This is a genomic window from Scytonema sp. PRP1 (genome assembly GCF_036697665.2).
In the GTDB taxonomy this organism is placed as follows: domain Bacteria; phylum Cyanobacteriota; class Cyanobacteriia; order Cyanobacteriales; family Nostocaceae; genus Kalymmatonema; species Kalymmatonema gypsitolerans.
The window spans coordinates 57,672-115,342 of sequence record NZ_JBAHYJ020000014.1; the positions used below are offsets into that span (position 1 = coordinate 57,672).

Genomic DNA, 57,671 nt, shown 5'->3' on the forward strand with positions numbered 1-57,671 from the left:
CAAGCGTGTTTTGGAGACCATTAGTATCGACCTCAATGTTGTAAATGTCTAATGGTCTATCATATCGCCATGAGATAAGTTCGGTGGCTTCTTTTCGCGTCAATGGGTGGAATTGAAACTGCATATCCGAGCAATTATTAGCTTTTTGTCAAAACCTATCTCGAATTTATAGCAGCATTAAGACATTCAGGTGATGTACAACTTTTGTCTTATCCAAATTCTAAAATTTGTTGGGCGGTGATTTGCGCCTCAACACTCTACTGTAAGGTAATATTTACTGAATCTTTAGACTAGCGGAGACTCGCCTCTACAAACGCCACATAAGGACAACTATAATTAGAATAAGCATTTTTACAAGTTGCTTTTATTCCAACGCTTCTAGCATTCTGAACATTAATGTTCAAAACTTGCTTTGCCGCTAATGTCAAATTCTCTGTAGCTACTACTTTGTTGTCAAGACTTACTTCAAATACTATCTTATGGTCTTGACGAGCATAACTATGTTTGCCATTTATGCCAACAACTAAATTCAATTGTCGAAACTTAGAGTTAAGAGCGCATGATACTCCAGCAGATTCATCATTGTAAATATAAGAATATGGCTCGCCACTTCGGTTAGACAAATAAGCGATTTCAGGCAAAACTTCGCCTCCTATAGCAATGTTTTTTGGTTCACGCTGCTTTACAAAAGGTTTTTCAACGCCAGGAGTAGAACTCAGACATTCCATATCTAAAAGAGAAACGGCAGTTTCAGATGGTGAAGCAGTAGGGGATTCGGCAACGATGGGCGTAGGTGAAGCAGTAGGTGATTCGGCAACCGTTGGCGTGGGTGAAGCGGTAGGAGTTTCGGCAACGGTGGGCGTAGGTGAAGCAGTAGGGGTTTCGGCGACGGTGGGCGTGGGTGAAGCGGTAGGTAATTCGGCAACCATTGACGTGGGTGAGGCTGTAGAGTTGTTGCCACCGATTAGATTACCCTGTTTTAGAATTACCGCAGTAATTACAGATGCACCTATTGCAGTAGCAATGATTAACCCGGTAATCAAAGAGATGAAAACAATTGGATTTTTTCTCTGTTTATTCTCATTTCCCCCTTCTGATTTTTGAGGATGATTTGGCGAATTCCTTGAATCTTTCGGACTCATTTGTTTGACTCCTTTAACTGATAATTTAAATGTCAAAGTCGTAACTAATGAAGGTTAGAGTTTACAAGTCTCGACGCGCGAGAATAAAAAAACCCCAGACCAGCACCACACCCAACCAAACGGTCGGGAAAAGTCGTGAAGCAAACACAAGGGAACAGCACCCTCCCCAGATCCCACGCCCGAAAGTAACTCCAATCTCGGCGGTGACATCCCAACCAACCGCGCTGGGAGATGACCTTGGGGGGCATTCAGGGAGAAAGTCATGTTTGAATATCCCAGCCAGTCATAGTCATATGGCAGCCAGTTGCATTTCACACGCCAGCCGACGCGATCGCCCAAAAGACACTCTGTGACTTTATTCACTTTGCCGCCAACTTCCTGCCAAATGCGGTGCTGCACGCTAAAGCCGAAGTGCCCATTGCTGTACTTTACCCAAAGAGCGTCGATAGTGCGTAAGCCTTGACAGGGAAACTTTTCCATATCTTCATTTCTCAGCCAGCCAACTTCATCTCGACCGACTAACTTGAGCATGAGATTTGCAGTTTCCCGATCAGCTTCTTTCCATTTCCCCGTTGCCAATAAATCCCGCAGCCGCGTGTAGTCTATTCCCCGCTTAGAACTCAGCTCATCGGTTGAAGTTTCTGTCTTGACATTGGAAGTCGGCTCAGTTGTATTTGAGGGTTCTGTCTTCAACTGGTTTTTTGTCAGAAGTTTAGGAGTCAGATTCTCTGGAATACCTTCCAAGCGAATTGCACTGCAGCCAAATTGATAGGCAAACTCAACCGGGCGTCCAGCTCCTAGGGCATCGTAAAAACCCACAGCAAATGCAATTGCGGCTTGGTCGCCAATTTCCTGATTCATGCCAATCACATAGTTAATGTGTCGGGCGATCGCCTTGGCTTGAATCTCTGAGTAGCAGGCATTAAGAACTACACATTCCACCTGCTCGGCGAACAACTCGAACAGTCCCGCTAATCCTTCTGCATCAATAAGCTTGACTTGTCCTTTTTCATCCTCAAATGCCAATCCTCCATCCCCCGCTCCATGTCCACAAAAGTGGACAATGTGCGGTTCGACATCCAACATAGCTCGTTGAACGTCTCGTGTACGCACTGCCCACCACTGCTCCAAGACAAATTGCTCGCGGTGCTTCGCCTGCCGTAACCCAGCATTAATTTCACGCACCTCTTCATCCAGACGTAGTCCTGATGTACCTTGGGGATTCGCTGCCAGAATCAGGATTTTCTTAACCAAAGTGTTGCTGTTCATTCAAAAGTTTGGGACACGGATGATTGCACGCTGCTCATGTATGCTTTTCAACCAGCAATCAACTACATCCGGAAGCAGAGCAAAAAATCTTACTGTCTTAGGTATGAAGACACTTAAGGGTAGAGTGAGCAATAGCTGTTAAACCAACTTCTGCAAGTGGTCATCTTGAAACTCTAAAATACGCTGTGCAGTTATTTGCGGCTGTTCTAAATGAGGGACATGACCGGAATCTTTAATCCAGATAAGTTTACTATTTGGAATTGCCAGTTTGAACCTGTTGGCATCCGTGATACCTAAAATCCTGTCAGAATCACCCCACAAAATAAGCGTTGGTTGCACAATTTCTGCTAGTTTCTTAAATCTAAAAGCACTGTAACCACCACTTTTGGTAAAAGCAATCAAAGCTTTATGCCAGTCTACGCATTCTAGGTGCAATGCTGCACATAATTGAGCATCAAGTGATGCTAACTCCCTATTTTTGTACGCTGTGCGGGAAATACTTGCCCGAACTTTAGGATTACGCAAAAACTGAGTTGCCCAATAATCTAGCGGTGGAAACATGAGTTTGCCTAACGGCGAACCACTTGCCAAACCAGCACTATCAATTAACACCAGCTTTTGCACGACTTCTGGGTAAGTGAGGGTGAAATCAATCGCCGCTGCACCCCCCATTGAAGCGCCCACTAAAATGACAGGTTTGTTAATCAGGGTTTTCCAGAAATAATAGAGATGGGTTTTTATTGCACTGGGGCTAAACTTGACTCCCTCTGGTCTATCTGTGAACCCAAAACCCAATAAATCCACTGCCCATGTCTCATTTTGTACCGCAAGTAGAGGCACAAGGCGGCGAAACTCTAACACAGAACCGTCAAAGCCGTGAATCAACAGCAAAGGTGTACCCCCACTACCTTGACGCACATAGGTGGTGGTGATTGGTTGTGTACTCAAGGGAGTGGCTAGCGCTATCTGTTCAATGCTCTGAGCAAGAGCGATCGAGGTGGATTCTGTGAGATCCCCAACTGTAATCGGTAAGAAACTTGGAAACATAGGATTTAGTTTACCTTGTGGCAGAAAAGTGGGCAATACCCTTTGTTGAGCGGCTTATATTATGTCTAATATTATGTCTAATTTTATGGTCGGTGATTAATATTTCTTGGGTGAGAACAACCGAACCAACAGTATTTTTATCTGGCAATAATATGAAAATCAAAGGAAGGAATTGATTCCTGACTTGATTGAAACAACAACTTTTTAGATAAGAGGGAGAAGTATATATGTTAAGTCGTTGGAACCCGAGGCAAGAATTTAACGCTCTCAGCAATCAACTTAATCGGCTATTTGATGAAATAGCGCCAACAAAAACTTGGGAAGGCTTCACAAGATTTCCTGCGGCTGAACTCATTGAAGCAGATGATGCCATCCATCTGAAGTTAGAAGTTCCAGGCTTGGAAGCCAAAGATATAGATATTCAAGTAACAGAAAATGCCGTTTCTATCAGTGGGGAGCGTAAGTCTGAAACCAAAACTGAAGAGAAAGGCTATACCCGCAGTGAATTCCAATATGGTAAATTTCAACGCGTCATTCCTTTACCTACTCACATTCAAAACACCAAAGTCACCGCAGAATACAAAGACGGTATTTTGAATCTGACATTACCTAAGAAGGAAGAAGCGAAAAACACAGTCGTCAAAGTTAATCTAGAACAAGCTGCTCATTAAATTGTTGTAAATTTCAACTGTGCAGTATAGATTTCTTCCTCATTACTCTGTAACTTAAATATTAGCCTGGTTGCATTATAGCTACCAGGCTTTTTTATCATCCTGTACAAAAGACTTCTTGCAAAAGTATGATTAATAGATATTTAGAGTTGATTTATAAAGTAAATCTTAAGTAGGGTGCGTTACGGCGCTTTGCCTAACGCACCGCTATATAGCAGTCCTATTTGATAGGTAAAAATTATCAACCGCCAAGACGAGCCAGCGCTGCAGGAGGGTTTCCCGACAGCAGGCGACTGGCGTCGCCAAGAGCGCCAAGAAAAGAGAGAACAGAGAATTTTACGAATGATTTAGGATTGCTATATAACATGGTGCGTTAGGCGCTTTAAACATGTTTTTCGTTACAAATTATATCGAAAAGGTGCGCCTAACACACGCTACAGTAATTTGATTTTTACTTTATAAATGACTAAAGCACTAAATCTTTAAACCAATGCCGTTTTTGGCAAACTCTTCTACAGTTTTGTCGGAGAATTCATGGGTAGTCATGGCTCGTAACATTGGCAAAGGTAAAGTGAGATGATGCGCTCCAGCTTGTAGCGATGCTGCGGCTTCTTCTGGTGATTTGATACTAGCTGCTAGAATTTCAGTATCACTGCCAGTAAGTACGCTAGCCATATCCCGTACCAAGGCAATTCCGTCGCCTAACAACCGGGTTGCACGATTGACATAAGCGATCGCAATTTTAGCACCCGCCTCCCGTGCCACTGCTGCCTGTGCTGCACTGTAAATTGCCGTCACTGAGCAAGTTATTTCCGGCGACAGACTCGCCACCACTGCAAACCCAACTGGTGTTGCTGGAATTTTCAACACCGTTTGTTTGCCAATAATCTCAAAAGCTTTCCTCCCTTCCGCCACCATCCCCTCAAAATCAGACGCCATGAGCTGGTAGAATAGTGGTCCTGAGGTTAACGGTGCCAATTTTTTCAGCGTAGTTTCCGGTGGCTCCGAGCTTTTAGCTAAAAGCGTGGGATTCGTGGTGATGCCCTTTACCCAGCCCATTTTACTGGCAATTTCAGCTTCAGATAGAATTGCCGAGTCCAGATAGATTGCCATGATTGTTTCGCCGTTTCAGGTTTGTTAACAACACAGGTACTTTAACAGTACTTAAGAGTGGTTATGGTAACTCACCAAACCGCTCTCGATAGCGAGTTAGCAACGCCTCCATTTCTGAAAGGTGTTGTTGCACTTGTTCGCGCTGTAGCCGTTCTTGCTGTGCTGCTTCTTCTGGTGTGGGTATGAGTTCTCCTTGGGGAGTAAAGAAACGCAGCTTAGAATTATGAACTCCCAAATATAGCTCCAACTGTGGACTCCACAACCAGCCGACTTCGTTAGGTTGAAGTTCTTGGTAACGACCACCTACCAGCTCAAAACCTTTGAACTCCAATGTGTCCGGGTCAAACCAGAAGTAATTTGGCGTACGCCAGATATCCTGGTAGATTTGCTTTTTTAAACCTCGGTCGGTGTCAGCTGTTGCAGAAGAAAGAATTTCCACAATCACGTTAGGATATTTGCCATCCTCTTCCCAAACGACCCAGCTTTTACGCGGTTTGCGTTCCGTATCCAGGACAACAAAAAAGTCGGGACCTCTGAACTGTTCAGATTGGCGCTGACGAGGACTGTAGTAAATCGTCAGGTTTCCAGAAGCGTAGAAGTTATTGCGCTCACGCCACACCCATTCTAAACATTGAATGAGCAGCGTCATTTGCAACCGATGTAGATCCGTTTCTAATGGCGGTTCGTCACTATATAAGTCACTAGGTGGAAAGATAACATCTTCCACAGTGTTTTCCGCAATTTCTTATGTCTGGAGCGAAAGACATAGCATCTGCGTATATATTTGACGTGGCGGTTGTAAGTGTAGTTTAGCTGGTGAATGTTGCACCAAGAGTTCTTTGCCAGAGGTAAACTGAAAGCTGTGGTACAACCTCTGGATGCTGTTCTTCCTAGGCTTTGTGTAAAAAGCCACAACTTTTAGTCGTTGCTTAGAAAAATATGCAATGGATAATAAGTGCTAATGAAGCCAAGCAATTGATATCTCAAGGGGTGACAATTCTTGACACTCGCAACAAGTTGGCGTGGTTGATTTCACATATTCCTGGTGCTGTTCACGTCACTTGGCAGCAATTTTCAAATAACCAAAAACCCTATCGGGGAAAACTACTTGCAGATGCAAAGATTTTAGAACAAAAACTACGTCATGTTGGTATTTTTAACTCAAAACCTGTGATTGTTATTGGCAATCCGCCTGACAATTTTGGCGAAGAAGGGCGCATTGTTTGGATGTTACGCACTTTAGGACATCAAAGTGCAGCCTTGGTTGATGGTGGGTACAATGCACTAGTTAAAGCAGGTGTTCCGACGACTCGCGGACTTAATCAACCGCTAGAAATAGGAGATTTTGTTGTTAATCGCACTGCTTTATGGGAAATTCAGCGTGATGAACTTCAAGTCAATCTTTCAGAAAACAAGTTGGCTGTCATTGATACTCGGCAAAAGCGAGAATATGCTGGAGAAACTCCCTATGGTGAACAGCGAGGGGGACATATCCCTGGTGCTGTGCATTTCTACTTTAAAGATTTAATGGATACTAAGGGAAATTTACTTAAGCCAGAGGAAATTATCGCCAAATTAGAAACCTTAGGAATTCAGCGTGATACTCCTACTGTTACTTATTGTACGGGTGGAATTCGCTCGGCTTTTTTTGTCGCTGTTCTTGTTAACTTGGGCTTTTCTAATGTAAAGAATTATGCTGGTTCTATGTGGGAATGGTCAGCTTCTTCAGATAAAAAGTACCCGCTTGAATAAATAAACGTTTTTTGTGAAAATCAATTGGTTTAGATCCCCGACTTCGCCAAAGAAGTCGGATCTTGCTTCTATTTCGACTTGTGGGGTGGGCCGGAAAGCTCGCCCTAGGCAAGATGCACACAGATAAATTATTCGTGTGGCAGTGTACGAAGTTCTTTCTAGCAATTAAATTGCTAAAGTGAATAGTACCTGGGATAATCTCAATTTTTCTTAGTCCCTAGTCTGGAACTTCAGTTCCAGGTTTGAAAAGTCTACCACATTTTGGCTAGTGCCGCATCTCCGTGATTACAGGACTATTACAAAAACTGCGTGCTTCATGGGCAAAAAATGGAGGTCGCTTGAGTGTTCGAGCCTCTCCATCTCCTTTGCAGATGTTCCATCGGTTTCGCTCTATGCTTGTTGAACGCAAGCCTGAGGAACTTGGTTTAACTGAGGCTCCTAAAGAACGTATTTCTGATCACAACAATGCTCCCAAAGGCTGGCTGCGAACTGTTCTTGTCACCAGTTTGGGTGTCACTGCCTTAGTATTGGGAGTACGGGAACTCAAATGGTTGCAGTCTTGGGAGTTAAGAGCATATGACCAGATGTTACGGTTACGTCCCACTGAAGCACCTGATCCACGTATTTTGGTGGTGACTGTTACTGAAGATGATGTTCGGCAATACAGATGGCCTGTGTCGGACAGTAAAATGAACGAGTTGTTGGCGAAATTAGAATCCTATCAACCGCGTGTCATTGGTATAAATATATATAGACCAGAACAGACAAATCTGGGGGCTTCTTTAAAGCGTCGAGATAACATTTTCAGTACGTGTGCATTCAGCAGCGTGGGGACGCCGGAAATTGCACCACCATCGAATTTTCCTATAGATAATGTCGGATTTACCGACTTGATATCTGATGAAGATGGCATCGTTCGCCGCAGTTTGTTGTTTGCTAATTCCCCAGAAGATAAGAAATGTACAACGAACTTCTCGTTTGCTGCTTTAGTTGCAGTTAAATATTTAGAAAAACAAGGTATTGAACCTGATTTCAGCGATGAAAATAATTTCAAGCTGGTTGATGCTCATTCACAAAAGGTGAAAGCCAGTTTTAAAATTCTTGACAGCAATGCAGGTGGTTATAAAAGCATCGATGATGGCGGCTACCAAATCATGCTGAATTATCGCCATCCAGATAGCCTAGCCCAAGAAGTCACTTTATCACAAGTCCTGAACGGCAATATAAATCCTAACTGGATAAAAGACCGTCTCGTTATTATTGGTACTAAGTCTCCCAGCCTTGATCGTGGCTTTTATACACCATATAACGTTCTGGCAAACCAACCTGCAAGAATGCCTGCTGTCTTAATTCATGCAGAGATAGCCAGTCAGATCCTCAGTACAGTTTTGGATGGGCGACGTGTCATTTGGTATTTTTCTGACTCTGGTGAAGTTGTATGGGTTTGGGTTTGGTCGCTGTTAGGTGCTGCTTTAGCGTGGCGTCTGCGACATCCTTTATTACTGGTTGTTGTAGAAGGTGTAAGTTTAAGTGGCTTGGTGGTGATTTGCGCTCTGTTGTTTCTGCAAGCAGGGTGGGTGCCCTTGATACCGCCTGGTATAGCATTGGTACTCAGTGGAGTCAGCGTGATGGCTTACACCACATACCGAACTCAGCAGCAAACAAAAATCATCGTTGTGCAAGTAGAAAAACAACAAGAGGCAATAGAGCAGTTAAATACACTGTTAAAAGAAAGTACAGCAATTAAAGACAAACATCTTCACAGTTCATCAAAAATTGATACTCTAGAAAAAAGAACTGGTGATACTGTCTTAAGCGGACGCTACAAAATTACTAGAGTTCTTGGTTCAGGTGGATTTGGTTGCACTTATTTAGCAGAAGATACCCAGCGCCCAGGTAATCCTATCTGTGTCGTTAAACAACTGATGCCCGCCCGCCGGGATACAAGATTTTTGCAAGTTGCAAGAAGATTATTTGATGCCGAAGCCGAAATTTTAGAGGCTTTGGGAAAACATCATCAAATTCCACAACTCTTAGCATATTTTGAAGACAATCATGAATTTTATTTAGTACAAGAATATATTGAGGGACATACTTTAAGTGAGGAATTACCACCTGTGCGGGGGGTGCAAAATGAACTGTTTGTTATCGATATGCTCAAAGGGATTTTAGAAGTTCTTGCCTTTGTTCACGAGCGTCGTGTGATTCATCGAGATATTAAACCAACTAACATTATCAGGCGTGCTACAGATAATCACTTAGTACTGATTGATTTTGGTGCAGTTAAGATGATGCAACCACTCAATCAGGAGGAAACTGAATTAGCGACAGTAGCTATTGGGACACGGGGTTACGCACCACCAGAACAGTTTGCTGGTCATCCCCGCTTGTCGAGTGATATTTATGCTTTGGGGATGATTGGCATTCAGGCGGTTACTGGATTGTCACCTCACGAACTCCAGCCAAATAATGATACTGGTACTGTAATGTGGCGTCAATGGGCGCAAGTCAGCGAGGAGTTGGCGGAGATTTTAGATAAGATGGTGCGTTACCACTTTAGCGATCGCTATCAATCAGCTTCTGCTGTACTACAGGATTTGAGGGTTGTGGAAAAGTAAAAAATTCTTTTGACTTTTGAATGCGTGACTTTTGACTTTCACCCGCATCTAATTCACCTTAAATGTCCGCACACTTTCTTGCAATTGCTGGGAAATCTCCACTGTTTCTTGGAGAGATGTGGAAACTTGACGAGATGAATTGCTGGTCATTTCAGATATTTGGGCGATATCTTGCATAAGAATAGAAACCTCTTGAGATGTTTGCACCTGAGATACTGTAGCGTGAGAAATTGACTGTACCAATTGGTCAATTTGGCGACACACCTCAAGAATGTGGTTGAAACTGTACTTACTATTTTGAACTAGACGCGTCCCTTCAACAACCTGCGTGGTTCCCACCTCCATAGCCTTGACAACTTCCCTGGTTTCGCGTTGAATATTGGCAACAATTTCTTCAATTTCCTCAGTTGCTTCGCTACTTTGAGCTGCTAGTACGGCGACTTCTTCCGCAATCACCGCAAAACCCTGAGCTTCTTCACCAGCACGCGCCGCTTCAATACCCGTGTTGATAGCTAACAAGTTGGTTTGCATGGCAAGTTGCTTAATCAATGCCACCACACGCGAAATTTGTTGCGAAGATTCTCCTAGACGCTTGACTTTTTTCCCGGTTTCCCCTATGGTTTCGCGCAAACTTATAATATTTTCGACTGTTAGGTCTATTGCTGTATCTCCGGTTTCGGCGGCGTCATATGCCGTACGGGCAACTTCTTCGGCTTGCTTCGCATTTTTTGCTACGGCTTTAATCGATTGCCTCATTTGGTCAACAGCATCGAGGGTACGGCTAATTTCCTCTGCTTGTTTGAGTGCTTCAATTGCCAAATCACCCATCGATCCTGAGTTGTCTGCAATTGCATTATTTACCTGAGTAGCAGCTAGTTTGACTTGGGTAACAATCTCCTGCCAACTTTCTAATAAGGAGTTGAAAAAGTCAGCGACAGTGCCAATTTCTCCAGCGGTGACTTGCGCACGCACTGTCAGGTCTCCTTGAGATGCTCGTTCAAGTTCGTCTATTAATCTTAGCAGTTGCAGTTGCAGCCTTTCTTTCTGCTGACGTTGTAGTTGAGAAGCTTTTTCTGCTTCTTGGCGTCCTTGTTCGGCTTGCTCTAAATAATTGGCTCGCTCTAAAGCCAGTCCCACAATTCTGGCAAATTGCTCAAACAAATCAATTTCAGACTGTTGCCATAAACGAGGTTGCTCACACTGATGGGCAATTAACAAGCCGAGCAGTTTATCACCTATTAAAATCGGTGTGACCAAATTTGCTTTGACTGCAAACGGTTCTAATTGCTTGATGTAACACTCGCTCAAATTAGCTTGGTAAATATCGTTAATGGCGACAACACGGCCTTGCCGATACTTATCAACATAATCTTTCAAACAGGGGTCGTAAATTTCTGCCCCAAGAGAAGCCGGCCAACCCGTAACAACTGATTCCGCAATGACGCTTCCGTGCAGGTTTTCGTCTATTTTGTAAATGACTGCTCGCTCCACCTTCAAGGCTTTGCGGATGCTTTGAACCGCCAAATTGTAGATATCTTGTGAGTTATGGGTTCTAGACAAGTGGATAGCAAGGTCTTTGAGTGTCTGTGTCACCTCGAATAAACTGACACGTTCCAAAGTCAGCCCGACTTGAAGTGCCAACTGCCGCAAGAAATTAATTTCATAGGGCTGCCAAGCATGAGTTTCTTGGCAGTGATGAGCAATCAAAAAGCCTAAGACTTGGTTATCTTTTAAAATTGGCGTGACTAAGTTCGCCTTGACTTGCAATCTTTCCATCAACTTGTGATGTTCGGGAGAAAAGCCTGCTTCACTGACGTTGTTCGCAGCCATCACCCGACCTTGTCTGTAAGCTTCTATGATGTCTTTATGAATACAGCCATCTTCAATTTTCTCCCCTAAAGCCACAGGCAAACCAGGATTTACTGATTCAGCTATAACTTGTCCACCTCCATTAGCATTGAAGCGATAAATCACGACTCGATCCGCTTTGAGGGCAAGTTTTGCTTCTGTGACTGTAATGTTGAACAATTCTTCAGAATTGACAGAGGAGCGAATTGAGAGCAAAATCTTTGTCAACAACTTTAATTGCTCAGCTTCGGCGGTTTGTTTGTGTAGGAAGCCTTGTACTTGGTCTGCCATTTGATTGATCTGAGAAGCCAAGATTCCAAGTTCGTCTTCGCCTTTGATCGCAATTCGGGTATTAAGATCACCTTTACCTAATTTTTGTACTGCCATAATAGCAGCTTCAATTGGCTTGATCACACGACTGGCTATAATTGCCGCGATTGTACCAACGAGCAATCCTGTTATTAGCGTCCCTATCCCCAATGCCAGTAGTAATTTTTGCTGCGTTGCGAATGCAGTTGCTGTATCTAGACTCAAAAGTAATGTCCATTTTAAATCTGGCAAGCCTTCTACTTTTTGCCAAGGCGCATAGGTTACTAGTTTTTCAGCATTGTCCTTTTTATTAAATAATATCTGAGTCGTTATTTGCTTCTTTGCTTGTATTTCTTTCCACTGAGGAATTTCTTGTTTTGCATCTAAACCCGTTTTGCTCCCTGTCGTAGATATGAATATTTTTCCAGAACTATCTACAACATCGTAATCATCTTGACTAATTTGCGGGTTCAGGACTACCTTTTCTAAAGATTTCACCGGTATCACTGTCCGAACAATATAAATTGTTTGACCTGTGTCACTATCTTTGACAGGCGCTGCCATGTAAATTTTAGATTTATCTACGCTTTTTGTGGCTTTTGGCTGGCTAATATAGGGCGTGTTAGTTTTGAGTGTTTCTTGAAAATACTGTTCGTTTTTTTGGTTACGAATCGATTCTCCTGCTGCATCGGCAACCAGATTACCATTGATATCAAAAACGGCAATGCTTTCATAACTGTTTTCAATATCTAAATAGTTCCTCAGCCGTGCTTGCATCTGTTCGCGGCTGATCACTCCCCTCAATTGGCGATTTTGCAGGAATGTCAGTTTAGACAGTATTTGAATATCTCCATACCGTCTCTCCATGAAACTGCTGATATTATTTGCCAACAAAGAAGCTCTATCTTGCTTGTTGTTAACAATTTCCTTAGTCGTTGATTGGTTCACCAAGTAATAGGTGATTGCCCCAATTCCAAATACTGGTAGAGTTCCAATCACAAAGATAAAAGCGATCGCTTTATTACGTAAGCTTATCCGCTTGAGCCAAGAAATAATACGACGGCGGCGGGAATTATGAAAGTCAATTTTAGGTTGTATGACAGTTTTTTGCTGTAACGATGTTACGAAGAAACTCTGTTCAATATCTTCATTTTCGTCTTTAGCATAATTTGTATCTTTGTCAACCATTCTAACCATCTACCAATCCTCAAAAACCTTATGTTTGAATGAGTAACGTTTCAAAATTGCTAGTGGTAGATGCAAGTTTTTAGATGAGAACAAAGACTGAACAATAGCTTATAGGTGTCACACAAATAAGATTAAGTCGTTTCGCCTACATTAACATCAATAGGAAAATAAGCTAAGTATTGATTACTGCTTAGTAGATTCAATAGTATCAGAAACTAATTATTTTGTATACTCTATTTCTATTAAAATGAAATATAATTTTTTATGGTAAAAAATTATATTTCTACTGCCACTGATTCAATGGCACGTAGTAACTGTTCGCGGCTAAAGGGTTTAGAGACATAGGCGACAGCGCCTTGCTTCATCCCCCACAAACGGTCAACTTTCTGATTTTTGGAACTGCAAATCACAATTGGCACTTTTTGAGTTGCTGGATTTTTTTTGAGGAAACGGCACAACTCAAACCCGCTCATTTGAGGCATAACAACATCAGTAATTATCAAGTCAAGTTCTTCTTGTAAGGCGATTTTTAAAGCTTGTTCAGCGCTAGTTGCTTTAATAATGCGGTAAACACTATCTCTGAGATAATGACACATGAGATCCAACTGGCTAAGAGAATCCTCTACAATTAGAATCTTTTCAAGCAAAGCCATACTCGTCCTTTAATTTGAAGAAATAGTTGTTCGATTAATTGCAAGAAGCAATGGTATTGCTAAATAATGTCGCCTGATTTTTATCACTTACGCCGCTTTTTTATTAAAAAACATTAAACCCATATTTAGATATTCAAAAAATAGTCAATATCTAAATAAACTCATTTAGTATGACAAGGAATGTGGAAAGTTTTTTAGTTTAGTACCTTTACATTTTCTTGCTTCCAACCAAGAAATTTTGCAATTTGAGGAACCAGAGTCAGAGCGTTAAACGGTTTGGCGATCGCCCCCACAGCACCCAACGCTGAAAACCGATACTGTTCAGTGATATTCCACCTTGAGGTTAAAAAAATTACTGGTATTGCTTGAGTCTTGGCATTTAACTTTAGTTTTTCCAAACAATCAACACCATCCATATCGGGCATAATCACGTCTAAAATGATCGCATCTGGTTTCAACTCCTCTGCTTTAACTAAACCCTCTCTACCTGATTTGGCGACTTCTACCTCCCACCCTCCTAATGTCTGGAGACAGGTTTTCACAATCAGCTGCATATCCGGTTCATCATCAATATATAAAACTCTTTTAGTAACAGGTTTTACCATCGTCTGTTGTTTCTGCATATATTTAAGTCAAAAAATATACATTCTATTTTTCAGAATGCGAAGCTTCTGTCAGAATTACGAATGGATTCAAACCATAATTTTTTTTTCAGAATAATTAAGAGTTCTGAACTGTTTAGAAAGATTTTGATGCTTCTGTTATGAAGTTATGCAAAAAAAATGAGGAAATTCTGAGGATTGCCAAAAAGTTGTAGTGCTTGGAATTTTGTGTGTGTGAGGATAATATGAATGAAACTAAGGCAAGCTTATTCCCATTCCAGCAATTCGGCTACCTGATCCGCCAACTCTAGAGGGTCAAAAGGTTTGGGAATAACCCCTACAAGGCTTAACTGTGCAGATTGATTCAAGTTTACAGGCTGTGGTTTAGCAGTCAGTAAAATCACTGGAATTGTTTGGGTTACCGGATTAATGTGCAATGCATGTAACAGAACCAACCCGTCCATATCCGGCATCATAACATCTAGTAGAATAGCATCAGGGAGTTCGGTTGCAGCTAATGCCAGTCCTTCGCTAGCAGATCGAGCTATCAGCACTTGCCAACCTCCGATGTGTTCTAAACAAACCTTAATAACAGTACACAGGTTTATTTCGTCATCGATAACCAAAATCCGCTTTGCTAACATAGTTTAGTTTTAGCTTTCAAGCCATTTGCGAAGACAGCCAAGTCAAAACAACACATTTTTTCACAAGCTTTTGAGCGCAAATTGTGTAATTACCTGAAAATGCTACACTTTCGTAAGCGCAGCCAACCCATGAACATAATGGTTTTTTTGTAACTAAGTAAGTATAAGCGATTCAGCGCAGTATAAAGATAAATAAAAAAAAATAAGAAAATAATGAGGATTTTTTAGCTATTATTGCTTATTATTTTGTGTCTCCTCGTACATCAATTTTGATTGTGCAATACCTACGCTTCTCAACAACCTTCGCTCTCTAGCGGTTGAGGTAGAGTAAAATAGAAAACACTACCGAGTCCTAACACACTCTCAGCCCAAATTCTGCCGCCATGCTGTTGTACTATACTACGGCAGATAGCTAAACCCAAACCTGTTCCTCCTTTTTGGCGGGAGTCACTCGCATCGACTTGTTGAAAGCGTCTAAAAATAGTTTTTAGCTGGTCATGGGGAATGCCTCGTCCTTGATCTTGAATTTTAAATAAAACGTGGTCTGGCAGCGCTTGGACACTCAGCGTTACTGTACTCTGTGGAGGCGAAAATTTAATTGCGTTGCTCAGCAAATTAACAAGAGTTTGAATCATCCGGTCTGAATCTGCCCATACTTGCACCGAAGAAGGCACAACACAAAGCGTGATGTTGTTTTGTGCCGCTAGAAATTGCACGGTTTCTACAGACTGATGCATTAATGTGGCAGCATGGCACCATTGCTTTACGAAAAAGACTTTGTTCGCTTCCAAGCGCTCTAAGTCGAGAATATCATTCACCAAACGTACCAAACGTTCTGTGTCCTTGGCAGCAATTTCTAACATTTGTTTCGCAGTGTCCGGTTGGTCTTTGAGTACGCCCGCGGCGAGTAATCCCAAAGAACCGCGAATTGCAGTAAGAGGAGTTCGTAGTTCATGGCTAACAATCGAGATAAATTCTTTTTTCATTTTCTCAATTGTCAGACTTTCCGTGATATCCTCTACTAGGGCAACATGACCCATGAGTTCACCTGACTCGCAAAAGAGGGGAACTGACATAGTTCGACCAAACCGGATAGTTTTGTCCTTGTGGACACAACGAATTTTACAGCGGTATTCCTGCTTTGCTGCCACTGATGCAGCCCATTCGTGCATAATAACATCTAAATCGTCTGGGTGAACAAATTGCTTCCAGCCATCCCCCAAAGCTTCCTCAAAGGTATAGCCAAAAATTGCCTGACAGTGAGGATTAGTATAGATAATTTGCCCCTGAGCATCAGTTCTGAAAATGCCCACGGGTGCAAACTCCGTTAGAGAACGAAACAAGGCTTCGCTTTGTCGCAATGCGACTTCTGCTGAGGTGCGATCGCGCAGTTCTTCCTTAAGTTGCTGATAAAGTTCTGATTGTTGAATGGCGATCGCTACTTGGCTACTTAATTGCTTGAGCAAATCTATTTCTTCGGTTTGCCATTCTCTTGGTTCACTGCACTGGTGAACAATCAGCAGTCCCCAAACGGTATCTTGTTGGATAATGGGAACCACCAGTTCTGCCCTAACTTGAATTTCTGCTAAAAAGTCCGCAAAACAGGGTGATATTTCCTCGCTATCACGATTGGTAAGGCTGTAAATCTGTCCTTCGAGATCGCGTTTTTGGGATCGTTTGGGGAAAATCTCTTTGGGAAATTTCTGGTGTAAAGTCCTAGTCCAGTCTCCCACAACAGCTTCGGCAACGACACTGCCAGTACCATCTGGCTGAATTTGGTAGACTGAAACTCGGTCAGATGCCAGCAATTTTTGGACTTCGCTAACAACAGTGTTAAGGATTATTTCCAAGTCAAGAGACTGGTGTATTTGTTGCGTGAGTCTTTTGATTAACTGCTCTCGTCTGAGCTGCTGTTGCAGAATGAGTTGAGAGCGTTCTAGCTCAAGAGTCCGGTGTTTAACTCGAATTTCTAACTCCTCATTAAGTTGTTGTAGTGCAGCTTCAGCAAGTTTCCGCTCAGTGATATCCTGTGCTATTCCTGTAATGTACTTGAGTTGCCCTTCATCTTTAACCGGAAATCCTCGGTCTCGAATCCACCGCACCGTTCCATCTGGGCGCACGATGCGATACTCATGCTCAAACACTCCTAGATGTGCTTTTTCAACAAAAGTCGCTAGCACTGCTTCCCGGTCATCCGGATGGGTACTATTAATAAGGTTTATGTTACTGGCATACAAGCTTTCTATAGAACGCCCCCAAATTTTTTCGTATGCCGGGCTGATGTAGAGCAACTGGGGCTTTGTGGGATCTGATATCCAAAAAACATCTTCGATGTTCTCTGCTATTTGGCGAAATCGCTCCTCGCTTTCTCTCAAAGCAACTTCTGAGAGCTTCTGCTCTGTGATGTCCTCTGCTATCCCTGTTATACGCTGGACTTGTCCGAACTCATCCTTAACCGGAAACCCTCGGTCTCGAATCCAACGCACTGTTCCATCTGGACGCATGATACGATACTCATGCTCAAACAGTTCTCTGTGTACTTTATCACCAAGAACCGCTTGCACTTTTTCCCGGTCATCAGGATGTATGCTATTCATCCAATTCGTTCGAGTGGCATATAAAGTTTCACGCTTGCGCCCCCAAATTCTTTCATAGACAGGGCTAATATAAACTATTTGGCGCTTTTGAGGATCTAATATCCAGAAAACATCTTGGATATTCTCTGCTATTTGGCGAAACCGCTCCTCGCTTTCTTTCAAAGCAGCTTCTGTCTGCTTACGCTCAGTGATGTCCCGCCCCACTGATACCCAATGACTCACCCGACCTGTTTCATCCTCTATTGGGAAAATACTGAGTTCAACCCAAAATTCTTTGCCGTCTTTGGTATAGTTAATCCCTTCAACCTGCACTGGTTGACCACTTTGCCGCGCTGTACAAATTTTATCTAAAGTTGCCTTACCAGTTTTTTCTCCTACGAGAATATACGGTGTCTTGCCCAAGACTTCCTCTAAGGTATAACCTGTCATTTGGGTAAAAGCAGGGTTGGCGTAGACAATCGGGGAAGCCATAGGCTCGGTGGGGTTTGCCTCGCTAATTATTACTCCGTCATTTGTATGGACGACGACAGATTCCAGTAATCGCAGTTGTTCTTCTTTGGCTTTGCGATCGCTAATCTCCATTACAGTTACCAGCATCTGCACCGCTTGACCATCATCGTTATAAAAAAATCTTCCCTTTGCCTCAATCCAATGGATACTGCCATCAGACCCAAGAATCCGTAGTTCTTGATGATAATCACGCCGCTCAACACGTGCTTGATTCAAACATAAAGTCACAGCTTCTAGGTCACTTGGATGAATACGAGCCATAGCAGATTCGTAAGTTTCTGGAAAACTTCCAGGTGCCAACCCAAATAATTCTTCTTGAGTGCTTGACCAAACGACACAATTAGTTATCAAATTCCAGTCCCCAATCACCATTTTCGCTGCTTCCAAAGCCATGCTCAGGTGCTGGTTCTTGCTTATTTCATTAACTTTACACATGATAATTACTACAATTTGCTTTCAATTCATAATTTATTTGTGTTAAATTTAGGAAATTCAAGCTTCTTATATGTTACATTTTAAAACTATTTATTACGCATTTTTTCTAAATTTATAAAATAATTTTTAACGCCTTCAAGAATTGAGCCGTTTTTACCTGTAATATCAAATTCATCTAATTATTTACACCGCTGATTCTATGATTAAACCACAAATCTGTCGGGTCAGCATTGCCTACAAAAGTGAGCAATGCCTGCCTAACAGAAAACCACTATATCATTCAAAACTCTCTTTTGTATCCGTTTCTACCCATCTCTCTTGTCTTCTTCGGTCAATCTTAACCAGATAAATTGCGCGTTATTTAAGAAAGCAATCCTTCTAATTGTTCTAATTCTAATTGTTGTAATTTTTGTCTGAGTTGTGTCCGCTCTAACCTATTAAGAACACGGGTTATCAGTTCTTGTTCCACTATTGGCTTACGCAGATAATCATCAGCTCCTACCGCGTACACTTGACGCACTATTTTTGCATCGGAATGGACAGAGAGAAACAGCACGGGTAAATGATTCCAACGGCTGTCAGTGCGGACTACTTGGCATAGTTCAATGCCATTAAAATTTGGCATCTCAATGTCTAAAATCAGTAATTCGGGGCTAAAAGTTTCTAATTCCTTCCAAAAATGTTGAGGCTGTTGCAGTGTAGTGACTTGAAATCCCAAAGGTAAAAGCAACGATTTCACATGATTTAGCACAACCGGGTCATCATCTACAACCATAATTTTAGCTTCATCAGTACCAGCAGACTGATTCAGTGATTTCCTGACAACAGAAAGCACTTCATCCACAGGTGTAGTTTTGTGGAAAAAGGTATGTGCTCCGAGACGAGCAGCTTCTACGCGACAACGAAATTGATGGGAAGCGGTAAAAATTATAACAGGTATTTTAGGATGATTCTGGGTAATTTCTGATAGGAAGTTTAAACCATTTTCCTGTGAGTTGGAAAAAGTCAAGTCTAGTAAAATCACATTGGGAGAGTATGAGGCAAGTAGGCTTTTTGCCGTGGTCAAATCTGTAGCTATCTCTACCTGTAAGCCCCAAGCTGCGGCATCTAATTTAATTCGTTGTGTTAGGATAGTATCATCATCAATAATCAGCAGTCGCGGCAATGATAATTTAGAGGTTGCAAGGGTAGCAAGTTGAAATGGCTGCTGCTGCAATATGTTTTGTAGTGATGTTATTAATTTCTCCAATCTCTCCAACTGCCAAAGTGGATACTGCTCCCAACTTGTTAAACTTTGTAGCACGACTTCGATTTGGCGTGCTAGTTTTGAACCTTCATGAAAGCCGTAACTGCCTAAAGTACCAGCCAAGCGGTGAGCCTCTGTCTGTGCTTGCTGCATCAGATAGCTGTCTGGCTTTCCACTGGATAAGTGTGCTAGCACTTGCTCAAATAACTGCAACTGTTCCTGTAGACGGCTCCCTTTAAACTCTTCCCACATCTTTTTGACGAGAACTACAACTTCTGCTTCGGCTTTGCGACGGCAGTCGCTCATGCGGGAAACCCCCAAGACCGCGCTGCCTCGCTTTTGCGAAAGCTCAGAAGATGATAAGGAACTGCGCCTATTGTGCTTCTTTGAGTCTTGTGTGCTAGTGTCTTTTTCATGTTTTCGGAGCCGATACCCCAATCCGTAAAGTGTCTCAATCAAATCTTCGGTCATTCCCACTGCTTTTAACTTTTGCCGCAAACCTTTAATTTGGGTTGTCACAGCTTCCTCTCCAGAAGATTCAGAGGATAACCAAATGCTGTCGAGCAAAGCACTGCGAGTGAATATTCTGCCGGGATTTCGCAAGAAAAGCTCTAATAAACTATACTCTTTGGGGGTGAGGTGCAAACTCTCGCCGTTATAGGTAACAACTCTTGTGTTGATGTCTACAGACAAGTTTTCCCAACTCAATATTGTAGGTAAGATCACCTTTGCCCGCCGCAGTAAGGCTTTCATCCGAGCGACTAACTCTGACAGGTCAATAGGCTTGGTTATGTAATCATCCGCACCCGCCTCCATACCTGTAACGCGAAGGCTGGTACTATCATTTGCAGTCAGCATCAGAATGGGCATATGATAACCCTCTAGACGCAGTTGCCGACAAAGGCTAATGCCATCCATCTTAGGAAGCATCACATCTAGCAAAAGCAGGTCATATTCAAACATTTTTGCCAACTCCAGCCCAGTTTCACCATCTTTTGCAGTCTCAATCTGGTAGTTGTATGCCTTGAGTGCTTTTTCAAGCAATAAAGCATTAAATTCATCATCTTCTACCAAAAGAATTTTCATGTAAAATTCTCCCCTTTTGAGACATTCATGCCTGCTGTATTGATTTTATAAATTCTTGATAAGTCGGATAGTGGTAGTGCCAAAACGAGAGCAGCCTGTGTTATGCTCAAATATCCTTTGCAGTGGTTGATCCCTACATTTTTTCATTCTCAATATGCCCGCTGCAATTTTGCGCCCACTTGAACAGCAGAAGGTAATATCTTTATACATAAGAATGAGAACACACTTTTAAGTTGTATTTGTATAGAGACTCACCCTGAATATCTCTAAGTGCCAAGTTCTTGAACTAGTCGTAAAGTACAAGAAGTTGACTATTGGCTACCAGAAATCCAGTATATCTAGAATAGTAGAAATTTTTTTAAAATCTATCCAAGATTAAGCTAATAGTTTCCAAAATTGGTCAAAAATCTATCAAGAGTATGGCAATGAAAAAAAAAGAATGTTAAAAATCGTAGTTGCCAAGCCTAAATTGTTACAACTACTTACGTGTTATTTAGTAAAAAGCAACACTGATTATTGCTAATTTTCTGTATTCTACTATACTTAAGTCCGTTTTGCGGTCATTTTTTGTAAATTTTTTTATCTGAATAGAATATAAAAATATTGAGTTAACAGTAAACAGTTATAATTATCATTTGCATTTACATTTGTAAGAGCAATATTAAGCTAAAGATTATTAAGCTAACAAATGGATTTGTGGAGAAATTCCAAAAATCTTTAGTGACAGAAACTACCTGATAACTGAACACTGCTAAAAAAAGCACTTGAATGATATGTCATAACTAACTATGAATCAGGGGCAACAAACGGCTATTGAAGGCATCTACGAAGTGTGTATTGGGGTTAAAGAGCCAATTTCTGCCATTCAGTACTGGGAACTATTTGGCTACCGCGTTGGTCAAGTAGGTGAATTATCACAAGCCGCAGCTTACCAATTATATGGAGTCAATTCATCTTTACGTTCGATTCGCCTTTACCACCAGTATACAGATCATGGTTTGCTTCGTCTGATGATTTGGCAAAATCCTACTAATGAGGGATTAGGGATGGGGTCGATGAAAGTGAAGGGAAATCGCTGGGCAACGACCTTAACGGATGATGTGTTAAGCATCTTAAATCATGTGGAGGAGGCTAAAACAGCCGGTTGGGCGATTAAATATACATACCCTCACTGGGAAATTATTTACAACAAGGACAAGAAAAGCCGTCCTTTTATCGAACCAGTGATCGGGGTGCGAGAAATGCTTTTGTTGCAACCCTTGACGCGACAGGTTTTCTTTCAGAGGTTTGGTTATACTCTGCCACATTACGGAAACATCAACAAAAATTCCACCCTCAAAACCAGCCAGTTTACTCATATGGGCTTGGTCATTCAGGATGACAGCAAAGAAATTCTAAAGTTTTATGACGAAGTTTTGGGTTTGCTGCGCGTGCGTGACGATGTAGAGACAAGCTACGAATCTTCCTTAGCAGGTCGAGAGATTTTTGACCTCCAACCAGGGGAGAAGTTTTCTCTTACCGCCTTTGATGATCCCAGATCTTCAACAACAAACGTGTTTGCTGCCCGTTCCGGTAGACTTTATATCATTCGCTTTCCTGATTATATCAAGTTAAATTCCCAGTTTGAAGCCGCGCAACCAGGTTGCTTGGGAGTTTGTCTTTACACCTACCGGGTACGAGGACTAGATCTGTACTACGATCGCATTAAAGCAAGTCCCGTGCAGAAGTATACACACATAGTTGCCAACGAGTTTGGAGAGCTGAGTTTCTCCTTCGTTGCACCAGATGGCTACTTTTGGACCTTGTTAGAAGCTGTATAAAGTTGTTAAAACGGAGATGAAGTGTTGTAAATTTACATTGGGAGATATTAACAATGCCCAGTTACCAAACTAAAACACAATGGCTAGCTTTGGTTGTACTTGGGATTGTGTCTGCACTCCTACTGGTAGTCGCAATCACAGCATTCAGAATATACTTTTACGGCAGCGCTAACCGTATTGTCAAAGCTGATGCTGCAATAGTTTTGGGAGCAGCAGTTTGGGGAGACGAACCATCTCCAGTTTTCAGAGAAAGAATTAACCACGCAATAAACCTTTACAAAAGAGGAATTGTCCGCAGCATTATTTTCACAGGTGGCGTTGGCAAAAACGATCATCTCGCTGAAGCCGTTGTCGGCAAACGCTACGCAATGGCGCGTGGGGTAAAACCAGGCAATATTCTCATCGAAACAGAATCGCATACAACTCACCAAAACCTGGAGTATGCTCAGAAGGTGGCTTCTAAGTTTCATCAATCCAAGTTTCTCATTGTCAGTGACCCCCTGCATCTGAAGCGAGCCGTGTTAATGGCACAAGACTTGGGAATGGATGCCTATCCATCCCCTACACCCACCACTCGCTACCGCAGTTTCAAAAGCCAGTTTGATTTTCTGATGCGAGAGACATATTTTTACTTTGTCTACCTCGTGTTAAAGTACTGACCAAGAACTCAGAACTGAGAACTCAGAGTTCTGAGTTCTTTTCAAATTCTTGTGGAGTGAGCCGGAAAGTCATTGGTGTCAACTCAAGGTGAAAAGCAGTATAGAACAAGCTTTTAGAGATTGCCTCGTTCCCAGCCTGAGGCTGGGAATGCCTATTGGGGGCTGCTCTGCTGCCTACCTTAAGAGCGGCAGAGCCGCTTCAATTGCCTTTCCAGGTGGAACCTGGAAACGAGATTAAAGACAGGTTTTTAGCTTAAGTTGACACCAATGGCATCTTGCTCGCCCAGATAATGCAAGCTTATTGTGGAACAGCTTAAGAGTTAACTCTTGATTGCAAGAGCCTTAATGAGAAAATTAAATCTCCTCCGCTTCTGGTAGCGGAAAGGTTTCACCAGCTAAGTAAGCATCAAAGTGCTGTTGGAAGTAAAGCCAAGAAGTCATATCTTCCACATCAAGAAACGATTTAGGTGCATTCTTGTACAAAGGAACCCGGGTATTGATTTCATCTTGCAGCAATTGCGGCAACTCGCTAAAGCCATTCACTTTGCTTCCATAAGCACTGTAGATCAGATGACCGAGGCGTGCGCCCATCTTCATCCAAGGAAGCCATTGACCAATTCTATCCCAACTCAGCTTGAGTTCAGTCACACTCTTGAGTTGAGAGTTGAATAAATCTGCGGTTGGAACAGTTAATTTAAACAACTCTGCCGCTTGATAAATGCTGTGTGGGCTATATTCTGCAAACTTGGGATTTTCCCCCAAAGGATTGGGATAAGTGGGAAATATATCAAACACGAAGGTTGTACTGTCTCCTTCTACAGGTGCGGGAAACTTGCTTTTAAAATGACCCTGCACAGGATTATTGGCAACGTGTACCACTGGGACTGTTTCTCCTGTCCAAGGATTCTCCCACTTATGCAAAATCTCACTTGTTTCTGGGTTGAGGTAATAAGTCAGTTCCCTTGAGGTAAAATCCCAGCTACCCTCTCCTGTAGGAATACACCTACTCACGCTCATACCGACAATTTTAAATAAGAGTTTTTTCTTTTCTCCTGGGAGAAAAGCGTAAATATTGCCTTTCCAGACGAGAAAGGTTGATTCGTTGGGGTCTAGGGATGAACGAGTTTTCACCCAGTGCTGGGCATCAAATTCTTTGATGTGTGCGACCATCTACAGCATCCTTGGTTTGTGAGTGAGGGAAAAAGACCTTTTGAACCAGGGGTAATTTAGCAGCAGCTACCAATTTACACTAGATTTCGGTCAAAAATGCGGTTTAGGGCTATTTGGAACCGCAGATACACGCAGATAAACACAGAACAATTTATCGCACGTTGATTTGACCCCATCCCTAGGTAGGTTCTTCTAGTTGATTGTCAAGACGGCGAAATAAATATACCCATATTGGCAGGGAACTGTTAATCGCGATCAGTCGCACCAAATGACCTGCTGTAACAATTTCAACATTATGATGCAATGTTAAGGCAACTAAAATCATTTCTGCTGAACCTCCGGGTGCTGTTACTAACAAACACGTTAACCAGTCCCAGGAAGTTAATTCCATAGCAAGGATGGTGGCGACTCCCCCTGCAACAAGGGTCATTCCTACAGACATCAAGGCGTAGACTATACTCCTTTTCCCAAAAGTGGGTTTGTCACCCCAATACTCACCGATGGTAATTCCCAGAAGCATTTGACCTACTATGTTGACTAAAGGCGGCAAGATAAAGTTAATATCACCTATAAAAGGCAGCCAATCCAGCAAGGGATTAAACGCGATCCCGGCAACTATTGCACCGAAAAATTCACCAGCGGGAATTTTGAGTAATACAGCAAGATATACTCCTAAGGAGCCAAATAGCAATGCCAATAATAGGAATCCTAATTGGGATGGGTCGAGACTGAATAAGACAGTTTTAATGGGAAGTGCTTGTGGGTAAACTTGATGACCGGATAAGACTTTAGCAACTAGGGGAATGAGAAAAACTACGCTCGTCACGCGAATCGCTTGTACGAGTGCTACAAGGGTAACATTTCTGTTGTAGTCTGCGGCGATCGCCGACATCATTCCTACACCGCCAGGAACTGTTGCCAACATTGCCGTTAAGAAATTCGTTTTGCTTAAGCGTGAGTAAATATAGCCAATCAGAGTACCGCACAGCAACAGGAAAAAGGTAAGAAGAGCAAAAACAGGAAAACAAGAAGCAACATTAGCGAGATCCGCGTGGGCAATAGAAAAGCCGACATTCAGCCCAACAAGTGCCATTCCTGTCTTTCTGGCAACCCGGTTGGGTTTGGGGGTATAGCCACCCCAAACTCGATACGTCTGAAGCACCACTGCACCAGAAACAATACCGCCAAATATCCAAGCAACTCCTCCAATCTGGAACCTTGTCAAGATTAAACTTAGGGGTAAGGCTAGAAGCATTTCCCACCCCAAGACAATCAACGGCTTGACAGATATTTGCTTCGCAACAATGACTTGCTCTTGAGTACTAACTTCTTTGGGAGTCGCTACGCTTAAGGTGTGATTCATCAATTCGCGTTTTTTAAATGAATTTACGATTTACCCCAAGCTAGCGCGATCGCACAAAATACGCAGCGACTCATTGACGTACATCTTAAGTAAATATAAAACTTTAGAACGCAGAACACAGAACGCAGTTGTCAACTGTTAACTGTTAATTGTTAACTGTGAATTGTCAACGGTTAACATTCTGATACTCTCGCTGCGTGCGTGCCGTGCGGCTTTCAAGTACAATCTTGCAGTAAAATTTCCTCTGTGTCTGGCTTTTAGACAAGAGTATTCTACTTCATTTACTTGCAATCTGCTGTATCTAATGGTACGTGACAGGAGCATGATGAACAACTTCTACATTTTGGATAGTGACTAATCCATCTCTGACCATTTCTCTGACTTGGGGTAAAAGTTCTGCAAGTGCTTCTTCTGTGTCAATCATTGTCACTACTATCGGTACGTCAGAGGACAACTCCCATAATTGAGAGGTCTGACAAGTTGTTTGTTTGCCAAACCCTGCGATCGCTTGCGTCACCGTTGCACCAGCAATTCCCCGTTTTCGGGCAAGTCCAATTAAAGCGGAGTACAACGGTTGATGATACCAACGATCCGATTTCCCGATGTAGATTGTCAGTTGTTTCCAGACTGCCATAACAATTATCAACCTCCACAAGCTGGCTATGGCTGCGCCTAACTAAATGCTGCTCATTTCCAGTATTGCACTGCTTGCCTTAAACAAACTGTCTGTTAACAATTTGCCATCTAGACTTCCTTTGCATTGTACTTTCGCCACACCGGAACGGTTGGGGACAGGACACCAATGTAGTGAAAGTGCATGCACTTCCATTACATATCACCGAGTTTTACCAAAAATTCTTAACTGAACGGTATTGGCTTATGTCTGGTTTTTGGTGAGCATTACCGGAAATATACTGAAATTTTTTCAAAAATAAAACCGGATTGCTATATATTTAAATACTGGTTCAAAATTTTGACTCCTGAGTTGTGAGTTCTAAGTACTTTTTCGGTAAAGATTTTTAAGGCTTAGAGTAAGGGAGCATCCCAAATGTTTGAGTTTATTTTAAAACGCAAAGGGTCGCAGAGGTTGGCGCAGCGAAAAGTTCTGCAGGAGGTGAGACCAGTGCTGCAGGAGGAGCCAGCACTGCAGGCGGGTTTCCCGCCGTAGGTGACTGGCGTCGGTTTCCCGACCTAGGCAACTGGCGAACCCGAAGGGGTTTCCCGACCTAGGAAACTTTTCAAGACAAAGGAACACAGAGTGTGAATCAGAACTACTTTGTTTTGCGTTTTGAAAAAATTGGGATGCTCCCTAGAGTAAAACTTTCACCAAATAATCGATTAAATAGTTAAAGTACGCCCTCAACTCGACAACTGCTTCAGTTGAGACTTGCGCTGAATTTTCCCAATAGCTTATATACTTATCTTGAATCAATTTGAATGCTTTCACATATGTCTCAACTGACGGCTGATGGTGAGTGATGATTCCTTGATAAAGTAAACGGGCTTCAATTCCATTTTCCAAGCAGCTTCCAAGCAGCTTTAAATATCTACCAAGGTTATGACGAAATACTTCTCTTTGGGGATGTTGCGAACCCAATAACTCATCTGCTACTTCTTGTGCTAATTCTTCTCGATGAGCTAGTAGCCAAAATCCTGCTTCTAGACAAGCTGCTGATTGTGCCTCTAAGCTTGGTAGTGAGGTAGTCAGCTGTTGGATCTGTGCTAGAGATTGTTGGAGTTTGTGCTGTTTGCCTTGAACATCTGCAAGGCTTGCTTCCCGGTCTGAACGCTTATTCTCCTCTAGCTCGCGGATTAAATTTTCAACACTTGGTTTGATGTTCTCAATAATGATATCTGTCTGCTCCTTCAGCACGTCCAGCACTTGCTGACGCAATTCGTACTCTAATAACCTGTCTAACCGATTTTTTGTACTATCTTGCAGAATATTGAACTGGTGTTGTAACTGCCCAATAAGCGACTCCAGACGTTGTTCTGTGTTTGGTAAACCTTGATAGAAATGTCGTTCCAGAGAATCGACTCGTTTTTGCAGAGATTTGACAGATGCTCTATTTAACCAAGGGCTGATGATAAATACTGCAAAGTCCTGCAAAATCTTGATAGACTTCTGCACAACTCCTACTTTGTTTATGTTTTGCGCCATTACACTTGTCCTCGGAGGTGATGACTGATCCATTCGATTCCCAGGGTTAAGCCCATTTTTGGGTTATTGTCTAGAGCAGTCAAAAATACGACTTATATGCCAATAGTTCCTTACTTTCATGCTTAGAATGCTGTTATCCCAAGCAAATACAGTTCTCAACCTACTCATTCAACCTTGTAACTAGCTATACTAGCCTAGTTGTCAGAAATATCACGCAGCAATGATTGACTAATTTCTAAATATAAACTACCACCAGAAAATTTTCTACGTTTTAGGAAGAGAAAGAGAAATAAGTTTTAGCCTTATTTTAGGAAAATACTTCTATTTTTTTGTTTTTTGGAGAATTTACTCAATTTTCTTGCAGATTTGCCAATTTTACTCACGAAATACTGTAGAAAATATCTACACATAAACCTTTTTTACTGATTTTTGTAATTTTGCTAAAAATTTTGTTTAAAACAGAATTTTTTGGATTTTGGCTCTGCCCATGTCCTGAGGATGTTTAGTTAAACAACTGTAGGGATTAGCAGGATTTAATGTATAGCCAGCAACGAAGCTCATACTATAAACAATTAAAAATTACTACTTAAGATAGTTGTTGTTGCATAAACAATAAATTATGAAGTGTAGGGATGCTGGTTATACTCGTCATTTGTCTAGCAGCCCTGAATTATTAGTAATGGCAAAGAACGGCTTTGAATGAACATCTTAGAAATTATGCCGAATTGCTATTTTGTTAAAGAAGGTATATGAAAAAGTAAAATTATTGAAAAGGAAAATTGTATTGGCAAATACAAAAAAATGAAGCCTAGATTGAAAGAAGATACCAACACGCTTAGTGGGAAAACCGTACTTAATTGGAGCGCAATTTCTACCTGGTGGATCTGTGTTTGGGTCGATACAATGAAAATGCGGCTTAAGTAATGCTGTTGCTAGCAAATTACAGAATCAGTACAGCATTATAAGGAGAGCATTCAACATGAGAAATCAAATTAAAACGGCTGTATTACTAGCTTTATTAAGTGCAATTTTGATTGCCATCAGCTACTGGGTGATTGGCGGAACCAGTGGTATTATTATAGGAATTGTCATAGCAGCAGTGACAAACTTATTTTCTTGGTACCAATCTGATAAAATTGCGCTGGCGGCATACCGTGCTGTGCCAGTATCACCGCAGGAAGCACCAGGGCTATATCAGATGGTGCAAAGATTGTGCGCACGCGCTAATCTGCCGATGCCGAGAATTTACATTGTTCCTAGCTCAGCTGCCAACGCTTTTGCAACAGGACGTGATCCAGAACACGCCGCTGTCGCAGTAACAGAAGGTATATTAAATTTATTACCAGAAGACGAACTCGAAAGCGTCATCGCCCACGAACTCACCCACGTTGCCAACCGTGACACCTTAACACAGGCTGTTGCGGCAACAATTGCAGGTGCTATATCGTTTTTAGCTCAAATCGTCAGCTACAGCGTTTGGTATACTCCATACTCACGCAATGACCGCAATAATGGTCCAAATCCTTTAGGGATGCTGTTGACAATATTCCTTGCCCCAATTGCTGCAACAGTAATTCAACTGGCAATTTCACGCACGCGGGAATTTTCTGCAGATGCAGGTTCTGCTAGATTAACTGGTAATCCTCGCGCCTTAGCCCGTGCGCTGCAACGTTTAGAAGCAACAGCAAGGCAACTACCTCTGCAAGCTAACCCAGCTTTTGAGCCACTGTTGATTATGAATGGATTCTCCGGACAGTTCCTCGGTAACTTGTTCTCCAGCCACCCTTCGACTGAAGCACGAGTTGAGGCATTGCTAAAGTTAGAACAAGAACAACTGTCTAGAACCTCAGAGTTTTCATTTAGGCGATAAAGGGACTGGGAACTGGGGACTGGCGACTGGGCAATACTCGCACCTTACCCCAATCCCTAATCCCCAATCCCTAATCCCTAATCCCTACAGGGTGCAGCTATCATGCGACAAGTACAGTATTGCATAAAGGAGCCTAACCATGACTTACAATGCAGATAACGAAGAAAACTTAGTCATCGTACAAGTCAGCCCTCAAACCCATGAGGTGGTAGAAACTGAATTGGCTGGCGAAACCGATGAGGTGAAGGATGAAACCAAAGCACTGATTGAGGCGATTAGAAGACGCGCTCAATCCGAGGCAGAATCAGCAGGTACCCTCACCCGTGAAACCTATTTGAATGCAGTACGTCAAGCACGGGAAGCCCTGGAAGGCGATAAACTCATTGAGCGCGATCGCATTGAACACGCGTTTGCAGTCCTGCAGCAGGAAGCTGAGAAAAACTGGCACTTGCTGTTCAAAGAAATAGGAGAACTAGGCGATCGCTTCCAAGCCGCTGCTAAAGCCGCATGGGATGCTTTCAATGCTCCTCGCCCTCAACGTTAATGTTTCACCCACAAAACAAATGCCATGCTGTAGAGACGTGCGATCGCGCGTCTCTACATTTTTGCGTTAGATTTCTTGAACCGGAACGACTAGAATGACTAAATGATGCTAGATAATAAAAAAGCTCTAACATTAACTTGGATTCTCTAGCTCGGTTATTAAGAATTAACACTTATGCGAACTTACTATTGCGGCGAACTCCGAAAAGAACAGATTGGAGAAACTGTCACCTTGTACGGATGGGTGGACCGTCGCCGCGATCATGGGGGTGTGATATTTATAGATTTACGCGATCGCAATGGCATCGTCCAAATCGTCAGCGATCCGCAGCGTACTCCAGATTCCTACGAATTGGCAAATACCCTACGAAATGAATACGTTGTTGAAATCACAGGTAGAGTGACGCAACGTCCGGAAGAATCGCTCAACCCCCGCATACCTACAGGCGAAGTTGAAATTTACGCAGATAGAATTAAACTCCTCAACTCAGTCCGCAAACAGTTACCATTCCAAGTTTCCACCGCTGACGGCGATCAAGTGCGGGAAGATTTGCGGCTGAAGTATCGTTATTTAGATTTGCGGCGCGATCGCATGGCACATAACTTGCAACTGCGTCATCAAGTCGTTAAAGCTATGCGCCGTTACCTAGAAGACGTGGAAGGTTTCATGGAAATCGAAACCCCCGTCCTCACCCGTTCCACTCCCGAAGGTGCGCGGGATTACATCTTACCCAGTCGCGTCAACCCTGGCGAGTGGTTTGCCTTGCCGCAATCACCGCAGCTATTCAAACAGTTGCTGATGGTATCAGGTTTTGACAGATACTATCAAATTGCCCATTGCTTTCGTGATGAAGACTTACGCGCCGACAGACAACCAGAGTTTACCCAGTTGGACATGGAAATGAGCTTCATGTCCCAAGAAGAAATTATCGAACTCAATGAAAAGTTAGTTCGTCATATCTTCAAGACAGTAAAGGGCATTGAAATACAGCTTCCCTTTGCGCGTCTCACCTACGCCGAGGCGATGGAACGCTATGGCAGTGATAAACCAGATACACGTTATGGTTTAGAACTCGTCAATGTCTCGGATGTCCTTAAAGACTCTGGTTTCAAAGTCTTTCGCGAAGCCGTTGCCAATGGTGGTATTGTCAAAATTCTTCCTATTCCCAACGGAAACGATTTAATTTCCAACGTGCGTATCAAACCAGGCGGCGACTTATTCAAAGAAGCTAGCGAAGCCGGTGCCAAAGGTTTAGCTTACATCCGAGTACGAGATGACGGTGAAATTGACACCATTGGCGCGATTAAAGACAACCTCACCGCAGAACAAAAACAGGAAATTTTGCGCCGTACAGATGCAAAACCTGGTCATTTGCTGTTGTTTGGGGCTGGTGACGCAGCTACTGTTAATAAAACTTTAGACAGGTTGCGGCAAGTTGTCGCCAGGGAATTCGGGTTAATCGATCCAGAAAAAATCAACTTGCTCTGGGTGACAGACTTCCCGATGTTTGAATGGAATGCACAGGAAAATCGCCTAGAAGCCTTGCACCATCCATTTACAGCACCTCATCCCGATGATTTGAGCGACTTGAAAACTGCAAGAGCGCAAGCTTACGATTTAGTGTTTAATGGGTTTGAAGTTGGCGGCGGTAGTCTGCGGATTTATCAACCAGAACTACAACAACAAGTCTTTGAGACAATTGGCTTTTCTCCTGAGGAAGCGCACAATAAATTTGGCTTTCTGTTGGAGGCGTTTGAATATGGCACACCGCCTCACGGTGGTATTGCCTACGGTTTGGATCGCTTGGTGATGTTGCTAGCTGGGGAAGAATCCATTCGGGATGTCATTGCTTTTCCAAAGACGCAACAAGCGCGTTGTTTGTTAACAGATGCGCCTTCGCAAGTTGATGCAAAGCAGCTCAAAGAGTTGCACGTTGCCTCGACTTACAAGCCAAAATCCTAGTTATTGAAAACCACCGATGCACACAGATAAATTATTTTTGTTTATCTGCGTGCATCTGCTATAGGCTGCGGTTCCAAACACCTAAAACCTGATTTCTGCAATAAATTTGATAAGTCTTTCTACATGGGAAACAGCTTAATGTACATCCGCTTTTTCTCAGTTCATGATTTGCCTTTGGCACAGACTGATAAACCCTACTTAATTGTATGAAGACAACCGTACTTCTTACAAAGTCAGAAACCCCACGGATAAATCCGGGGGCTTGAAAAAGCCCATCTGACCAGCCTGAGTTCTTAACCGAACTACGTTAGAGGCAAGAGTGATAAAAGCGTAAAATATGAAAATTTAACTGTTTCAAACTCATCTTCCCGAGGTGGGCAAAACACTACTTCAAATTTCGTGTTCTCTGCATTTTCAGTGCATACAGTATTAGGGCAATATAGCAGGTGTCAGCAGTAAAAACACTGCAAGAATTACTGAATAACACCTGGTAACTAGTAACTAATGCAGAGGTAAATAGTTTATGATGATTCGCTACTGGCAACCTTTCAGAGAATTAGAAAACCTTCGCCGTCAGATGGATCAAGTGTTTGATGAGCTAACGGCTCAAACTAGTGATGCACCATCTGCTGCTTGGGCTCCTGCTGTTGAATTAATTGATGCAGGTGATAACTTGATTTTAAAAGCACAGCTTCCTGGTGTTGCAGCAAAGGATGTGGATGTGCAAGTTACTCGTGATGCTATTTCTCTTTCTGGAGAACGTCAGCGCCAGCATAACGACTCCAACCACCTGCACTCTGAATTCCGTTATGGTCAGTTCCAGCGCATTATTAACTTGCCAGTTGCAGTGCAAAATGACAACGTACAAGCTGACTACCGCGATGGTATTTTGACTCTTACCCTGCCTAAGGTAGAAGAAGTCCGTAATCGTGTGGTCAAGATTAATCTAGGCGAACTATCTCCCTCTACTTCTGGTCAAACCCTCGAAGCCAGTGCCAAATAACTTCTAATACAAAATCTGCTTAATCAATTATCGTCAGTTTCCTCACCTTTGAACTCTCTCCCAAGGTGGCAAAGAAAGGAGTTAGGGGTGAGGATTTTTGTGCTGGAACGCTATTTCAACCAATCCCCAGTCCCCTTTACACAAAAACCCGCCAAAGCGGGCTAATACACAACAAAACTATGAACTAGAACAATAAAATCTTGACTTAGCTAAAATACTTCATTTCTGCTTCCAATAGCCGAATTAGGTTTTCATCGCCCTTGGCTCTAGCTACTTCTAAGCGATGTTCTAAGCTTCTTTTAATATTCGATTGATGCACTTCCCGTGCCTTTGTTATTGCTTGCACTCTGTTCTTGGTCATTTTGACAATTAGCCTCTTTAACTTCTCCATTATATGTCTGCTTTTCATAACATAGCAAATTTTTCGTAGCTAATGTTACAGACAAATGAAATGTCATATATATTAATCAACCAGAAATATATTATAGCCAGATGCATCCTAACCCCATGATCACTATGCTCAGCGATTTTGGCGATCGCGATATTTATGTCGGCGTGATGAAGGGAGTCATTGCCCAAATCAACCCCCAAGTGAGGGTGGTAGACTTGACACACCAAATTCCCCCGCAAAATATTGCAGCGGCTAGGTTTTGCCTAATGAATGCTTACCCCTACTTTTCAGATGGAACTGTGCATTTAGCAGTGGTCGATCCGGGTGTAGGAGGAACGCGACGGGCGATCGCAGTACAAGTTGCCAATGGCTATCTGGTGGGACCAGATAATGGCACATTCAGCGGATTATTAAGTCAAAGCCCAGCGATCGCAGTAGTAGAATTGACAAACCCTGATTATTGGAGAACCCCTCAACCGAGCAAGACTTTTCACGGTAGGGATATTTTTGCGCCAGTCGCTGCACATCTTGCCAACGGAGTCCCTTTTCAAGAACTGGGGAATCCAATTAACTCAGCAACTTTGGTACAAATGGATATATCTGGATGTATTTTAACAGAAACTGGTATCGCAGGTTCCATTCAATATATTGACCACTTCGGTAACTTAGTCACCAATATTCCAGGAAATTACGTGCAAGGCAAAACTTGGTATGTCAAAGCAGCTGGGTTAACGATGACAGGATGTGAAAGTTATAGTGAGGTGGAAGTTGGAGAGGCGATCGCACTCGTTGAGAGTCACGGTTGGGTAGAAATTGCCATCAATCGCGGTAACGCACAGTCACAGTTGCAGATACACTTGGGAGATACGGTGGAACTTGCTTTTTAAGCTTAGGCAGTTTTTTAGAACTGGGGACTAGGGACTAGGGACTGGGGACTGGGGAAAGATTTCTAGAAATTTCTACCAGATCACAGGCAAGGGTTAGTACTTATTAGTATAGAAATTGTGGGTTGAAAATTTTTTTGCTCTTATGACCAAGTCATCCAAAATGTCAAATCTAAAATAACTATGACTCAGCAAACAGTATATGTACCAGAAGTTTATCAAGGTCAGTTTGGAGAATTTACTCTAACTGAGGGCGATCGCACAGGCGTGATCATCTACCGTGCTGGATTAATGGTAGCTGCACTCAGTTTTGCGATCGGCAGCGCTTTGGTTGTGCTAAACAATAACCCAAATTTCCAACTCCTAACGCCTTTATATGCCTGTTTTAGTCTGGCGCTTGGTGTCAGTTTACTGACTATCCATATATATATGGCGTTTCTGCACCGACTGTTGCAAGTTTTTTGGGGTATTGGCAGCATCACCGCTGTTATCCTGGCATTATCTAGCAGTACACCTTTAGCTGTCACCGTTTACACGCAACCACTGACGTTGTTGGGAGTAGGCTTTACCTTTGTCGCTTTGACAGGGATTTACTTCAAAGAAGCATTTTGCTTCAATCGTCTGGAAACCAAAATACTGACGCCAATAGTGCCGGTACTACTGCTAGGACATATGCTTGGAGTCTTGCCAACACAGGGAGAACAGGTTTTATTAGGACTGTGGGCAATTTTGTTTGTGGTGTTTGCAGTGCGTAAAGCAATACAAGCAATTCCTCCGGATATTGGGGATAAATCTGTGTTTGAATATTTGAAGACTCAGCGTTTAGCAAAGGTGTAATGCCTACAAAAACTCGTTATAAAAAGCACAAGTTCCCCAAAATTCAGTTCATAAAGCGGCAAGAAATGTGGATGCTTACCCTTCAAGGATTGGTAAGTATATTCGTAATTGCCGCTATTTTATTAGTTTTCATGATAACTCACATACACCCATTTCTCGCAGTCACATCCCCGATTAAAGCAGAAGCGTTGGTTGTGGAAGGATGGCTAACAGACGAAGCACTAAAACAAGCGTTTGCCGAGATTTCCACTGGTACCTATCGCCAAATTTTTACCACAGGAGTACCCGTGGAAAGAGGTTCCTATCTGGTTAAATACAAGAATTTTGCAGAAATTGCCGCAGCAACTCTCAAAGAAATGGGTGTACCAAAAGAAAAGCTGGTCGTTGTTCCGACACCTAAAGTTATTAAGGATCGTACCCATGCCTCTGCGGTGGCATTTCATCAATGGCTATCAAGTTCAAATGACCAGCTAGAATCAGTAAATTTGTTTACAAATGATGCCCATGCCCGTAGAAGTTGGCTGATATACAAACAAGTCCTTGCTCCCAAAATCAAAGTGGGAGTGATTGCCGCCGATCCATCAGAATACGATCCAAAGAAATGGTGGGTTTCTAGCGAAGGTGTGCGGACAGTCATTTCTGAAGCGATCGCTTATATTTATGCCTTATTTGTGAAGTGGAAAGCCTGAAAAAGAACTAAGTACATGATTCCATAAGTTCATAGCGAAAACTTGAACAAAGACTCTGTGTACCTTTGCGTTTACCGAGAGCGTTCCTCTGCGTTTAAAAACCTTACGAATTAATGAAATGCTGTACTAAGGGAACTTCACGTTCCCACGACTTTTTTGATAGCTGAGTCGTACCAGAATTTTGCGCTGGATTGTATTATTTATATAGTAGTATAGTCAGTATTTTTAAGAAACTTTGGTTGTCTAACGGAGGCAACTTAAAAGCAGCACAAGCGCATGACTAGGTATTTGCGCTTTCAAACGAAGCGTGTTAATTCATTTTTCGTTCCGAACGCAATGACATCCACTCTTCCCCAATTTCAGTTGCGCGACTACCAAATCGAACTCATCCAACAGGTTTTTCGCCATTGGGGAGTGGGAGAACATCGCGTTATGGTACAGCTACCAACTGGAGGCGGTAAAACTATTATCTTCTGTGCGATCGCCAACGAGTTCACTAAACAATCAGAACCTGTACTTGTCATCGCCCACCGGGAAGAATTAATCACCCAAGCCGCCACCAAACTGGAAGCCGTTGCCGGTGTACCTGTAGGTATCATCAAAGCTGGGTACAAACCCAATCCCGATGCACTGCTACAGGTGGCGTCCATCCAAACCTTAATCCGCCGTCAGCCGCCACCAGCATCGCTTGTCATTTTTGATGAGGCACATCACTGTCACAGCCGCACCTACGCCACTGTATTTAAACACTACGCAGAACAGGGTAGTTATATCTTAGGTTTTACCGCCACCCCTATGAGAACGGATGGTAGGGGGTTACGCTGGTTGTATAGCGCCACACCAGGGTTTGAATCGTTAATTTGTGGTCCATCTGTTAACCAACTCATTGCTGCTGATTATTTAGCACCTTTTAAGCTTTACGCACCTGCACATATCATTCGTGCCAGTGGCGCTGGGTTAAAAACCACGGCTGGGGATTACAACAAAGCCCAACTGGAAAAGTTCGTCAAAAAGACTTTAGTTGTTGGCGATGTGATTGAGACTTGGAAAAAACACGCCTCTGGACGGCGGACGGTGCTGTTTGCCGTGTCTGTAGACCATTCCAAAGAACTCGCCAATGCTTTTTGCGAAGCAGGAATACCCGCAGCCCACTTGGATGGCGATACACCAATGTCAAAACGGCAAGATATTCTGGCGGAATTTGCCACTGGAAAGGTGTTAGTCCTGTGCCAGCATTCTATCGTGACTGAAGGTGTGGATATCCCACTGATAGAAGCGATTCAATTTACTCGCCCCACTAAAAGTTTGACGGTTTGGTTTCAGGCGATCGGCAGAAGTTTAAGACCAGCACCAGGAAAAACTCACGCTATCATCATCGACCACACGGACACCCACATCAACCTGCCGTGGCCCGATAACGACATTCCTTGGAGTCTGGATCCGATTAGCCTTAAGCTGGGTCCGGGGGTATTGCAATGTCCCAACTGTCGTCACGTATTTCGTCCCACCCAATCGGAGAGAAACGCAACATGGCTACCTGTCCGGCTTGTCAAGGGAAATTTATCTTTGTTAACAAGCCAAGAGATAAAAAAGGGGTACAAGAGTTCTCTATTTTGGAAGTTTTACCAGCCGAATTTGCAGAAATCGTTGTTGAGTACAATCCCCTGAAGCTGGCGGTAGTACAACAAATGATTAATATTCAACAAGAGAAAGGGTATCAAAAGGGCTGGGTTTATCATCAACTCAAAGATTTACCAGAATTGAACCTCAGCTTAAGCGACTGGCAGGAAGTCGCCCGAAGATTGGAGTACAAACCAGGCTGGGCTTGGCACAAGTGGCAGGAGATGCAGGAACGATATGGACTGGATTCTGCTTAGTACAGCATTTCATGAATTGGTAATGTTTTTAAACGCAGAGGAACGCAAAGGTAGCGCAGCGAAAAGTTCTGCAGGAGGTGAGACCAGTGCTGCAGGAGGAGCCAGCAGTGCAGGCGGGTTTCCCGCCGTAGGTGACTGGCGTCGGTTTCCCGACCTAGGCAACTGGCGAACCCGAAGGGGTTTCCCGACCTAGGAAACTTTTCAAGACAAAGGGACGCAAAGTCTTCGTTTAAGTTTTTGCTATGAAAGAGATGCAATCATGTGCTTAGTATGATTTATCAATAATTGCGTGTGTCTTTGCTTGGACAATCTGGGAATAATAAACCCAGTGGCTTGAGGATAGGGAATTGGGACAAGAACGTGCATACTGGCTAGCTTGGTCACAAATTTCTGGAGTTGGTCCAGTATTATTACAACGGTTGCAGCAGCATTTTGGTACACTGGCAGCAGCTTGGGAAGCTACGCCTGCCCAGTTGGGAAAAGTAGAAGGTTTTGGTTTTCAGACTCTGCAAAAGGTTGTGCAACAACGTTCCCGTCTGCAACCTGAACAATTTCTTGTGCAACACCAAGAGCAAAACCCGAATTTCTGGACACCAGCAGATGCAGACTATCCCCGGTTACTGCTGGAAATTCCCAGTCCACCGCCGATTGTGTATTATCGCGGTGAAGTAGACTTGCAAGAAAATCTTGGACAAAAACAACTTGTTGGAATCGTCGGTACACGCCAACCTTCGGAGTATGGTATCCGTTGGACTCGCCAAATTAGTACGGCTTTGGCTAAAAATGGGTTCACTGTAGTTTCTGGTTTGGCAGAGGGAATTGATACTGAAAGTCACGCTGCTACGATGAAAGCTGGAGGACGCACGATCGCAGTTTTGGGTACTGGCGTAGATGTCGTATATCCATCGAAAAATCGAGAACTGTACAAGCAGATTTTGACGGCGGGATTGGTTGTCAGTGAGTATCGAGCGAAAACCCCACCCGATCGCACTCACTTTCCACGTCGTAACAGAATTATCGCAGGTTTGAGCCGTGCTGTTCTGGTGATGGAAGCACCGATAAAATCGGGTGCTTTGATTACCGCAAGTTACGCAAACGATTTTGGCCGAGATGTCTATGTCCTACCAGGAAGGCTCGATGATTACCCATCTCAAGGGTGCTTAAAATTACTTAGTCAAGGAGCTGCTCCCATTCTCAAGGAATTAGACGAACTGTTAAAAATGCTGGGAGCAATACCACAACTCGATTCTGTTGAAGCATCGCCGTCATTACAACAGCAGTTAGCGTTGCCAACTTTATCACCAGAACTTCAACGGGTTATCGATGCGATCGCTTCAGAATCTTTACCCTTTGATTTTATTATCCAACAAACGGGTATGAGTGCGGGTGAAGTTTCCAGCGCTTTGTTGCAGTTGGAACTCATGGGTTTAGTTTCGCAATTACCAGGGATGCGGTATCAGCGCTGCTTATAGCATTTTTATCCGGAATTGTACTAATTTATCTTGGATCTGTCTGTGTGTAATTCTAAGCTGTCAAGATGCATATACCACGCATTTTGCACTGAAACCCTTTTGACAGGAGGTAATTATGCGCGGAAAGTCCTCTCAATTCGGTGCTATTGCAATCACAATGCTAACTTTACTTGGAACTGCCAGCTTTTTTGTGTTTTGTAACACAAAAATTATTGCTCGTCAGCCTTTAGTACAGTTAGCTATTGCCGAATGTACTGCTAATAACATTAACTTGGATATCCAAAAGCTAAAACAGGAGGATTCTGTTGCTTCAGCTTTTGATGCATTGGTAAACTGTCAGTCACAAGCTGTACCTGCTCTTACCAGAGCGCTTGAAAGTCAGGATGAAGATTTTCGTATCAGTATAATTGCTGTATTAGCTCAAATTGGTTCACAAGCGACACCTGCTATACCTGTATTAAAAAAATCATTAAACGATAAAAGCCCAGATGTAAGGGTAATTACTGTCGAAGCTTTAAGGCAAATTGGTAAAGATGCTATTCCAGCGCTAGTTATCGCCCTTGGGGATGGAGACGATGATATTGCCAGTCGTGCTGCTACAGCTTTAGTGCAAATGGGCAAAGATAGTGTTCCAGCTTTAATTGCAGCAATGAAAGATAATGATGTTAGCTATCGGGCTATCAATGCCTTGGGGCGAATTGGTAAAGACGCTGTACCTGCTTTGATTAATGCTTTGCAAGATAAAGATAAAAAAGTACGCACATCTGCTGCTGATGCTTTAGGACGAATGGGTACAGATGCCAAGGATGCTGTTCCCACTTTGATTACTGCCTTAAATGATATTGATGTTAGCTCTCAGGCTATCAATGCGTTGGGGCGAATTGGTAAAGACGCTGTACCTGCTTTGATTACTGCTTTGCAAGATAAAGATAAAAAAGTACGCGCATCTGCTGCTGATGCTTTAGGACGGATGGGTACAGATGCCAAGGATGCTGTTCCCACTTTGATTACTGCCTTAAATGATATTGATAGCAGTGTACGTAAAAATGCCGTTGGTCCTTTGAGGAAAATGGGTGCAGCAGCAAAAGTCGTTCCTAATTTAACAGCTGCTCTTCAAAATACAGATAGTAATATTCGCATCAGTGCTGCTGATGCTTTGGGGTATTTTCGTACTGACGCCAAGTCTGCTGTTCCTGCTTTAATAACAGTGTTGAAAGATAAAAACAGTAAAGTAAGTGATAGTGCGGCTTCTGCTTTAGTGGAAATAGGTAAAGATGCAATTCCCGCTTTGATTACTGCACTCAAAGATGAAAATAGCAACGTGCGTGCCAAGGCTGCTGATGCTTTGGGGCTGATAAGTCTCGCTTTAGAAGCAGATGATTCTTTCAGGCTTACTAATTCTGCAAAACAAGACACAGAAAATTCCGCACTTATTGCCATCAGACCAGCGATTCCCCTGCTAATAGCTGCTGTTGAAGATAAAGAAAGCATTGTGCGTGCTAGTGCTATTGATGCTTTAGGGAAAATTGGTGTAGCAAATTTTTTGATAAACCTCCACAAGGATGAGGATAAGAACATACGCGCCGATGCAGCTTCTGCTTTGAGTAACATCAATGCTGATGGTAAATCTGTAGTTCCCGTTTTGATTGCTACCCTTAAGGATAAAGAAAGTAGTGTGCGCGTCAGTGCTGTTTATGCTTTAGGGGTAATTGGCGCTGATGAAGATGCTGTCCCAATTCTAATTAAACTTCTTAAAGATAAAGACAGTGATTTAAAACCTGTATCCTTTAATGCTTTAATAAGTATTGGTAAAAATGCAGTTCCAAGTTTAATTATTGCTCTTAAAGATAGTGAGATACGCTCCGATGTAGTTCAAATTCTGGAGTACATAGGTGTTGATGCCAAAGACGCCGTTCCTGACTTAATTGATGTTCTCAAAGATACAAACAGTGAATTGCGCGCTAAGGCTGTGGAAGCTTTAGGGCGAATAGGTGCCAAATCAGCTGTTCCGACTTTGATTGCTGCCCTCAAAGATAAAGATAATACGGTACGTTACCAAGCAGCTCATGTCCTAGGACAAATTGGTAAAGATGCAAAATCAGCTGTTCCGGCTTTGATTGCTGCCCTCAAAGATAAAGATAATACGGTACGTTACCAAGCAGCTCATGTCCTAGGACAAATTGGTAAAGATGCAAAATCAGCTGTTCCGGCTTTGATTGCTGCCCTCAAAGATAAAGATAATACGGTACGTTACCAAGCAGCTCATGCCCTAGGACAAATTGGTAAAGACGCAAAATCAGCTGTTCCAGCTTTGCTAAAAGCCCTTGACGATGATGACATCAGCTTTAGTGCGGCTGTTGCTTTAGTTGAAATTGGCGAAAAACAAGAAGAAACAATTCCAATTTTGATGGCGAAATTAGAGGAAGACTTGCAGCCCCATTGTAGCCAGACTGTGCGCTTAGCTACTGATAGTTTAGGGAAAATTGGTAAAAAAGCCGTTCCAGAATTGACTGCTGCACTCAAAGATAGAAACTGGAGTATAAGGTTTAATGCTGCTATCGCTTTAAGAAAAATTGGTGCTGACGCTAAAGATGCTGTACCGCAGCTAATAGAAATTTTCCTCGATATGAATGAAAATAAACTCGTTCGTTATCAAGCCATGGAAGCACTAAAAAGCATTGCTACAGAGGAAGCCAAATCAGTGTTAGAGAAAAATAAAGCCACAGCGGACGCTTTAAAAAAAGAGGTAGAAGAATATCTTAGAAATTGTTCCAGGGAGAACGCAGCTAGAACTTCTGTAAACCAAGCCAAGAAAAATTACAGAACTTCTAACCCACCTAAGATGTGCGAGATTGCAGCCATCAAAGTAATATTTAGATGGAAATGTCCTTAATATGATTCTAGATTTTGAATTTGTATATAAAGCAATATGGGTAAACAGTAATGGCATATGAATTTCACCACACTAATTTACAAGGTGCTGACTTCCGGGGAAAAAACTTGGTAGGTGCAGATTTTAGCCATGCTGATATTCGTGGTGCAGATTTCAGTAATGCTATTTTAGTGGGTGCTAATTTTCGTCATGCCAAAGCTGGTTTACCAATTTATAAAGCAATTGCTTTAGTAGTTTTCTTATTATTTATGTCATTATTCGCTGGTTTAATTTCCGGCTATGCTGGTGCTTATATCAGTGATTTATTAAATACTTCTGATGACGGTAATTCCTTTTTTGGAATAATTTCCCTAGTCACCTTAGCCACCTTTTTATTAATTATTTTTCGACAAGGATTCAGCGTCAATCTGGTAATAGTTGCTGCTGTCATTACCGCTTGTTTAATTGCAGGTGTTGCAGTTTTTCCAAACAACAAAGAAGGAATCAATCTTGCACTAGCAGCAGAATCTACGGCATTAGGTTTAATTGGAACTATTGCTGGGGTTGGTAACATGGCTTTTGTGATCGCTTTAGCCAAAGTCATGAATATACCTAGCCACAGAGTTGTTACCATAACGGTAGCTTTGCTGGGTGCAGTGCTTGGTGCTTTATTTGGAGTGAGGACAGATGAGTCAGCTTTATTAACAGCTGTGTTAATTGCGTTAGTAGTAATTATATATGGTGTTTATATTGCTTGGCAGGCGATCGCTGCAAACAAGAAATATGAACTCATCCGCGCTTTAGCAGTTGGTATTGTTTCCCAAAGTGGTACAAGTTTTCGCGGTGCCGACTTAACCGACGCCGACTTTACCCAAGCTACCCTTAAAAGTGTAGACTTTAGAAAAGCCACGCTCACCCGTACCTGTTGGTTTGCAGCACAAAAATTAGAACAAGCGAGAGTTGAAGGCACATATTTACAAGATGCAAGAGTGCGACAACTAGTAATTACAAAAGATGGTCGAGACAAAAATTATGATAATCTCAACTTGTGTGGTTTAAACTTGAAAGATGCTAATCTCCAAGACGCTAGTTTCATCAGTACAGATTTGAGCAAAGCAACTTTAGAAAATGTAAATTTATCCGGTGCCAAACTAGCTCAAGCACAATTATATAAATCTGATTTAACAGCAGCTTGTCTAACTGGGGCTTATATTCAAAATTGGGGCATTTCCACTGATACAAAAATTGAAGCAATCAAATGCGAATATATCTATATGCAACTACCGACAAAAGAAGACCCAGACCCTTGTCGCAAACCAGATAATCGCGCTGAAACATTCAAGGAAGGTGATTTTGCTGATTTTATCACCCCAATTATCAAAACTCTTGATTTATACCAAACTCAAAATGTTGACCCACGCCAGGTTGCCAGTAAATTCAAAACTCTTGACCTACTTCATTATGAAGGTATTGACCCCACTGCCGCTGCTATTGCAATCACACAATTAGCTGATAATTATCCAGAAGCTGAATTAGAAGTTGTCGCCCTTGAAGGTAGAGGACAAGAAAAAATTAGACTCCAAGCACTAGTTGCAGGTGATGCCAACCGTTCTGAACTGTATAACGAATATTTTCAAACATACACTAAAATTAAATCTTTATCGTATCATGATTTGCAAGCACTTTTACTTGGTATTAAAGAAAAAGATGAACGTATTAACAGCTTAGAAAAACTCCTAGAAAATGCGATTCAACAGCCAAAATTTTATGTAGAGACTTATCAAACTCAAGGAGATACAATTATGTCCCAAAGTAAAGGCAATGTATCAATCAATGGTGCCCAAGGTAATATCAGTGGTGTTGCCGCCGCAGGGGAAGATATGGCAATGACAGGCGTTGCAATTGGTGCAATTAGCGGTAATGTCACTAATACTATCAATCAGTTACCTGACTCTGGTTCACCAGACAAACCAGGAATTAAGGAACTTCTCCAAGAACTTCAAGTCGTAATTGAGGGTGATACTAACCTGAGTGATGAAGACAAAGCCGAAGCCTTGGAACAACTGCAAAAAATTGCTGAAGCTGGTCAAAAACCAGAAGATGGAGGTATGCAGAAGATAGCTAAAAATGCAATTAAAATGCTGAAAGGAACGATTGCGGATTTACCATCGACTGTGGAGTTGGTGCAAACTTGCGGTAAGTTATTGCCCTTGGTTACTCAGTTTTTTGGGTTCTCGTAACAGTAGTAAACGCTTTATTGTCTCACAATCTAGATAGTGAAAAATTTTGGGGGAGCTGGGGAATTAACAGTGCAGTAAGATTACGCAATCTCTGATTCCTCAAAACCCTCATTTACCCACTAAAGGTGTACCTGTCTCGGCTTATCCACGTCAACAGTCAACAATCAATTTTAATTTATCTGAACTAATAATTATTACGATTCTCCATATGCCATACCATTAGCCTCGGCATAACGATGCATAAATCTCATAAATCTTTCCCAATGGTCATCCTGCTCAATTTCAAATTTGCACTCTACGCGCTGCAATTCATCACCTTCTGCACCCCCAAAAATAAATTGTGTGGAAGAAGGAGTCACGCTAATTTCACCTTCTTCGTCTGTTAAAAGCATGGAATTTAAAGATTGTTTGGTGAAGCTGTTAAATTTTTCCAAAGCTTTCAATTGATTGAATCTCATCAAAACAATGCGCTTTCCAGAACTAGGGTTACCTCGCAAGCTGACGTTGCTGAGTTGTTCAAAGATGCCAGCAAAAAATTGGATTGAAGGTGTAGTAGATGTCATAAAACCGGGATTACCGTTGGTAAGGATAATAATACTGCGGATTCATCACCGGGGGCTGAACGGGAGACTGATAAGTATTGTTGGGTACGGTGCTTCCCATATTGTTGGGTATGCTGTTAGGTAAAGGCGGACTCATGAGTGGGGACTGATAACCAGTTGGGGGCATTGTTCTTCCCATATTGTTGGGTATGCTGTTAGGTAAAGGCGGACTCATGAGTGGGGACTGATAACCAGTTGGGGGCATTGTGCTGCCTGTAGTGCCGCTTATGGCAGCAGGTTGGCTAAACTGTTGGTAAGCAGCACGAGAAATTGAACTGATGAGTTTTTCGGCGCGGGAGTCATTATTAGGGCGTTGTACCATAACAGCAACTATGTAACGCTTGCTCGTGGGCATATCCACCACACCCGCATCTGCTAGTGTTGTCCCAATATCACCCGTTTTATGGGCAATGGTTGCACCTGGTCCTAAACCGGTTGGGAGGAGATGATTTCTGACAGTGCGGCGCATAATATCCAATATGCGATCGCGCGATGACATACTTACCAAATTGCCTTTACTCACCATCGCCATCAAATTCCCTAACTCCTTGGGAGTGGTGGTGTTTGTCCCTTGCAAATCGGGAAGTGGACTACGAATTGCAGTGGTTGTCAAACCCCAACTCTGGAAACGCTGATTCAGCACTTCCATACCACCCAAGCGAGCAATCAGCATATTTGTGGCTGTGTTGTCGCTAACTGTCATCATCTTAGTTGCTACTTCCATTGCTGTGAACTGGGTTCCCACTGGTTTGTACCGCATATCCCCAGAACCGCCCACCATCATTTCTTTCTGCATGGTGAGTGTTTCATCTAGGCGAATGTTGCCGGCATCTACATCTTGGAAAAAGGCAACTAGAATCGGAATCTTAATCGTGCTTGCAGCAGAAAAACTAGAGGAGCCATTCACATCCACATAACTGCCATTGTCCAAATCTACCAAGAAAACTCCTGGTGTGAGATTGGGGTTTGCTGCTGCTAAATTTTGTACAACAGTTTTTAAAGAAGAAATTTCCTGAGTTAACAATAAGCTAGGAGCTACTGGAGGATTTTGGGTAGACTGTGGTTGTGCTTGCCCGATAGTTGTCTCAGGTGATGTTGCTTCTGGTATGGCGATGCGAGTCGCAGGATCTAATACTGATAACACAGTGCCTACAATTGCACCGATACCAACTCCCACAATTAACAACCGCAGCCCATACAAAAATGTTTTTGCCATCGGCTTTAACCGCGTTTTTCGGGTTGGAATGGTTTTTCTGGGTAACGGCTGCTTCCGCGCCCGCACATTCTTGAATGCTGTCTTTGGGTTGTAGGGTGGAATCCTCCCTTTTGCGGTAGCGATGGGTTTAACTGTTTGGGCTACTACCCCGCTTCGCTTTGTTGGTATTGCAAGGGTGAGAGGGGGTATAGATTTTATACGTGTAGGCGTTGTTGCTTTATGGGAAGCTCGTTGCTGCTGTTTTGGCACTTCAACTTTATTTTGCCCCTGCTTTTGGACTTTGCGCTTAACCTGGTGACCGTTGGCGGGTTGACGCCGCGAAACAGTTTTTATAATTGTTCTGGTTGGCATAAAAAACAATGGTGATAAAAGTGTATAATTTAAAACATATTTATAAAGGCTTCACCTTAGGGGCGGACGTAGTTTTTTCTCAAACGTTTATAGGGATTGAATTGTTTTTTTGTGCCGACTCCCTAACTACAATTCAAAGTAACTTTTAAAGCTCCTTGTTACTGAAATCAATTTCTGCTTACCAATAACATTTTGTGTTTAGTTTAAGCCATAATCAAAGGCTTTGGTAGGATGACTCGATACATGGTAACCGATCACAAACCCCTGGCTCTTGCCTCGGGGCTTGTAAGCAGCAAGGCTTACGTGTGTGACTAGCCCAGTTTAGCCTAACCCTGGCACGAACTGCCGGATGCTTCCCCAGTCCGGTTTATAGAGGATTATCTCAAAATGTATCGAGTTCCAGTTTTCTCACCATCAGGCAAGCCACTGATGCCAACAAAACCCAGCAGGGCGCGTCGTTGGCTGAATCTTGGAAAGGCAAAAGTTGTACACAACGACCTCGGCATCTTCCAGATCCAGTTAGTGAGGTGTCCTAGGACTACCGACACGCAACCAATCGCGGTTGGTATCGATCCGGGAAAGCTCTACAGCGGTGTTGGTGTCCAATCAGCTAAATTTACGTTGTGGCTTGCTCATCTACAGTTACCGTTCAAAACGGTTAAAGACCGGATGGAACAACGGCGCATGATGCGGCGTGGTCGCAGAGGTAGCAGGATCAACCACAAGCTACCTTACAACCAACGCGCTCACAGACAAGTAAGATTTGACAATCGCTCTTCATGCAAGCTGCCTGCCAGTATTCGTGCTAACCGCCAGCTAGAGTTGCGAGTACTTGACGAAGTATCTCTGATTTATCCGATTAGCACCATTGCTTACGAAATAGTCAAGGCACGTGGTGACAAAGGGTTTAGTCCTGTGATGGTTGGACAACGTTGGCAGATAGAAAACCTAGAAACTTATTGCCAAGTGCAGCAAGTGGAAGGCTGGCAAACTGCCCAAATTCGACAGCAGCTAGGACTGCACAAACAAAAGCATTCCAAGGGTGATGCTATAGCGGCAACTCACGCAGTAGACGGCGTAGCCTTAGCGTGTAGCGCGTTCATCCGATACGGCATTACCTCGGCTCATTCGATGGGCTTCCATGGGAAGGTACAAATAACACCCGCACCGTTCACCGTGATCCGTCGCCCGACCGTATCGCGTCGCCAGCTTCATCTCATGATCCCTGCAAAGGGTGGAGTGCGTCGTAAGTACGGCGGCACTGTTACCCGCCACGGTTTCCGCAAAGGTGACTACGTTGAGGCGACTTAAGGAACCAAAACTTATCGCGGTTGGGTAAGTGGTGATACCGAAAAACAAGTTTCTGTATCTGAGCAACACTGGAAACGGCTAAGTCAGTTCAGCAAAAACAAAGTCCGATTGATACAACGCTCAACCGGATTGATTGTCACTGCGGTTAAAACCGCCGCGTTGTGTTCCTCCCAGGGCTGAACGCGAGTGCGTGCCGCAGGCATAGCCGCGCTCGTTTCCACACTTCCCGGAGATTTTTAGATGAGTCAAAAGTCTTCACGATTGTTCCGGTTCTCAAGCGCCCATTCTACCTGCCGTAAAATACCTCGCAACATACCAACTTCCTTAGTTTGTAGCTGAGCGCGATTATACAGTTGCCGGAATTTTTCCATCCTGCTGGCTGCCGTATGAGGATAAAGATACCCAATCTCGAGCAATAGTGATTCTAACTGCTGGTAGTATTCTTCCAACATATCCAAAGGTGCAGGCTCACTAGAAGACGCCTCGAGGGAAGAAGTCCCCGTGTCCTCTTCAATCTTTGCGTCACTTTGTGCCAGTTCATAACAGCAAATTCCCACAGCAGTCGCCAGATTCAGCGATGGATAGCTGGAACTGGTAGGAATGCGAATAAATCGTTGAGCATAATTTAATTCTTCATTACTCAACCCCCTGTCTTCCCTACCAAAAATGAGTGCGGCGGGTTGTTCTGGTTTCTCCAGTAACCAGGGTAGTGCTGTGCGGGGGTTTTCTAGGGGGGAATCCCAGTTACGAACACGAGCTGTCGTGGCGATCGCTCGTGTACATCCTTGCAATGCTTCTGGCAATGTCGCCACTGATACCGCCGATTCTAAAACATTCTTAGCATGAACTGCCATTTGCAACGCTTCTGGTGAAAGCGGATCGCATTGAGGATTGACTAATACCAGATGATTGAACCCAAAATTTTTCATCACCCGTGCTATTGACCCCACGTTAATTGGACCTGCTGGCTCTACTAAGATAATTCTCACCCCAGCCAATCCCATTTGTTGCCTCACGTTTTGCCGAAAAGTGTCTTCATCATTGTAACTGTGCAGGTGAACGCACGCTTATATCCTGCACAGGCACAAAGCCAGGCGTAGCGTTACAAATATCACAATTATAAGCAATATTGCTTATTGACAATTGTAACCTTGCTATAACTTGTTACTAATGAGTTTGTGCCCTGGCTATGCCTTGAGAACATGAATAGCATATAAATCGTTTTGCACTTTCACAAAAAGAGCCAGATCGTGCTTTATATTTAGCAGTTCCATCCGATACCTATGATAGTTTTTTTCAACTGCCATTTACTCAGATGATAATTCAACAATATCAATTACGTTTGCTAATTTATAACATTGAAAATGAGGTGATTATCACATGGCAAAATTAGATGATTGTCGATCATATATTAAACAGCTACTAACAACATATAGTCAGTACGGTAAATCAGAAGGTGAAGTTGAAGTACAGACTATTTTTGATACTGAACATGACCACTATCAGTTAGTTTATGTGGGTTGGCAGAAGAATCGACGGGTATATGGTTGCGTTTTGCATCTTGATATCAAGGATGAAAAAATTTGGATTCAGCATAATGGTACGGAAGCTAACATTACTGATGAATTAGTAGCGTTAGGCGTTGCCAAGCAAGATATTGTATTAGGATTTCACTCGCCTTACAAAAGAAAATTTACAGAGTTTGCTGTAGGTTAAACTTCTACTGATCCAAGTACTTTAAATGTAGCAATAGTCGCTGACGTTAAACCTGTTACCAAGCTAAAGCCGCAAGGAGTCTGGAACTGAACTTGCCCTTTTGAGATTTTTCCAAACTTAAGGTCTAAGGGTAGCTACTAATTGTTCAGACCTCTATTCGAGCTTCCTGGTGTCAGCAAAAGCTGTCCATTCGGACGTTCTCGTGTAGGGTTCAACCCTCCATTCGAGCTTCCTGGTGTAATAAAAGTTCCACCAGGACTAACTGTATTGCTATTGGTGTTAATGCGCGTCCCATCCTGGTAATAGTAAGTGGTAGTACCGTTGCCATTATTGATTGTCGTGGCAGGATAAATCGCACTTCCATTTGGTTTGTTAATGACACCATTCGGATAGATGCGCGTCCCAATAGGATAATTGGGAATGTTGCCCACGCCCGGACTGGAAGTGGAATTACTTTGTGCTTCAGCTTCTTGAGGCGATAAAAAACTCATTCCCAATGCTGTCATAGCGACTATCAAAAGCTTGAAGACTTTTGCGCGATGATATGAGGACAGCTTGTCTATTGAAAAAACCTTATCCATAATTTTCTCCTTAAAACCAGTCTCCCGTGTACCAGTTCACGGTTGTTATATCAAGTTCGGCAAATTACCCATAATAAAATTTATATGTAGTAAGGACAAGAGTCCTTGTTTTTGTAGAAGAGGACGCGCATTCCTCACTACAAACTTGAGTTTGGTTATTTAATCGGACATGATATTAGTCCCGCTATCGTAAGTCAGGTAATCCTCAAAGCTTACTTTTACGGGTGTTGGCGTTCTGGGAGCTTCCCAAGTAAAAACCGCAGAGGTTTCTATATCTATGATAGAAAACTCTTAAGCAATTTCACCCCAAAACACAAAGACGCAAAGTTTTTCTTAGCGTCTTTGCACGAAATATTATCTATTGTGCTTCACCTCAAACCATCTCTGAGGGTGCTTGCATCACTGGCTGAGGCTGCGGTTGAAACATGAACAAGGAGTATACCACATCTCGGCGGATGTTGACCATCATATCCAAGAAAAGTTCATAACCTTCGCTCTTGTACTCAATCAGCGGGTCTTTTTGACCATAACCCCGCAATCCTACGGATTCGCGTAAGGCATCCATCTGTTGTAGGTGTTCTCGCCAGAGGGTATCAATCCGCTGCAAGATAAAGAATCGTTCCGCTTGGCGCATTAATCCGGCTTGAATTTGGTCAATTTGGGCTTCTTTGAGGTCGTAAGCAATCCGCACTTGTTCGTGGAGGAAGGCTTTGATCTCGCCAACTGACATATCTTCTAATTGATTGGGCTGCAAGTCCGCCAACAGATAGACAAATTCTTTGACTTTATCAACCAACTTGTCTAATTCCCATTCTTCTGAGGGTAAGTCTGGGTTGATGTAGAAGTCAACGATTTCATCCATCGTTTTTTCGGCGTATTTAATGACCTGTTCTTTGAGGTCTTGCCCTTCTAGCACCCGACGACGTTCGGCGTAGATAGCACGGCGCTGGTTGTTCATTACCTCGTCGTACTCAAACACCTGCTTACGGATGTCGTAGTAGTAGGTTTCAACTTTTTTCTGTGCGCCTTCCAAACTACGAGTAAGCATTCCGGATTCGATGGGCATATCTTCTTCGACTTGGAAAGCATCCATCAGCCGTGCGACGCGATCGCCACCAAAAATCCGCAACAAGTTGTCTTCTAAGCTGAGGAAAAATCTTGTCGAACCGGGGTCTCCTTGGCGTCCTGCGCGTCCCCGCAACTGGTTGTCAATCCGTCGCGACTCGTGACGTTCTGTACCAATCACGTGCAAACCGCCTAATTCCACGACCTCATCGTGTTCGCTATTAGTGAACTGTTCGTACTCCTGCTTAATACGCTTGTAAGCTTCGCGCAATTTCTGGATCACCGGGTCATTCGTGGGAGCTTTTTCCGCCGCCACAGCGACTTTGTCTTCTGCTTCCAGTTCTGTTAAGCTGCGATCGCCATACTCCCGCACAGCTACTTCCACCGCTTCTTTGAGGAGTTTTTCCGTTTCTTTGGTAAGCTGAGTGGGGAAAACCTGTGGCGAAGCTTTCCAAGTTTTCACTTTCTTACCTGGGACAAAGCCTTGACCTCCGCCAGTTCCCGGGGACGGTAATCCAGCAGCCCTATGAATGCCAAACGTATCATCATCTTCCGGCTTCACAATCCGGGGCATCAAGTATTCTCGCAGCTTTAGACGTGACATATACTCGGAATTACCACCCAAAATAATGTCAGTTCCTCTTCCTGCCATATTGGTAGCAATTGTCACTGCTCCTCTGCGTCCGGCTTGGGCGACAATTTCGGCTTCGCGTTCCACGTTCTCAGGTCTAGCGTTGAGCAGTTCGTGGGGAATAGACATCTGCCTTAACAACTGGCTGAGATATTCCGATTTTTCCACGCTTGTGGTTCCTACCAGCACTGGTCTGCCAATTGTGTGCATTTCTGCACATTCTTTGGCAATTGCCCCCCACTTGCCCGCTTCTGTCTTAAAGACCATATCAGATAAGTCTTGGCGTCTTCTGGTTCTGTTGGTGGGAATTACCGTAACTTCCCGTTTGTAAATTTTTTCCAACTCCACTTCTTCCGTTTTTGCCGTTCCGGTCATACCACCGAGTTTGGGATACAGCAAAAACAGGTTTTGGTAGGTAATTGTCGCCAAAGTTTGAGTTTCCGGCTGAATTTCTACTCGTTCTTTTGCTTCAATTGCCTGGTGCAGTCCATCGCTCCAACGCCGTCCTGGCAAAACTCTACCAGTAAACTCGTCTACAATGACGACTTCTCCGTTACGGACAATATAGTTTACGTCTTTAAGGAACAGTTCTTTTGCCTTAATTGCGTTAAAAACGAAGTGCGCCCAAGGGTCTTCTGGGTCAAATAAATCTTTGACTCCCAAAAGCTGTTCTGCTTCAGCAAAGCCTTCATCTGTCAGCAGCACGTTCCGAGCTTTTTCATCAACTTCGTAATGCTCTTCTTTTTGCAGCGCTATTGCGATTTCAGCTGCTTTTAAGTATTTTTCTGTGGGTCTTTCTACCTGTCCGGAAATAATCAGCGGAGTCCGCGCCTCGTCAACTAAGATAGAGTCTACCTCGTCAATCACGCAGTAGTTGAACTCGCGCTGCACCACGTCTTTGATGTCTGTCGCCATGTTATCGCGCAGGTAGTCAAAGCCCACTTCGCTGTTGGTGACATAAGTAATATCACAGTCGTAGTTTTTCTTGCGTTCACTGGGCGTCATACTCTGCTGAATCAGCCCCACAGTTAATCCCAAGAAACGATGCACCTGTCCCATCCATTCCGCGTCGCGACGAGCCAGGTAATCGTTGACAGTGATGACGTGTACGCCTTTTCCTGTAAGGGCGTTCAAATAACTCGGTAAGGTAGCAACCAAAGTTTTCCCTTCACCAGTTTTCATTTCGGCAATTTGCCCGGAGTGCAGGATGACACCGCCTAAAAGTTGAACATCAAAGTGCCGCAACCCTAACACTCGCCGTCCTGCTTCGCGTACAACTGCAAACGCTTCGGCTAGAATGGCATCGAGCGATTCGCCTTTCTTCAGGCGCTGTTTAAACTCTGTTGTTTTGCCCTTTAGTTCATCGTCTGACAGCGGTTTTATGTCTTCCTCAAGAAGGTTAATTTCTGTAATGTAAGGTTGGTATTTCTTAAGTTTACGAGCGTTGGGATCGCCCAACAAGGTCTTTAGCATGGCAGATTATACAGAATCAAAGGGGAATGGAAATTATAAGGATTGCGATTGATTATAAACTCTTAACCCAACCGAAGCGCAGGAGCGCACACAAAGGAGAAACCCGCTTAAGGCGCTGGCTTTGCAACGCGCTACCTCGCTTTTCTAGTTTTGGATGGGTTATACATGAGGATTTGGTAAAAAATAGCAGCAGTACAAGTTAATGAGCTTACTAAATGATTGGTTTTAATTTTGAGCTTACAGCACTGATTGTATGATTAGACCACAAATCGTAGGGTGGGCATTGCCCAGAAAACCCTATGTGATGGACATTTAAGATAATGGTGAGCAATGCCCACCTTACAGGAAACTGCTGTAAATTTAAACTATTTTAATAGTATCATTTTGCCTCCTGATGAAGCAGAGAAGCCCTACCAAGCAGAGGTAGCGATCGCCCAACAGGGAGATGAGCCAGATGAGGGAGAGATTAAGAATGCGGCGTGAATTGATTTGTCCTGGTCACTCGATTACTGCGAGTTCTCCCACTCTGGAGTCAGGCGACGAAAGTTAAAGTCCGCCGCACTGGGATGACAGGTCACACAACTGCCAATCTCTACTGGGTTGGGTAGTTTGACTTTGGGATGCAAAGCTTTGAAATACCGAGAGCTATTGACGCGATATGGTGTTTGCTCGTCTTGTAGTTGGACACGGGAAAAAGCTGTAATATACCTCCATACTAAAATCCGTGGCGGATCGACCAAAGGCTTTAACTGTGCGCCGTAATGTTGTGTGTCTTCCAGGAGATTTTTCCAAGTTTGGGTAGGCAAAACAGCAGGTGGTAGGGCAATGTGACAAGTGGAGCAGTTTTCTATATACACTTGTTGTCCCAGCTGGTATTGTGCAGGCACTACATCAATGGTACCGACCTCTGAGGTAGGAGTTGCCCCTTGCGCATGAGTTGCCAAGGCTAACAGCCATCCCATAGCTAGACTCCAACCCAAAATCACCAAAAGCAAACCGATGGGCTTTCGCTTGAGTTTTCGGTTACGAGATTGGCGCTTAACAATATTTGACATTCGTCACACTCACAAACTTTGCATATGGCGCTTCTTGCACATCTTATGACATGGATAGCGTTGGCAGTGTTTCAGAATGTTTGTCTGCTTACTTGCGTTTGCTGGTGAAAACAGTGGTGAACATCATGAGGAAGCCGCCTAGGACAATAGCGATCGCCACTCCTCCTGTGATTAAGTCAAGCGTATTGTTATCCATAATTGAAAACAACTCAGAATACAGGACTCAGAATACAGAATAACCCCATGCCATAAGGTAAGGGGTTTCAACAAGAAAATACTTTTTTCTTATCCTAGAGATTTATCCGCGCTCTTGCAACCTCGACTCTCCACGCACTGGTATAGAAAACATTGCTGAGTTCTGAGTTCCTAGCTGCGGAGTTCTTTGTTTGTTATTTTAAAAATCTACCCCTTGCTTGAGTTCTACGCCATGATTGGCATAGTGCTTGTGGCAGTATACTTCAGAGTGAACGCTAGCCAGGTCAAAGTATGCTGGCTGATTTTGGCAGCGACCAGTGATAATAACTTCTGTATCGCGGGGTTTCCGGAGTAAAGCTTGAACAATCGGTTCCACTGGTAGGAGTTCCAAGTCAACTGTGGGATTAAGCTCATCAAGGATAATCGTCTTGTACAATCCGGAGGCGATCGCAGTCTTAGCAATTTCCCAACCGCGTTCTGCTTCCAAGTAGTCCATTTCTTGACGGGAGTTGCGCCAGACTATAGCATCTCGTCCACAGCGTTGATGATCGACCACTTCTGGATATGACTGCTGTAAAGCAGCTATAGCAGCATCTTCAGTGTAGCCTGTGCCACCTTTTAGCCACTGCATAATCAATACGCGAGTTGACCCAGGATGATTGATTCCCCGACCTATCGCTTTTAACGCCTTACCCAAAGCACTCGTAGATTTACCTTTGCCAGCACCTGTGTAAATTTCTATACCTTGTATTCCTTGTGCTTTTGCTGTTGGGTGGACATGAGGTTTCATTTCCGAGTGTAAATCGGCAATATCTAGCAACTGTTGTGGGGCTGCGCGTCCAGTCGCAATGATTTCTAACTCCTGTGGTTTGGATTTGAGTGTCCGCACCACTTCATCGACTCCAAGCAAACCTAAATCTAAAACGGGGTTAATTTCATCCAAGACGACAACTGAATACAAACCCGAGGCAAGTGCACCTTTAGCCACATCCCAGCCTCGCGCTGCTTCAGCCCGATCATAAACCGTAATTTCGTCTGGTCCAAAATATTCTGCTCTGCCCGTGCGAACTTGGTCAATAAGATGGGGAAAACCGCGTTGCAAGGCGGCGATCGCCCCATCTTCGTCATAATCTCGTTCTGGTCCTTTTAAGAACCGCAACAACAAAACACGGTTAGAATTGTTGGCAGTATTTATCCCTAAACCAATAGATCGCAAAACAACTCCTAAAGCTGCTTGTGACTTGCCTTTCCCGGAGCCATCATAAACGTGAATTTGACCAGTAAGCCGTGAGGATCGCAATTGAGCCGTGCGAATACCGATGCCGTTCCTTGTCATATGAATGAAAGCTGTAACGTGGCAGTCTTTCATCTTACCCAAGGTTTTGCACTCTTGGGTGTAGGGTGCAGGGTTGAGTCAAACCATGACACGCACAGGACAACATCCACTCGCGTGTACTTATGAAGCGCCGTACAGAACTTTAGGAGAGGCATGCATAGGCGGTTTTTTCTGAATTACAATGAGCGAATTTCCAAGTTAACCCGCCTATGCATGCCAAGGAAGTCCTGTTTTGGAGAGGATTAATGTAGCGGCAGCCAGTCTTGTGCCAGGGTTTCCCCGATTCAGGGAACTGGTGAGTAAGCGTCCTGTTGGCGCAGCGTTCCGTAAGCGCAAAGCGCAGGCTCCGCCTTAGCGTTCGCGCAGCGTGTCCCTTTGGGACTCAGCCATGCCCGAAGGGCTATACGCGTAGCGTCTCCGCTTTTGAGAAGGAAAGGCATACCCGAAGGGCGTTGCGAGGTGTAGGGATTCTTCACACCCCACAAGGTATGGAGATATATGAAGAAAAGCAACAAAAGCAACAACGAAATACTAAAACAAAAACATGGTAAAAGACTGGAAGAATGAGATAATTGCCCGCATCACGCTCAGTATTACGGTTATACTCTCTTAAAGTTACACCTTAGCGATGACTTGTTTATGTTTGAAATTCCTGAACTTCCACTTCCCCGCATTTTTCCCCTTGGAGCAATTTTGTTTAATTTTTTATTTTTACTAGTAGCAATTCCTCTCGAAGCGTATGTCTTAAATACAAGGCTAAAATTTGACAAAAAGACGAGTACTTTTTATGCCGTCTCTATCAATCTTTTTTCCAATGTCATTGGTTGGATCATATTTTTCTTGCTCGATCCAGTGTTACCTGCACAAATAAAATCAGAATTAATCAACTTTATTTTTTTCAATCGTTTACAAGCCCCAACTATACAAACATTAATCATTTTAACGGCTTTTATAATTTTCTTTGGGACTTTTTTAGTTAAGTATTTTTTGTTGAGAATCTTGTTATTGTTATTAAGTGAACTCAAAAAAGCTGAACCGCAACCCCAACAAATTCAACAACGGCGTAATTCCCGTCGTGCTTTGAAGAGTAAATGGCAAAATACCAATGTAGTAACCACAATACTTATAGGGAATGCACTCAGCTATAGTTTGATAGCAATCATCTTATTTATTCGCTCGGTTAATACGTAAAAAAATATCCAATTTGATGGATTGTATTTTCGATGATAGTTAAATAATTTTCAACCAGAATTCAAGGAGAGAATATGCAAATATTGAGAGATGTTTTTGGTTTATTTGGAATCATTGAAGACGTTTACGAGCGAATAAAAAAGATATTTATTCCGCCGAGAGCTTACTCCTGGCAGACTTTAATTTATCTCAGTATTTTTTCTTGGTTAATGTCATTTCTTTCTACAGGTTATATCAAAGATATAATTGCATTTGGCGGCTGGTTATTTTTAATTTTTGGTACTGCTTGGTATACGACAGACAAACCGTTACTCATTCCTGGTACCAATATGCCAATAGGGGCAGTGATCACTGGATTCTTAGTCAGTGTTTTTGCCTTTGGTAATCAAGAAGATGTTTTTACA

At 43.1% G+C, this 57,671-nt stretch carries 50 protein-coding genes (2 of these 50 cut by a window edge); 25 read left to right on the forward strand and 25 right to left on the reverse strand.

The features are described 5' to 3' along the window. The 4 genes from V5G28_RS02025 to V5G28_RS02040 all read right to left on the reverse strand — a co-directional run. On the reverse strand, positions 1-124 hold the beginning of the coding sequence (locus tag V5G28_RS02025) for a GNAT family N-acetyltransferase (RefSeq protein WP_332992832.1). 362 nt of this gene lie to the left of the window's left edge; the window shows 124 of its 486 coding nt (coding positions 1-124); its start codon is at positions 122-124; its stop codon lies beyond the left edge, outside the window. Between the two features lie 166 nt (positions 125-290). Continuing rightward, on the reverse strand, positions 291-1,142 hold the full coding sequence (locus tag V5G28_RS02030; RefSeq protein WP_096561581.1) for a hypothetical protein: 852 nt from the start codon (positions 1,140-1,142) through the stop codon (positions 291-293). 54 nt (positions 1,143-1,196) lie between these two features. Then, positions 1,197-2,411: a GUN4 domain-containing protein gene (locus V5G28_RS02035; protein WP_332992834.1), complete on the reverse strand. Its 1,215-nt coding sequence runs from the start codon at positions 2,409-2,411 to the stop codon at positions 1,197-1,199. A gap of 138 nt (positions 2,412-2,549) precedes the next feature. Further along, positions 2,550-3,458, reverse strand: a complete 909-nt coding sequence (locus tag V5G28_RS02040) for an alpha/beta fold hydrolase (protein WP_096561583.1) — start codon at positions 3,456-3,458, stop codon at positions 2,550-2,552. 227 nt (positions 3,459-3,685) lie between these two features. Here V5G28_RS02040 and V5G28_RS02045 point away from each other — a divergent pair, with 227 nt between their 5' ends. Further along, positions 3,686-4,129: an Hsp20/alpha crystallin family protein gene (locus tag V5G28_RS02045; RefSeq protein WP_332992836.1), complete on the forward strand. Its 444-nt coding sequence runs from the start codon at positions 3,686-3,688 to the stop codon at positions 4,127-4,129. Between the two features lie 474 nt (positions 4,130-4,603). Here V5G28_RS02045 and V5G28_RS02050 read toward each other — a convergent pair whose 3' ends face one another. Continuing rightward, positions 4,604-5,242, reverse strand: coding sequence for a transaldolase family protein (locus tag V5G28_RS02050; RefSeq protein ID WP_332992838.1), 639 nt, complete (start codon positions 5,240-5,242; stop codon positions 4,604-4,606). A 61-nt stretch (positions 5,243-5,303) separates the two neighbouring features. After that, positions 5,304-5,969 carry a Uma2 family endonuclease gene (locus V5G28_RS02055; protein ID WP_332992840.1) on the reverse strand — a complete coding sequence of 222 codons (666 nt, stop codon included), beginning with the start codon at positions 5,967-5,969 and terminating at the stop codon, positions 5,304-5,306. A gap of 212 nt (positions 5,970-6,181) precedes the next feature. On the opposite strand from V5G28_RS02055, the gene V5G28_RS02060 reads away from it, so the two are divergent. Both V5G28_RS02060 and V5G28_RS02065 read left to right on the forward strand, forming a co-directional pair. Beyond that, positions 6,182-6,994: a sulfurtransferase gene (locus V5G28_RS02060; protein WP_332992842.1), complete on the forward strand. Its 813-nt coding sequence runs from the start codon at positions 6,182-6,184 to the stop codon at positions 6,992-6,994. A 392-nt stretch (positions 6,995-7,386) separates the two neighbouring features. Next, on the forward strand, positions 7,387-9,612 hold the full coding sequence (locus V5G28_RS02065; RefSeq protein ID WP_332992948.1) for a CHASE2 domain-containing protein: 2,226 nt from the start codon (positions 7,387-7,389) through the stop codon (positions 9,610-9,612). Between the two features lie 48 nt (positions 9,613-9,660). Here V5G28_RS02065 and V5G28_RS02070 read toward each other — a convergent pair whose 3' ends face one another. The 6 genes from V5G28_RS02070 to V5G28_RS02095 all read right to left on the reverse strand — a co-directional run bounded on the left by V5G28_RS02070 (position 9,661) and on the right by V5G28_RS02095 (position 20,730). Next, entirely contained in the window at positions 9,661-12,957 is a 3,297-nt protein-coding gene (locus tag V5G28_RS02070) for a GAF domain-containing protein (RefSeq protein ID WP_336229476.1), read from the reverse strand. Between the two features lie 275 nt (positions 12,958-13,232). Continuing rightward, positions 13,233-13,610 carry a response regulator gene (locus tag V5G28_RS02075; protein WP_332992846.1) on the reverse strand — a complete coding sequence of 126 codons (378 nt, stop codon included), beginning with the start codon at positions 13,608-13,610 and terminating at the stop codon, positions 13,233-13,235. A gap of 194 nt (positions 13,611-13,804) precedes the next feature. Next, a complete protein-coding gene (locus tag V5G28_RS02080) occupies positions 13,805-14,233 on the reverse strand; it encodes a response regulator (protein WP_332992848.1) in 429 nt (142 codons plus the stop codon). A 245-nt stretch (positions 14,234-14,478) separates the two neighbouring features. Beyond that, positions 14,479-14,856 (reverse strand): response regulator, encoded by a 378-nt coding sequence (locus V5G28_RS02085; protein WP_332992850.1) that lies wholly within the window; start codon positions 14,854-14,856, stop codon positions 14,479-14,481. Between the two features lie 293 nt (positions 14,857-15,149). Next, entirely contained in the window at positions 15,150-18,398 is a 3,249-nt protein-coding gene (locus tag V5G28_RS02090) for a PAS domain S-box protein (RefSeq protein WP_332992852.1), read from the reverse strand. A gap of 361 nt (positions 18,399-18,759) precedes the next feature. Next, entirely contained in the window at positions 18,760-20,730 is a 1,971-nt protein-coding gene (locus V5G28_RS02095) for a response regulator (RefSeq protein WP_332992854.1), read from the reverse strand. A gap of 788 nt (positions 20,731-21,518) precedes the next feature. Here V5G28_RS02095 and V5G28_RS02100 point away from each other — a divergent pair. From V5G28_RS02100 to V5G28_RS02110, 3 genes are all read left to right on the forward strand, one after another. Then, positions 21,519-22,550 (forward strand): VOC family protein, encoded by a 1,032-nt coding sequence (locus V5G28_RS02100; protein ID WP_332992856.1) that lies wholly within the window; start codon positions 21,519-21,521, stop codon positions 22,548-22,550. A gap of 53 nt (positions 22,551-22,603) precedes the next feature. Then, positions 22,604-23,209 (forward strand): YdcF family protein, encoded by a 606-nt coding sequence (locus V5G28_RS02105; RefSeq protein ID WP_332992858.1) that lies wholly within the window; start codon positions 22,604-22,606, stop codon positions 23,207-23,209. 88 nt (positions 23,210-23,297) lie between these two features. Further along, positions 23,298-23,447: a hypothetical protein gene (locus tag V5G28_RS02110; RefSeq protein WP_336229478.1), complete on the forward strand. Its 150-nt coding sequence runs from the start codon at positions 23,298-23,300 to the stop codon at positions 23,445-23,447. Positions 23,448-23,563: 116 nt separating this feature from the next. On the opposite strand, the gene V5G28_RS02115 is transcribed toward V5G28_RS02110, so the two are convergent. The 4 genes from V5G28_RS02115 to V5G28_RS02130 form a co-directional block, all read right to left on the reverse strand. Further along, positions 23,564-24,379, reverse strand: coding sequence for a DUF1838 domain-containing protein (locus tag V5G28_RS02115; protein ID WP_332992860.1), 816 nt, complete (start codon positions 24,377-24,379; stop codon positions 23,564-23,566). A 178-nt stretch (positions 24,380-24,557) separates the two neighbouring features. Continuing rightward, positions 24,558-25,742 carry an AbrB family transcriptional regulator gene (locus V5G28_RS02120; RefSeq protein ID WP_332992862.1) on the reverse strand — a complete coding sequence of 395 codons (1,185 nt, stop codon included), beginning with the start codon at positions 25,740-25,742 and terminating at the stop codon, positions 24,558-24,560. A 301-nt stretch (positions 25,743-26,043) separates the two neighbouring features. Then, entirely contained in the window at positions 26,044-26,376 is a 333-nt protein-coding gene (locus V5G28_RS02125; protein ID WP_096561599.1) for a DUF190 domain-containing protein, read from the reverse strand. Positions 26,377-27,051: 675 nt separating this feature from the next. Continuing rightward, on the reverse strand, positions 27,052-27,903 hold the full coding sequence (locus V5G28_RS02130) for a hypothetical protein (RefSeq protein ID WP_332992866.1): 852 nt from the start codon (positions 27,901-27,903) through the stop codon (positions 27,052-27,054). Between the two features lie 979 nt (positions 27,904-28,882). On the opposite strand from V5G28_RS02130, the gene V5G28_RS02135 reads away from it, so the two are divergent. From V5G28_RS02135 to V5G28_RS02150, 4 genes are all read left to right on the forward strand, one after another. Further along, positions 28,883-29,773 carry a M48 family metalloprotease gene (locus tag V5G28_RS02135; RefSeq protein WP_332992868.1) on the forward strand — a complete coding sequence of 297 codons (891 nt, stop codon included), beginning with the start codon at positions 28,883-28,885 and terminating at the stop codon, positions 29,771-29,773. Positions 29,774-29,912: 139 nt separating this feature from the next. Continuing rightward, complete coding sequence (locus V5G28_RS02140) at positions 29,913-30,317, forward strand: hypothetical protein (protein WP_332992870.1); 405 nt, start codon at positions 29,913-29,915, stop codon at positions 30,315-30,317. A 174-nt stretch (positions 30,318-30,491) separates the two neighbouring features. Then, positions 30,492-32,279 carry an aspartate--tRNA ligase gene (gene aspS / locus V5G28_RS02145; RefSeq protein ID WP_332992872.1) on the forward strand — a complete coding sequence of 596 codons (1,788 nt, stop codon included), beginning with the start codon at positions 30,492-30,494 and terminating at the stop codon, positions 32,277-32,279. A gap of 523 nt (positions 32,280-32,802) precedes the next feature. Further along, on the forward strand, positions 32,803-33,282 hold the full coding sequence (locus V5G28_RS02150) for an Hsp20/alpha crystallin family protein (RefSeq protein ID WP_332992874.1): 480 nt from the start codon (positions 32,803-32,805) through the stop codon (positions 33,280-33,282). 205 nt (positions 33,283-33,487) lie between these two features. Here V5G28_RS02150 and pirA read toward each other — a convergent pair whose 3' ends face one another. After that, positions 33,488-33,643 carry an arginine synthesis PII-interacting regulator PirA gene (gene pirA, locus V5G28_RS02155; protein WP_198940826.1) on the reverse strand — a complete coding sequence of 52 codons (156 nt, stop codon included), beginning with the start codon at positions 33,641-33,643 and terminating at the stop codon, positions 33,488-33,490. Between the two features lie 146 nt (positions 33,644-33,789). Here pirA and V5G28_RS02160 point away from each other — a divergent pair, with 146 nt between their 5' ends. The 9 genes from V5G28_RS02160 to V5G28_RS02200 all read left to right on the forward strand — a co-directional run bounded on the left by V5G28_RS02160 (position 33,790) and on the right by V5G28_RS02200 (position 44,544). Next, positions 33,790-34,560, forward strand: a complete 771-nt coding sequence (locus V5G28_RS02160) for an SAM hydrolase/SAM-dependent halogenase family protein (RefSeq protein WP_332992950.1) — start codon at positions 33,790-33,792, stop codon at positions 34,558-34,560. Positions 34,561-34,740: 180 nt separating this feature from the next. Beyond that, a complete protein-coding gene (locus tag V5G28_RS02165) occupies positions 34,741-35,394 on the forward strand; it encodes a DUF2301 domain-containing membrane protein (protein WP_332992879.1) in 654 nt (217 codons plus the stop codon). Next, positions 35,394-36,083 (forward strand): ElyC/SanA/YdcF family protein, encoded by a 690-nt coding sequence (locus tag V5G28_RS02170; protein ID WP_332992881.1) that lies wholly within the window; start codon positions 35,394-35,396, stop codon positions 36,081-36,083. Before V5G28_RS02165 ends, V5G28_RS02170 begins: the two co-directional genes overlap by 1 nt. Before the next feature lie 336 nt (positions 36,084-36,419). After that, entirely contained in the window at positions 36,420-37,751 is a 1,332-nt protein-coding gene (locus V5G28_RS02175) for a DEAD/DEAH box helicase (RefSeq protein WP_336229483.1), read from the forward strand. Further along, positions 37,697-37,960: a hypothetical protein gene (locus tag V5G28_RS02180; protein ID WP_336229484.1), complete on the forward strand. Its 264-nt coding sequence runs from the start codon at positions 37,697-37,699 to the stop codon at positions 37,958-37,960. Before V5G28_RS02175 ends, V5G28_RS02180 begins: the two co-directional genes overlap by 55 nt. Beyond that, the gene (locus V5G28_RS02185; protein ID WP_336229486.1) at positions 37,941-38,153 is read left to right on the forward strand and encodes a hypothetical protein; all 213 of its coding nucleotides are present in this window, start codon (positions 37,941-37,943) and stop codon (positions 38,151-38,153) included. The genes V5G28_RS02180 and V5G28_RS02185 overlap by 20 nt, the downstream gene beginning before the upstream one ends. Before the next feature lie 154 nt (positions 38,154-38,307). Further along, a complete protein-coding gene (dprA, locus tag V5G28_RS02190) occupies positions 38,308-39,432 on the forward strand; it encodes a DNA-processing protein DprA (RefSeq protein WP_332992887.1) in 1,125 nt (374 codons plus the stop codon). 115 nt (positions 39,433-39,547) lie between these two features. Beyond that, the gene (locus V5G28_RS02195; protein WP_332992889.1) at positions 39,548-42,325 is read left to right on the forward strand and encodes a HEAT repeat domain-containing protein; all 2,778 of its coding nucleotides are present in this window, start codon (positions 39,548-39,550) and stop codon (positions 42,323-42,325) included. A gap of 50 nt (positions 42,326-42,375) precedes the next feature. Further along, positions 42,376-44,544 (forward strand): pentapeptide repeat-containing protein, encoded by a 2,169-nt coding sequence (locus V5G28_RS02200; RefSeq protein WP_332992891.1) that lies wholly within the window; start codon positions 42,376-42,378, stop codon positions 44,542-44,544. 194 nt (positions 44,545-44,738) lie between these two features. Here the strand turns inward: V5G28_RS02200 and psb28 are convergent, their stop codons facing one another. Both psb28 and V5G28_RS02210 read right to left on the reverse strand, forming a co-directional pair. Next, positions 44,739-45,107, reverse strand: a complete 369-nt coding sequence (gene psb28, locus V5G28_RS02205; protein WP_332992893.1) for a photosystem II reaction center protein Psb28 — start codon at positions 45,105-45,107, stop codon at positions 44,739-44,741. A 10-nt stretch (positions 45,108-45,117) separates the two neighbouring features. Beyond that, on the reverse strand, positions 45,118-46,713 hold the full coding sequence (locus tag V5G28_RS02210) for a serine hydrolase (RefSeq protein ID WP_332992895.1): 1,596 nt from the start codon (positions 46,711-46,713) through the stop codon (positions 45,118-45,120). A gap of 387 nt (positions 46,714-47,100) precedes the next feature. On the opposite strand from V5G28_RS02210, the gene V5G28_RS02215 reads away from it, so the two are divergent. Next, positions 47,101-48,024 carry an RRXRR domain-containing protein gene (locus tag V5G28_RS02215; protein ID WP_332992897.1) on the forward strand — a complete coding sequence of 308 codons (924 nt, stop codon included), beginning with the start codon at positions 47,101-47,103 and terminating at the stop codon, positions 48,022-48,024. A gap of 83 nt (positions 48,025-48,107) precedes the next feature. On the opposite strand, the gene V5G28_RS02220 is transcribed toward V5G28_RS02215, so the two are convergent. Beyond that, positions 48,108-48,245 carry a hypothetical protein gene (locus tag V5G28_RS02220; protein WP_332992899.1) on the reverse strand — a complete coding sequence of 46 codons (138 nt, stop codon included), beginning with the start codon at positions 48,243-48,245 and terminating at the stop codon, positions 48,108-48,110. A 24-nt stretch (positions 48,246-48,269) separates the two neighbouring features. After that, on the reverse strand, positions 48,270-49,028 hold the full coding sequence (locus V5G28_RS02225; RefSeq protein WP_332992952.1) for an RNA methyltransferase: 759 nt from the start codon (positions 49,026-49,028) through the stop codon (positions 48,270-48,272). Positions 49,029-49,237: 209 nt separating this feature from the next. Between V5G28_RS02225 and V5G28_RS36550 the strand changes: the two genes are divergently transcribed. Together V5G28_RS36550 and V5G28_RS02230 are read left to right on the forward strand one after the other, a co-directional pair. After that, positions 49,238-49,417, forward strand: a complete 180-nt coding sequence (locus tag V5G28_RS36550; protein ID WP_442994199.1) for an element excision factor XisH family protein — start codon at positions 49,238-49,240, stop codon at positions 49,415-49,417. Next, positions 49,405-49,740 carry a XisI protein gene (locus tag V5G28_RS02230; protein ID WP_332992901.1) on the forward strand — a complete coding sequence of 112 codons (336 nt, stop codon included), beginning with the start codon at positions 49,405-49,407 and terminating at the stop codon, positions 49,738-49,740. The genes V5G28_RS36550 and V5G28_RS02230 overlap by 13 nt, the downstream gene beginning before the upstream one ends. Before the next feature lie 137 nt (positions 49,741-49,877). Here the strand turns inward: V5G28_RS02230 and V5G28_RS02235 are convergent, their stop codons facing one another. Together V5G28_RS02235 and secA are read right to left on the reverse strand one after the other, a co-directional pair. After that, positions 49,878-50,321, reverse strand: coding sequence for a hypothetical protein (locus tag V5G28_RS02235; protein WP_332992903.1), 444 nt, complete (start codon positions 50,319-50,321; stop codon positions 49,878-49,880). A gap of 373 nt (positions 50,322-50,694) precedes the next feature. Continuing rightward, the gene (gene secA, locus V5G28_RS02240; RefSeq protein ID WP_336229489.1) at positions 50,695-53,490 is read right to left on the reverse strand and encodes a preprotein translocase subunit SecA; all 2,796 of its coding nucleotides are present in this window, start codon (positions 53,488-53,490) and stop codon (positions 50,695-50,697) included. Between the two features lie 330 nt (positions 53,491-53,820). Here secA and V5G28_RS02245 point away from each other — a divergent pair, with 330 nt between their 5' ends. After that, positions 53,821-53,973, forward strand: coding sequence for a hypothetical protein (locus tag V5G28_RS02245; RefSeq protein WP_332992905.1), 153 nt, complete (start codon positions 53,821-53,823; stop codon positions 53,971-53,973). Positions 53,974-53,996: 23 nt separating this feature from the next. Here the strand turns inward: V5G28_RS02245 and V5G28_RS02250 are convergent, their stop codons facing one another. Together V5G28_RS02250 and V5G28_RS02255 are read right to left on the reverse strand one after the other, a co-directional pair. Continuing rightward, positions 53,997-54,545, reverse strand: a complete 549-nt coding sequence (locus V5G28_RS02250; protein WP_332992907.1) for a cytochrome C — start codon at positions 54,543-54,545, stop codon at positions 53,997-53,999. 394 nt (positions 54,546-54,939) lie between these two features. Further along, positions 54,940-56,076 (reverse strand): cob(I)yrinic acid a,c-diamide adenosyltransferase, encoded by a 1,137-nt coding sequence (locus tag V5G28_RS02255; protein WP_096561629.1) that lies wholly within the window; start codon positions 56,074-56,076, stop codon positions 54,940-54,942. Between the two features lie 639 nt (positions 56,077-56,715). Here V5G28_RS02255 and fraC point away from each other — a divergent pair. Continuing rightward, on the forward strand, positions 56,716-57,267 hold the full coding sequence (fraC, locus tag V5G28_RS02260; RefSeq protein WP_336229492.1) for a filament integrity protein FraC: 552 nt from the start codon (positions 56,716-56,718) through the stop codon (positions 57,265-57,267). Positions 57,268-57,341: 74 nt separating this feature from the next. Further along, on the forward strand, positions 57,342-57,671 hold the start of the coding sequence (gene fraD, locus V5G28_RS02265) for a septal junction protein FraD (protein WP_096561631.1). Its footprint extends 696 nt past the window's final position; 330 of the gene's 1,026 nt are visible here — the first part of the coding sequence; it begins with the start codon at positions 57,342-57,344; its stop codon lies off the right edge, out of view.

Coding starts and splice junctions, on each gene's coding strand:
- V5G28_RS02030 (WP_096561581.1), bottom strand. CDS start 1,142: ATGAGTCCGAAAGATTCAAGGAATTCGCCAAATCATCCTCAAAAATCA.
- V5G28_RS02035 (WP_332992834.1), bottom strand. CDS start 2,411: ATGAACAGCAACACTTTGGTTAAGAAAATCCTGATTCTGGCAGCGAAT.
- V5G28_RS02040 (WP_096561583.1), bottom strand. CDS start 3,458: ATGTTTCCAAGTTTCTTACCGATTACAGTTGGGGATCTCACAGAATCC.
- V5G28_RS02045 (WP_332992836.1), top strand. CDS start 3,686: ATGTTAAGTCGTTGGAACCCGAGGCAAGAATTTAACGCTCTCAGCAAT.
- V5G28_RS02050 (WP_332992838.1), bottom strand. CDS start 5,242: ATGGCAATCTATCTGGACTCGGCAATTCTATCTGAAGCTGAAATTGCC.
- V5G28_RS02060 (WP_332992842.1), top strand. CDS start 6,182: ATGCAATGGATAATAAGTGCTAATGAAGCCAAGCAATTGATATCTCAA.
- V5G28_RS02065 (WP_332992948.1), top strand. CDS start 7,387: ATGCTTGTTGAACGCAAGCCTGAGGAACTTGGTTTAACTGAGGCTCCT.
- V5G28_RS02070 (WP_336229476.1), bottom strand. CDS start 12,957: ATGGTTGACAAAGATACAAATTATGCTAAAGACGAAAATGAAGATATT.
- V5G28_RS02075 (WP_332992846.1), bottom strand. CDS start 13,610: ATGGCTTTGCTTGAAAAGATTCTAATTGTAGAGGATTCTCTTAGCCAG.
- V5G28_RS02080 (WP_332992848.1), bottom strand. CDS start 14,233: ATGCAGAAACAACAGACGATGGTAAAACCTGTTACTAAAAGAGTTTTA.
- V5G28_RS02085 (WP_332992850.1), bottom strand. CDS start 14,856: ATGTTAGCAAAGCGGATTTTGGTTATCGATGACGAAATAAACCTGTGT.
- V5G28_RS02090 (WP_332992852.1), bottom strand. CDS start 18,398: ATGTGTAAAGTTAATGAAATAAGCAAGAACCAGCACCTGAGCATGGCT.
- V5G28_RS02095 (WP_332992854.1), bottom strand. CDS start 20,730: ATGAAAATTCTTTTGGTAGAAGATGATGAATTTAATGCTTTATTGCTT.
- V5G28_RS02100 (WP_332992856.1), top strand. CDS start 21,519: ATGAATCAGGGGCAACAAACGGCTATTGAAGGCATCTACGAAGTGTGT.
- V5G28_RS02105 (WP_332992858.1), top strand. CDS start 22,604: ATGCCCAGTTACCAAACTAAAACACAATGGCTAGCTTTGGTTGTACTT.
- V5G28_RS02115 (WP_332992860.1), bottom strand. CDS start 24,379: ATGGTCGCACACATCAAAGAATTTGATGCCCAGCACTGGGTGAAAACT.
- V5G28_RS02120 (WP_332992862.1), bottom strand. CDS start 25,742: ATGAATCACACCTTAAGCGTAGCGACTCCCAAAGAAGTTAGTACTCAA.
- V5G28_RS02125 (WP_096561599.1), bottom strand. CDS start 26,376: ATGGCAGTCTGGAAACAACTGACAATCTACATCGGGAAATCGGATCGT.
- V5G28_RS02130 (WP_332992866.1), bottom strand. CDS start 27,903: ATGGCGCAAAACATAAACAAAGTAGGAGTTGTGCAGAAGTCTATCAAG.
- V5G28_RS02135 (WP_332992868.1), top strand. CDS start 28,883: ATGAGAAATCAAATTAAAACGGCTGTATTACTAGCTTTATTAAGTGCA.
- V5G28_RS02140 (WP_332992870.1), top strand. CDS start 29,913: ATGACTTACAATGCAGATAACGAAGAAAACTTAGTCATCGTACAAGTC.
- aspS (WP_332992872.1), top strand. CDS start 30,492: ATGCGAACTTACTATTGCGGCGAACTCCGAAAAGAACAGATTGGAGAA.
- V5G28_RS02150 (WP_332992874.1), top strand. CDS start 32,803: ATGATGATTCGCTACTGGCAACCTTTCAGAGAATTAGAAAACCTTCGC.
- pirA (WP_198940826.1), bottom strand. CDS start 33,643: ATGACCAAGAACAGAGTGCAAGCAATAACAAAGGCACGGGAAGTGCAT.
- V5G28_RS02160 (WP_332992950.1), top strand. CDS start 33,790: ATGATCACTATGCTCAGCGATTTTGGCGATCGCGATATTTATGTCGGC.
- V5G28_RS02165 (WP_332992879.1), top strand. CDS start 34,741: ATGACTCAGCAAACAGTATATGTACCAGAAGTTTATCAAGGTCAGTTT.
- V5G28_RS02170 (WP_332992881.1), top strand. CDS start 35,394: ATGCCTACAAAAACTCGTTATAAAAAGCACAAGTTCCCCAAAATTCAG.
- V5G28_RS02175 (WP_336229483.1), top strand. CDS start 36,420: ATGACATCCACTCTTCCCCAATTTCAGTTGCGCGACTACCAAATCGAA.
- V5G28_RS02185 (WP_336229486.1), top strand. CDS start 37,941: ATGGACTGGATTCTGCTTAGTACAGCATTTCATGAATTGGTAATGTTT.
- V5G28_RS02195 (WP_332992889.1), top strand. CDS start 39,548: ATGCGCGGAAAGTCCTCTCAATTCGGTGCTATTGCAATCACAATGCTA.
- V5G28_RS02200 (WP_332992891.1), top strand. CDS start 42,376: ATGGCATATGAATTTCACCACACTAATTTACAAGGTGCTGACTTCCGG.
- psb28 (WP_332992893.1), bottom strand. CDS start 45,107: ATGACATCTACTACACCTTCAATCCAATTTTTTGCTGGCATCTTTGAA.
- V5G28_RS02210 (WP_332992895.1), bottom strand. CDS start 46,713: ATGCCAACCAGAACAATTATAAAAACTGTTTCGCGGCGTCAACCCGCC.
- V5G28_RS02215 (WP_332992897.1), top strand. CDS start 47,101: ATGTATCGAGTTCCAGTTTTCTCACCATCAGGCAAGCCACTGATGCCA.
- V5G28_RS02225 (WP_332992952.1), bottom strand. CDS start 49,028: ATGGGATTGGCTGGGGTGAGAATTATCTTAGTAGAGCCAGCAGGTCCA.
- V5G28_RS02230 (WP_332992901.1), top strand. CDS start 49,405: ATGGCAAAATTAGATGATTGTCGATCATATATTAAACAGCTACTAACA.
- V5G28_RS02235 (WP_332992903.1), bottom strand. CDS start 50,321: ATGGATAAGGTTTTTTCAATAGACAAGCTGTCCTCATATCATCGCGCA.
- secA (WP_336229489.1), bottom strand. CDS start 53,490: ATGCTAAAGACCTTGTTGGGCGATCCCAACGCTCGTAAACTTAAGAAA.
- V5G28_RS02245 (WP_332992905.1), top strand. CDS start 53,821: ATGCCCACCTTACAGGAAACTGCTGTAAATTTAAACTATTTTAATAGT.
- V5G28_RS02250 (WP_332992907.1), bottom strand. CDS start 54,545: ATGTCAAATATTGTTAAGCGCCAATCTCGTAACCGAAAACTCAAGCGA.
- V5G28_RS02255 (WP_096561629.1), bottom strand. CDS start 56,076: ATGACAAGGAACGGCATCGGTATTCGCACGGCTCAATTGCGATCCTCA.
- fraC (WP_336229492.1), top strand. CDS start 56,716: ATGTTTGAAATTCCTGAACTTCCACTTCCCCGCATTTTTCCCCTTGGA.